General features: G+C 43.1%; 52 protein-coding genes, 1 rRNA gene and 1 pseudogene (1 of these 54 running past the window's edge). 9 read left to right on the top strand and 45 right to left on the bottom strand.

Annotated features, from left to right (window positions below):
• Positions 1–681, top strand: a pseudogene (rluB, locus tag H4I94_RS10740) (23S rRNA pseudouridine(2605) synthase RluB); its annotated part reaches 174 nt to the left of the window's first position; the annotation flags it as partial.
• 859 nt (positions 682–1,540) lie between these two features.
• Here the strand turns inward: rluB and bioD are convergent.
• The 5 genes from bioD to H4I94_RS10715 all read right to left on the bottom strand — a co-directional run bounded on the left by bioD (position 1,541) and on the right by H4I94_RS10715 (position 6,273).
• The gene (gene bioD, locus H4I94_RS10735; protein WP_261183099.1) at positions 1,541–2,185 is read right to left on the bottom strand and encodes a dethiobiotin synthase; all 645 of its coding nucleotides are present in this window, start codon (positions 2,183–2,185) and stop codon (positions 1,541–1,543) included.
• A complete protein-coding gene (bioC, locus tag H4I94_RS10730; protein WP_261183098.1) occupies positions 2,182–2,952 on the bottom strand; it encodes a malonyl-ACP O-methyltransferase BioC in 771 nt (256 codons plus the stop codon). Before bioC ends, bioD begins: the two co-directional genes overlap by 4 nt.
• Before the next feature lie 9 nt (positions 2,953–2,961).
• Entirely contained in the window at positions 2,962–4,164 is a 1,203-nt protein-coding gene (locus H4I94_RS10725) for an 8-amino-7-oxononanoate synthase (RefSeq protein WP_261183097.1), read from the bottom strand.
• On the bottom strand, positions 4,161–5,456 hold the full coding sequence (bioA, locus tag H4I94_RS10720; RefSeq protein ID WP_261183096.1) for an adenosylmethionine--8-amino-7-oxononanoate transaminase: 1,296 nt from the start codon (positions 5,454–5,456) through the stop codon (positions 4,161–4,163). The genes H4I94_RS10725 and bioA overlap by 4 nt, the downstream gene beginning before the upstream one ends.
• A gap of 85 nt (positions 5,457–5,541) precedes the next feature.
• Positions 5,542–6,273 carry a hydrolase gene (locus H4I94_RS10715; protein ID WP_131273689.1) on the bottom strand — a complete coding sequence of 244 codons (732 nt, stop codon included), beginning with the start codon at positions 6,271–6,273 and terminating at the stop codon, positions 5,542–5,544.
• Positions 6,274–6,666: 393 nt separating this feature from the next.
• Between H4I94_RS10715 and H4I94_RS10710 the strand changes: the two genes are divergently transcribed.
• On the top strand, positions 6,667–7,245 hold the full coding sequence (locus tag H4I94_RS10710) for a peroxiredoxin (RefSeq protein ID WP_092818878.1): 579 nt from the start codon (positions 6,667–6,669) through the stop codon (positions 7,243–7,245).
• Positions 7,246–7,328: 83 nt separating this feature from the next.
• Here the strand turns inward: H4I94_RS10710 and bfr are convergent, their stop codons facing one another.
• Entirely contained in the window at positions 7,329–7,793 is a 465-nt protein-coding gene (gene bfr, locus H4I94_RS10705) for a bacterioferritin (protein WP_092818879.1), read from the bottom strand.
• Positions 7,794–8,264: 471 nt separating this feature from the next.
• On the opposite strand from bfr, the gene H4I94_RS10700 reads away from it, so the two are divergent.
• Entirely contained in the window at positions 8,265–9,332 is a 1,068-nt protein-coding gene (locus tag H4I94_RS10700) for an SDR family oxidoreductase (protein WP_261183095.1), read from the top strand.
• 121 nt (positions 9,333–9,453) lie between these two features.
• Here the strand turns inward: H4I94_RS10700 and rlmF are convergent, their stop codons facing one another.
• From rlmF to H4I94_RS10670, 6 genes are all read right to left on the bottom strand, one after another.
• Positions 9,454–10,428 (bottom strand): 23S rRNA (adenine(1618)-N(6))-methyltransferase RlmF, encoded by a 975-nt coding sequence (gene rlmF / locus H4I94_RS10695; protein WP_261183093.1) that lies wholly within the window; start codon positions 10,426–10,428, stop codon positions 9,454–9,456.
• A gap of 169 nt (positions 10,429–10,597) precedes the next feature.
• Positions 10,598–12,637: an NAD-dependent DNA ligase LigA gene (ligA, locus tag H4I94_RS10690; protein WP_261183092.1), complete on the bottom strand. Its 2,040-nt coding sequence runs from the start codon at positions 12,635–12,637 to the stop codon at positions 10,598–10,600.
• Between the two features lie 91 nt (positions 12,638–12,728).
• Positions 12,729–13,679 (bottom strand): cell division protein ZipA C-terminal FtsZ-binding domain-containing protein, encoded by a 951-nt coding sequence (locus H4I94_RS10685; RefSeq protein WP_261183090.1) that lies wholly within the window; start codon positions 13,677–13,679, stop codon positions 12,729–12,731.
• Between the two features lies 1 nt (position 13,680).
• A complete protein-coding gene (gene smc / locus H4I94_RS10680) occupies positions 13,681–17,133 on the bottom strand; it encodes a chromosome segregation protein SMC (RefSeq protein ID WP_261183125.1) in 3,453 nt (1,150 codons plus the stop codon).
• A gap of 10 nt (positions 17,134–17,143) precedes the next feature.
• Positions 17,144–17,839: a GntR family transcriptional regulator gene (locus tag H4I94_RS10675; RefSeq protein WP_131273694.1), complete on the bottom strand. Its 696-nt coding sequence runs from the start codon at positions 17,837–17,839 to the stop codon at positions 17,144–17,146.
• A 353-nt stretch (positions 17,840–18,192) separates the two neighbouring features.
• Entirely contained in the window at positions 18,193–19,002 is an 810-nt protein-coding gene (locus H4I94_RS10670; RefSeq protein ID WP_092818886.1) for a sulfite exporter TauE/SafE family protein, read from the bottom strand.
• 30 nt (positions 19,003–19,032) lie between these two features.
• On the opposite strand from H4I94_RS10670, the gene H4I94_RS10665 reads away from it, so the two are divergent.
• Positions 19,033–19,791, top strand: coding sequence for a biotin--[acetyl-CoA-carboxylase] ligase (locus H4I94_RS10665; protein WP_131273696.1), 759 nt, complete (start codon positions 19,033–19,035; stop codon positions 19,789–19,791).
• 9 nt (positions 19,792–19,800) lie between these two features.
• Positions 19,801–20,538 (top strand): type III pantothenate kinase, encoded by a 738-nt coding sequence (locus tag H4I94_RS10660; protein WP_131273697.1) that lies wholly within the window; start codon positions 19,801–19,803, stop codon positions 20,536–20,538.
• Here H4I94_RS10660 and H4I94_RS10655 read toward each other — a convergent pair.
• The 3 genes from H4I94_RS10655 to ffh all read right to left on the bottom strand — a co-directional run bounded on the left by H4I94_RS10655 (position 20,517) and on the right by ffh (position 23,445).
• Positions 20,517–21,104, bottom strand: a complete 588-nt coding sequence (locus H4I94_RS10655) for an RBBP9/YdeN family alpha/beta hydrolase (RefSeq protein ID WP_131273698.1) — start codon at positions 21,102–21,104, stop codon at positions 20,517–20,519. The genes H4I94_RS10660 and H4I94_RS10655 overlap by 22 nt on opposite strands.
• A 141-nt stretch (positions 21,105–21,245) precedes the next feature.
• Entirely contained in the window at positions 21,246–21,842 is a 597-nt protein-coding gene (locus H4I94_RS10650) for an RBBP9/YdeN family alpha/beta hydrolase (RefSeq protein ID WP_261183088.1), read from the bottom strand.
• Between the two features lie 199 nt (positions 21,843–22,041).
• On the bottom strand, positions 22,042–23,445 hold the full coding sequence (gene ffh, locus H4I94_RS10645; RefSeq protein ID WP_131273700.1) for a signal recognition particle protein: 1,404 nt from the start codon (positions 23,443–23,445) through the stop codon (positions 22,042–22,044).
• A gap of 138 nt (positions 23,446–23,583) precedes the next feature.
• Here ffh and H4I94_RS10640 point away from each other — a divergent pair, with 138 nt between their 5' ends.
• On the top strand, positions 23,584–24,390 hold the full coding sequence (locus H4I94_RS10640) for an inner membrane protein YpjD (protein WP_131273701.1): 807 nt from the start codon (positions 23,584–23,586) through the stop codon (positions 24,388–24,390).
• 189 nt (positions 24,391–24,579) lie between these two features.
• Here the strand turns inward: H4I94_RS10640 and H4I94_RS10635 are convergent, their stop codons facing one another.
• Both H4I94_RS10635 and H4I94_RS10630 read right to left on the bottom strand, forming a co-directional pair.
• The gene (locus tag H4I94_RS10635) at positions 24,580–25,197 is read right to left on the bottom strand and encodes a hypothetical protein (RefSeq protein WP_261183087.1); all 618 of its coding nucleotides are present in this window, start codon (positions 25,195–25,197) and stop codon (positions 24,580–24,582) included.
• A gap of 100 nt (positions 25,198–25,297) precedes the next feature.
• A complete protein-coding gene (locus H4I94_RS10630; protein ID WP_261183086.1) occupies positions 25,298–25,531 on the bottom strand; it encodes a hypothetical protein in 234 nt (77 codons plus the stop codon).
• A gap of 171 nt (positions 25,532–25,702) precedes the next feature.
• Here H4I94_RS10630 and H4I94_RS10625 point away from each other — a divergent pair, with 171 nt between their 5' ends.
• On the top strand, positions 25,703–26,638 hold the full coding sequence (locus H4I94_RS10625) for a tRNA dihydrouridine synthase (protein ID WP_261183085.1): 936 nt from the start codon (positions 25,703–25,705) through the stop codon (positions 26,636–26,638).
• Between the two features lie 36 nt (positions 26,639–26,674).
• Here H4I94_RS10625 and H4I94_RS10620 read toward each other — a convergent pair whose 3' ends face one another.
• The 14 genes from H4I94_RS10620 to H4I94_RS10555 all read right to left on the bottom strand — a co-directional run bounded on the left by H4I94_RS10620 (position 26,675) and on the right by H4I94_RS10555 (position 39,376).
• Positions 26,675–27,331: a nuclease-related domain-containing protein gene (locus H4I94_RS10620; protein ID WP_261183084.1), complete on the bottom strand. Its 657-nt coding sequence runs from the start codon at positions 27,329–27,331 to the stop codon at positions 26,675–26,677.
• 35 nt (positions 27,332–27,366) lie between these two features.
• Positions 27,367–27,849, bottom strand: a complete 483-nt coding sequence (locus H4I94_RS10615) for a methylated-DNA--[protein]-cysteine S-methyltransferase (RefSeq protein WP_261183082.1) — start codon at positions 27,847–27,849, stop codon at positions 27,367–27,369.
• 49 nt (positions 27,850–27,898) lie between these two features.
• A complete protein-coding gene (gene sugE / locus H4I94_RS10610) occupies positions 27,899–28,216 on the bottom strand; it encodes a quaternary ammonium compound efflux SMR transporter SugE (protein WP_092818910.1) in 318 nt (105 codons plus the stop codon).
• A 236-nt stretch (positions 28,217–28,452) separates the two neighbouring features.
• On the bottom strand, positions 28,453–29,367 hold the full coding sequence (locus H4I94_RS10605) for a copper resistance protein B (protein WP_261183081.1): 915 nt from the start codon (positions 29,365–29,367) through the stop codon (positions 28,453–28,455).
• Positions 29,354–31,357 (bottom strand): multicopper oxidase domain-containing protein, encoded by a 2,004-nt coding sequence (locus tag H4I94_RS10600; protein ID WP_261183080.1) that lies wholly within the window; start codon positions 31,355–31,357, stop codon positions 29,354–29,356. Before H4I94_RS10600 ends, H4I94_RS10605 begins: the two co-directional genes overlap by 14 nt.
• A 45-nt stretch (positions 31,358–31,402) precedes the next feature.
• Positions 31,403–31,858: a hypothetical protein gene (locus tag H4I94_RS10595; protein WP_261183079.1), complete on the bottom strand. Its 456-nt coding sequence runs from the start codon at positions 31,856–31,858 to the stop codon at positions 31,403–31,405.
• Positions 31,859–32,252: 394 nt separating this feature from the next.
• Positions 32,253–32,939 carry a ribulose-phosphate 3-epimerase gene (gene rpe / locus H4I94_RS10590; protein WP_092818914.1) on the bottom strand — a complete coding sequence of 229 codons (687 nt, stop codon included), beginning with the start codon at positions 32,937–32,939 and terminating at the stop codon, positions 32,253–32,255.
• Positions 32,940–33,384: 445 nt separating this feature from the next.
• On the bottom strand, positions 33,385–34,221 hold the full coding sequence (fghA, locus tag H4I94_RS10585) for an S-formylglutathione hydrolase (RefSeq protein WP_261183078.1): 837 nt from the start codon (positions 34,219–34,221) through the stop codon (positions 33,385–33,387).
• Positions 34,222–34,232: 11 nt separating this feature from the next.
• Entirely contained in the window at positions 34,233–35,645 is a 1,413-nt protein-coding gene (locus tag H4I94_RS10580) for a C13 family peptidase (RefSeq protein ID WP_261183077.1), read from the bottom strand.
• 123 nt (positions 35,646–35,768) lie between these two features.
• A complete protein-coding gene (locus H4I94_RS10575; RefSeq protein ID WP_261183076.1) occupies positions 35,769–36,587 on the bottom strand; it encodes a class I SAM-dependent methyltransferase in 819 nt (272 codons plus the stop codon).
• Positions 36,581–37,405, bottom strand: coding sequence for an undecaprenyl-diphosphate phosphatase (locus H4I94_RS10570; protein WP_092818918.1), 825 nt, complete (start codon positions 37,403–37,405; stop codon positions 36,581–36,583). The genes H4I94_RS10575 and H4I94_RS10570 overlap by 7 nt, the downstream gene beginning before the upstream one ends.
• Positions 37,406–37,417: 12 nt before the next feature.
• Positions 37,418–38,083 carry a tRNA (adenosine(37)-N6)-threonylcarbamoyltransferase complex dimerization subunit type 1 TsaB gene (gene tsaB / locus H4I94_RS10565; RefSeq protein ID WP_261183075.1) on the bottom strand — a complete coding sequence of 222 codons (666 nt, stop codon included), beginning with the start codon at positions 38,081–38,083 and terminating at the stop codon, positions 37,418–37,420.
• A 131-nt stretch (positions 38,084–38,214) separates the two neighbouring features.
• Positions 38,215–38,745, bottom strand: coding sequence for a gamma carbonic anhydrase family protein (locus H4I94_RS10560; RefSeq protein WP_261183074.1), 531 nt, complete (start codon positions 38,743–38,745; stop codon positions 38,215–38,217).
• A gap of 13 nt (positions 38,746–38,758) precedes the next feature.
• Positions 38,759–39,376: an NUDIX hydrolase gene (locus H4I94_RS10555; RefSeq protein ID WP_131274671.1), complete on the bottom strand. Its 618-nt coding sequence runs from the start codon at positions 39,374–39,376 to the stop codon at positions 38,759–38,761.
• A gap of 125 nt (positions 39,377–39,501) precedes the next feature.
• On the opposite strand from H4I94_RS10555, the gene H4I94_RS10550 reads away from it, so the two are divergent.
• The gene (locus H4I94_RS10550; protein WP_261183124.1) at positions 39,502–40,050 is read left to right on the top strand and encodes an NUDIX hydrolase; all 549 of its coding nucleotides are present in this window, start codon (positions 39,502–39,504) and stop codon (positions 40,048–40,050) included.
• Between the two features lie 65 nt (positions 40,051–40,115).
• Here H4I94_RS10550 and H4I94_RS10545 read toward each other — a convergent pair whose 3' ends face one another.
• From H4I94_RS10545 to H4I94_RS10520, 6 genes are all read right to left on the bottom strand, one after another.
• The gene (locus H4I94_RS10545; protein WP_261183073.1) at positions 40,116–42,074 is read right to left on the bottom strand and encodes a hypothetical protein; all 1,959 of its coding nucleotides are present in this window, start codon (positions 42,072–42,074) and stop codon (positions 40,116–40,118) included.
• A gap of 21 nt (positions 42,075–42,095) precedes the next feature.
• Positions 42,096–43,262, bottom strand: a complete 1,167-nt coding sequence (gene filE, locus H4I94_RS10540; RefSeq protein WP_314732920.1) for a putative pilus assembly protein FilE — start codon at positions 43,260–43,262, stop codon at positions 42,096–42,098.
• 32 nt (positions 43,263–43,294) lie between these two features.
• Positions 43,295–44,959 (bottom strand): OmpP1/FadL family transporter, encoded by a 1,665-nt coding sequence (locus H4I94_RS10535; RefSeq protein ID WP_131274676.1) that lies wholly within the window; start codon positions 44,957–44,959, stop codon positions 43,295–43,297.
• 12 nt (positions 44,960–44,971) lie between these two features.
• Positions 44,972–46,204 carry a hypothetical protein gene (locus tag H4I94_RS10530; RefSeq protein ID WP_261183072.1) on the bottom strand — a complete coding sequence of 411 codons (1,233 nt, stop codon included), beginning with the start codon at positions 46,202–46,204 and terminating at the stop codon, positions 44,972–44,974.
• A gap of 46 nt (positions 46,205–46,250) precedes the next feature.
• Positions 46,251–47,090: a C39 family peptidase gene (locus tag H4I94_RS10525; protein WP_131274680.1), complete on the bottom strand. Its 840-nt coding sequence runs from the start codon at positions 47,088–47,090 to the stop codon at positions 46,251–46,253.
• Between the two features lie 196 nt (positions 47,091–47,286).
• Positions 47,287–48,363: a DUF6160 family protein gene (locus H4I94_RS10520; RefSeq protein WP_131274682.1), complete on the bottom strand. Its 1,077-nt coding sequence runs from the start codon at positions 48,361–48,363 to the stop codon at positions 47,287–47,289.
• A gap of 256 nt (positions 48,364–48,619) precedes the next feature.
• Here H4I94_RS10520 and H4I94_RS10515 point away from each other — a divergent pair, with 256 nt between their 5' ends.
• A complete protein-coding gene (locus H4I94_RS10515; RefSeq protein WP_261183071.1) occupies positions 48,620–49,972 on the top strand; it encodes an anthranilate synthase component I family protein in 1,353 nt (450 codons plus the stop codon).
• A 105-nt stretch (positions 49,973–50,077) separates the two neighbouring features.
• Here H4I94_RS10515 and hisC read toward each other — a convergent pair whose 3' ends face one another.
• From hisC to rrf, 8 genes are all read right to left on the bottom strand, one after another.
• Complete coding sequence (hisC, locus tag H4I94_RS10510; RefSeq protein WP_131274686.1) at positions 50,078–51,169, bottom strand: histidinol-phosphate transaminase; 1,092 nt, start codon at positions 51,167–51,169, stop codon at positions 50,078–50,080.
• Between the two features lie 248 nt (positions 51,170–51,417).
• A complete protein-coding gene (hisD, locus tag H4I94_RS10505) occupies positions 51,418–52,722 on the bottom strand; it encodes a histidinol dehydrogenase (protein WP_261183070.1) in 1,305 nt (434 codons plus the stop codon).
• 195 nt (positions 52,723–52,917) lie between these two features.
• The gene (hisG, locus tag H4I94_RS10500; protein WP_086194235.1) at positions 52,918–53,613 is read right to left on the bottom strand and encodes an ATP phosphoribosyltransferase; all 696 of its coding nucleotides are present in this window, start codon (positions 53,611–53,613) and stop codon (positions 52,918–52,920) included.
• A complete protein-coding gene (gene murA / locus H4I94_RS10495) occupies positions 53,613–54,869 on the bottom strand; it encodes a UDP-N-acetylglucosamine 1-carboxyvinyltransferase (RefSeq protein ID WP_131274691.1) in 1,257 nt (418 codons plus the stop codon). The genes hisG and murA overlap by 1 nt, the downstream gene beginning before the upstream one ends.
• A gap of 6 nt (positions 54,870–54,875) precedes the next feature.
• Positions 54,876–55,127: a BolA family iron metabolism protein IbaG gene (gene ibaG, locus H4I94_RS10490; RefSeq protein ID WP_004650949.1), complete on the bottom strand. Its 252-nt coding sequence runs from the start codon at positions 55,125–55,127 to the stop codon at positions 54,876–54,878.
• A gap of 137 nt (positions 55,128–55,264) precedes the next feature.
• Complete coding sequence (gene hpf / locus H4I94_RS10485; protein WP_092818931.1) at positions 55,265–55,597, bottom strand: ribosome hibernation-promoting factor, HPF/YfiA family; 333 nt, start codon at positions 55,595–55,597, stop codon at positions 55,265–55,267.
• A gap of 172 nt (positions 55,598–55,769) precedes the next feature.
• The gene (locus tag H4I94_RS10480; RefSeq protein ID WP_261183069.1) at positions 55,770–57,224 is read right to left on the bottom strand and encodes an RNA polymerase factor sigma-54; all 1,455 of its coding nucleotides are present in this window, start codon (positions 57,222–57,224) and stop codon (positions 55,770–55,772) included.
• Positions 57,225–57,524: 300 nt separating this feature from the next.
• A 5S ribosomal RNA gene (gene rrf / locus H4I94_RS10475) occupies positions 57,525–57,639 on the bottom strand.
• Between the last annotated feature and the right edge of the window lie 32 nt (positions 57,640–57,671).

Genomic DNA, 57,671 nt, shown 5'->3' with positions numbered 1-57,671 from the left:
ATTGAAGATGAAATTCGTCGTCGCGTTCTGATTTATTACAAACCCGAAGGTGAAATCTGCTCACGCAATGATCCTGAACAACGTCCGACCGTATTTGAACAATTGCCTGCAATTGCCAATGATCGCTGGGTGATGGTGGGTCGTCTGGACATTAACTCAACCGGTCTTTTACTGTTTACAAATGATGGTGAATTGGCCAACCGCCTAATGCACCCATCAAATGAAATTGAACGTGAATATGCCGTTCGTGTAATGGGTGAAGTGACCCCACAAATCAAAAACAACATGCTTCAAGGCGTGGTTTTAGATGATGGCCCGGCAAAATTTGAATCTTTCGCGGAAATTGGTGGTGACGGCATCAACCGCTGGTATCAGGTGGTGGTGAAAGAAGGCCGTAACCGTGAAGTGCGCCGTATTTTTGAATCACAAGGCTTGAAAGTCAGCCGCCTGCTGCGTACCCGTTACGGTACCGTGATTTTACCGCGCGAACTTCGTACCGGTCGCTGGATGGAGCTGGATAAAGCCGACATCGACAACTTGACCAAATCTGTTGAGTTGAAACCGCGTCAAGGCACAGGCCTGTTTGGTATGGCAAAACGCCGTACTGAGCGTATGCAAGAAAAACCTATGGCTGCACGTCGTGGCGGTTATTTGCGTCAGCAACGCCGTGACAGCGAAGAAGGTGAAAATCAAAACCCAATGGCTTATGCTCAGCGCGATCGCCGTGAAAACCAGAATGGGTATGCACAACGTCGTGACAGCAATGGCAATAGTTATGGCCAACGTGAACGCCGTGACGGCAATAATGGCAACGGTTTTGCCCCACGCGGTGAGCGCCGTCAAGACAGCAGCTCAAACACTTATGCTCAGCGTGAACCGCGTCAAGGCAACAGCTATGCACAACGTGAAAACCGTCCTGACAACTTTGGCAATCAGGCTACATATGGCCAACGTGAACGCCGTGATGAAAATGCACCACGTAAACCATTTGGCAACAAAAGCTTTAAGAAGTTTTAATTTTTAAAAGCTTTGCTTGCAATCAAAAGTCACTCGATTGAGNCAATCAGGCTACATATGGCCAACGTGAACGCCGTGATGAAAATGCACCACGTAAACCATTTGGCAACAAAAGCTTTAAGAAGTTTTAATTTTTAAAAGCTTTGCTTGCAATCAAAAGTCACTCGATTGAGTTAATGCCAGTCAGTTAAGAAATTGACTGGCATTTTCTTTTTTTAAATTCATGATTGTAGTTGATATGTAGAAAAGTCATCCGCAACTGTTTGAGGCAGGACTACATTTAAAAATGATTGTTTCTGCGACAAATTTGCTAGTTGATAGTAGCTGACGAGTTTTGCGGATGACAAATGCCTTTGGTTACTTTGGGCGAAACCAAAGTAACAAATGAGCTGCAAGGGTTTGATTTAAAAAGGTAAGACTCCGCCATGAATTACCAAAAATTAAAGAGTTTATTTCTAAACTCCTTAACTGATCAGCATTAACTCGGTTGAGTGGCTTTTTTATACCCTTTTTTAGGGGAGAATTAGGATAAAACGGGAATATCAATCCACTGGGCATCTGGAAAATGTCTAGCCAGATAATTTTTTAAGAATTCAGCCGTATCTTGAGAAATCAGTGCATCCTGTGATTCATCATTCAGGTTATAGGCCAGTGCAAACAATTCCAGACCACGACTTTTCAAGGCTTCCAGACTGAGTAAAGTATGATTGATACTGCCCAAACGACCGGAACAGACCAGAATCACCGGAAATTTCTGTTCAGCAATATAATCAATGGTTAACAGTTCTGTGGTTAAAGGCACCATTAAACCGCCCGCACCTTCTAGCAATACTATTTCATATTTTTCAGTTAATTGCCGGGTGGCATCGGCAATTTTCTGGAAGTCGATTTCACGCCCATCAATTTTAGTCGCCAAATGTGGGGAAGCCGGATAAGTAAAAATTTCCGGCATGGTGAGTTTGCTTTCATCTTCCGGAAACCAGCCCATCTGCATCATTTTACGGTGCTGTTCAATATCTTCAGAAATATCGGTATTGCCGGTTTGCACCAGTTTCTGGGTGATGGTTCTCTTGCCCTGTTCATTCCACAACTTCGCCAGATAACCTGTGGTATAGGTCTTGCCAATACCGGTATCAATGCCACTGATAAAATAAACGGGTGCTGTCATGGCTTGCTCCGTGCAATGCAATAAATAGGATGATAGCTCAGCTGATAATGACGCTGCCCAGATTGATCCAGCCCCGAAAATTGCTGATAGTCCTGATAAAACTGATGTAAAGACTGTTTGCTCCAACGATGCTGCGAGGCGGTTGCCGTGACCCCGGTGGCCTTTAAATGTTGCAGCACAGCTTTAGGATGGGAAAAATTCAGCATTTCCAGACTCTCGGAAAGATGCAGAATTTCAAAACCCTGTTTGAGCAGCTTGTTCTGAATTTCTTCAATCGGAAGATAATTCAGCCCTTGCCCAGTCAGTGCCTTAATTTCCTGCAAATTCTGCTGACTGAAAGTGGAAAAACACAAATAGCCATTTTCGATAAGCGCCGCTGCACTTTTTCTAAAGATCGAATCGATATCGTCCACCCATTGCAAAGCCGAACTGGAAGCGATCAGGTCAAGGGATTGCGGAAAATCCAGCTGTTCCACATCGCCAATCAGCCACTCCAAATTTTCTTTAGCTTGAAAATGCTGCTGAACTTCGGGATACAGGTCATTTAAAAACAACTGCTTTATTTCAAAGTTTTGCATCAGCAAATGGCTTAAATTGCCCGAGCCACAACCGATTTCAAACATACGGTTCAGGCTGGTACTTGGCAGATAATGCTGCATCAATTGCAGCAGCTGTTGGCAAATCTGTTTTTGCACGATGGCATGTTTTGCATAGCTTTTCCCTGCCTTGGCAAAACGCTGTGCAACTTGAGACTTATCAATATTCACGGCTACAACTCACAGCAACGCCACCAGCTGCTCAAGGTCAGCCTGATGGACTTGAGACGTCAGTGAAATACGCAATCTTGAACTGTGTTTCGGTACTGTAGGTGGACGCACCGGCATGATATAAAATCCGGCCTGTTGTAGCTGCCGGGCTTTTTCCACGGTCTTTTGCGACTCGCCAATAATCACCGGCACAATATGTGAAGTCGAAGGACAGTCAAAACCTTTGGCCTGTACCGACTGTTGCAGATTTTGACTGATCTGTTGCAGATGCTGACGTTGCTGTTGCAAGCCTAAAACTTTCTGGAAAATAAAATGGGTCCACGCCATACACAGGGGTGGCTGCGCGGTACTGAAAATCAGTGGACGCATAGAGTTGATCAGATATTCCCGGATGATGGGATGGCAAATCAGATATCCTCCGACCGATGCCAGGGCTTTCCCGAAAGTCCCCACCAGCAGGTCAATCTGATCAATCACCGCATATTGTTCTGCACAGCCCAAGCCTTGCTCACCTCGCACGCCAATGGCATGCGCTTCATCGACATACAGCATCACCTTAGAAAATTGCTGTTTGATGCGCACCAGTTCAGCCAGATCGGTTTCGTCGCCATCCATGCTGAAAATGGATTCCGTGACCACAATAATGCGCTCAAAAGCCTCATCTGTATGATATTGCTGTAAAAGCTGTTGCAGATGATTCAGGTCATTGTGCCGATAACGCACATATTTTGCAGAAGATAAACGGATACCGTCAATCATGCTGGCATGCACCAGTTTGTCGGCCAGAATCAGGGTCTTACTGTCGCTTAAAGCGGGCAGAATCCCGATATTCATGTGATAACCACTGTTAAATAACAGCGCAGCACGACCATGAAAAGCCTGACTTAAACTGGCTTCCAGCTGCTCATATTCAGGAAAGTTTCCGGTTAACAGTCTTGAAGAAGATGAACTCATGATCCGAAGTTCATTCGGTGTTTCGTCAAAAAATTGCTCACGCAGCTGCAGATCCGCTGCCAATCCCAAATAATCATTGGAGGACAGGTTAAGCATCTGCTGACCCTGGATTTCAATCATTCGGCCTTGCTGGACATTGGAGGTAAATTGCCGCAGATTGCCCTGCTGTCTGAGTTCATCCAGCTTGCTTGCATAATCATTTAACAAAGGACTATTTAACAAAGGGGCATTTGACAGCTGGTCATTTAACAATTTCATGCGGATACCTCCTGCATCAGCTCCACCACATTTACCAATTGTTCCAGCAAGGTATTCAATTGCTGTTCAGTAATCACATACGGCGGCATCACATAGACCAGCTTGCCGAATGGACGTATCCAGATGCCCCGCTTAACAAACTGTTGTTGCAGGCTTTTCATATCCACATTAAATGTCAGCTCTACCACACCAATCGCACCCAGCACCCGCACATCCTGCACATAATCCAGCTCTAAGAGGGATTGCAGATGTTGTTGTAACTGTTTCTCGATGCGCTGGATATTGGCTTGCCAGTCTTGGGCCAATAAAACCTCGGTACTTTTCACAGCCACCGCACAGGCCAGCGGATTGGCCATAAAGGTGGGACCATGCATAAATACCCCTGCCTCGCCCCGACTAATGGTTTCAGCCACGCGCTTGCTGGTGAGGGTAGCCGAAAGCGTCATATAGCCTCCAGTCAAGCCCTTGCCGATGCACATGATATCCGGCTCAACGCCGGCATGCTCCCACGCAAACAATTTTCCGGTGCGGCCAAAACCCGTGGCAATTTCATCAAAAATCAGCAGCACCTTATATTGTTCACACAGCAATTTGGCCTGACGCAAATATTCAGGATGATAAAAACGCATCCCGCCCGCACCCTGCACAATCGGTTCCAGAATTAAAGCGGCAATGCTGGAATGATGCTGTTTTAAAACCTGTTCCAGTTCTGCAATATCATCCTGATTCCATTCATCATCAAAGCCAATTTGTGGCGCTGCCACAAAGAACCGATTTGGCAGGCTGGAACCAAAAATCTGATGCATGCCAGTGACCGGATCGCAAACCGACATGGCATTCCAGGTATCACCATGATAGCCAGAACGCGGCGTAACAAAATTGGTTTTCTGACTTTGGCCTTGTGCAGTCCAAAACTGCACCGCCATTTTTAATGCCACTTCTACCGCAACCGATCCAGAGTCAGCATAGAAAATTTTGTCCAGACTAGGTGGAGTAATTTTTAATAACAGTCTGCCAAGTTCAATCGCCGGATCATGGGTCAAACCACCAAACATGATATGCGACATCTTGTGCAATTGATCCGTCACGGCCTGATTCAGTTCAGGATGATTATAGCCATGAATGGCACACCACCAGGAAGACATGCCATCAATCAGTTGCCGTCTATCTTCCAGCTCGATGATGGCACCATGCGCCTGTTTTACCTTAAAGGTCGGCAATGGATCGGTCATGGAGGTATAAGGATGCCAGATATGCGCAAGATCAAAGTCCAGGTCGGTTAACTCGGTCATCCAATACTCCATTCAGATGCTTGAAAATCAATTTTTCATGATCTTAAACCTGCATGAACCAAAAATAAATTGCGAGATAAACCAGTTATCCGTTTGTTTGTTCTATTTTCTTTAAAAATTGGCAGATTTTGCCAGTTATCAGTTCAGCTTCAAATAAGGGAAAGCCATGTGACCCGCTAATCAGCTCTGTTTCCAAAAACTTTGCATTGAATTTCTGAAAATTTCTTTGAACTTTGTAACTAACTAAAAAGTCCTGTTTTGCAAAGACATGATATTGATGACCTGGGTAATCCCTCAAGATATCAACATTATTTAAATACTCAAGGCAAAATAGTCCTTGTCTTAAAGTTTCAATCGATTGAGCCTGAATCAAACTTTGTAAAGTGATGAAGTCAGCTTTGGTGGTTGCTGTGCCTTGACACACCATATAGCCAAATTTTTTTAAGGTGGAAATAGCATCCTGCTCAAATGACTGTTTGAACTGCTGAAATGTCGACTGATCCATTGCCATTGGCCAGGTATCATTCGCAACGAAACAGGGATTGGAGCCCAAAGTAATCAATACTTTTTCCTGTCCATCCAGCTTTTGAACCTGGTCGGCCAGCACTGTAGCCAACTGTCCTCCCAAAGACCAGCCGGCAATCACATCAAACTGACGCGCCAGTTCCACTTTTTGCTGTAGAGCCTGTTCATCTAAAGCATTAAAGATGTTGCAAAGTTCAACCTCATGTCCTTGCGCTGCCAAAGCCTGCTTTAATGGATCAAGCAGTTGGGTTCCACCGCCCCAGCCCGTGATGAGTAAAATACGTTGATTCAAGGTAAGCTCTAAAAAAACTAAATTATTTGAACAGTATAAAACCTCTCTTTCAATTCACACAGCAGCATTTCAAAATTCATTTAGCCTCCGCTATTACAGGCGAAATGCAACCCTCCACCCCGATCAGCATTTTATGCATCTCCCTATAACCATACAGGAATCATCTTTTTCCGATTCCCCTTAAACTGTATAGGAAGTTACTTTAAAACATCCGGTTGCAACTTGATCAACCCTGTATAAATATCCATAAGTTTTTATTTTTATTACATTTAATCAATAAACCCTTGATCATGGCAGCAATTAAAATAAATACCCATCATTTCTACTCTTCCCTACATTTTAAATTTTGTTAAGATCGATACATCTTCTTATCCATTCTAAAAAATATACGATATGAATGAATCAAAAAAATTAAGCAGCGTTTTACTTACGCTTGGTTGTTTGCTCTGTTTTAATACAACAATACATGCACATGCAGCAGAAGAATCTATTTTTTTAAAATCAGAAAATACCCATAAACAATGGGTCGGAAAAGCGGCACCTGCATTTAAATTGCAGGATCAAAATGCTCAATGGCATTCCTTGAGCCAGTATAAAGGCAAATGGGTGGTGTTATATTTCTATCCTAAAGACAACTCTCCCGGCTGTACCCAGGAAGCCAATCAGTTTAAGGCACTCTATCCACAATTTTTAAAAAGCAATGCCGTGGTTTTGGGGGTGAGTCTGGATGATGTGAAATCCCATCAAAAATTTTCAGAAAAATTAGCCTTACCTTTTCCGATATTGGCAGACCACAAGCACCAGTTATCGAATCAATTGGGCATTGTGCGTAATCTGGGCATTACTCAAATAGCCAAACGGGAAAGCTTTTTGATCGATCCTCAAGGCAGCATTGTTTATCACTACAATAGTGTGAATACGCAAACCCATGCTGCTCAGGTCTTGGCGGATATCCGGAAATTTTCTCAATAGTCTGTCTTTCTACCATCTCAATCATAAATTTAAAAAATAAAAAAGCCCGACTCAGGTCAGGCTCTATATTTGAGCATTTAGACTTACATTTGCGATTGAATATAGTTTTGCAAACCAATCAATTCAATCAGACGAATCTGTTTTTCCAGCCAGTAAGTATGATCTTCTTCAGTATCCGACATTTGCTGACGAAGCATATCACGGCTCACGTAATCGCCTTTTTCTTCGCACAATTTCACGCCTTGTGCCAATTTTTCACGTACATGATATTCAAGTTTTAAATCCGCTTTTAAACAGCTGACCACATCTTCACCGGTTTCGATGTCATCACGGTTCATATTCGGTGTACCTTCTAAAAACAATACACGGCGAATAAGCGCATCGGCATGAGCAGCTTCTTCCTGCATTTCATGGTCGATCCGTTCAAAAATCTTGCTTAAACCCCAATCTTCATACATACGAGAATGAATAAGATATTGATCACGAGCTGCCAGTTCGCCACCAATCAACATATTTAGATAGTCTACGACCTCTGGATTGCCACGCATTTCAAATACTCCATACTCTTTTTCTGACATTATGGACAAAACCGGGCATCAATGCAAAATAAAAATTATGTAAGTTTATGATTTTTATAAAATTAAAATGAGAAACATACGCATTTGCAGTTCATTTAACAATATTTTCCATATAAAAAATAAACCTTTGCAGAATTAAAGCAATTTCACAAAGGCCAATTTAAACAGTAAAAGTATATTTTTAAGATTTGTAACGCTTACATATGGTTCTTATTTTCTTAGCCGATAAATGACCTTATCCCTGATTCCTGTCTGGGCTGAGCGTCGTTCAGCACCTTGTACTTGCTGTTTAAGCCCATTAACTCCTCGAGTATCGATCAACGGGAAAGAAAGCATCATTACATACACATTTTAGCTAAAGTCAGCATCAATCAGTCAAAGACAGGCCTGAGATTTCACTCTAAGATATACGCAAATTTAAAAACAACAATGGTTTAACTCATGACGAATCCACAACAGACTGCACCCATTCTTGTAACAGGTGCGACAGGCTACATTGCCAGTTGGGTCATTAAAAATTTACTGGAGCAAGGCCATACTGTCCATGCTACTGTCCGCAACCTGAACAAAAAGCCAAGTTTTGCCCATTTAGAGAAAATTGCCGCTGAAACTACCGGTACACTTAAACTTTTTAAAGCCAATCTCCTTGAGCCCCATTCATTCGATGCAGCCATGCAAGGCTGTGAAATCGTGCTGCATATGGCATCGCCTTTTGTGGTGAACAATTTTAAAGATGCAGTCAAAGACATTATTGAACCTGCGATTTTAGGCACTGGAAATGTACTGAACAGCGTCAATAAAACCGAATCGGTTAAACGTGTGATTGTAACCTCAAGTATTGCTGCCACTTATGGCGATGCTATTGACATTCAGCACACTGCAAAGAATGAGTTTGATGAGTCGCATTGGAATACCACCAGTTCCGAAACACATCAACCGTATCCCTATTCCAAGGTTATGGCAGAACGTAAAGCATGGGAGATGCAAAAAGCACAGCAACGCTGGGAACTGGTATGCCTTAACCCGGCGCTGGTTCTCGGTCCATCGCTCACGCCAAATACCCAGTCAGGCAGTGTCGAAGTGCTACAGCAGTTTGCTAACGGCATGACCTTGTTCGGTGTACCGCCTATGTGGAATGGGATCGTTGATGTCCGTGATGTCGCCGATGCGCATGTTCAGGCAGCGTTCAATCCTGATGCCAAAGGTCGCTATATTATTAGTGGCGGTACGCTAAGCCTATTGGAAATGGGGAAAATTTTACGTCGCAACTTTGGTGCCAAGTTCCCTTTCCCACGCAATCTGCTGCCGAAAGCAGCTTTTAAACTGTTTGGACCTTTGGCTGGTTTTTCCAAGTCATTTGTTGAACTGAATATGGGCTATCCCATCTATTTTAATGCCCAGAAGAGCAAGCAAGACCTGGGGATGCAATATCGCAACATTGAGACCAGCCTGGTAGAGCATTTCCAGCAATTACTGGATGATGGGGTCGTGAAAAAATATATTCCTTAATTGTACTAGCTCAAACCTGATCTGACAGTTACCCAATTTTTTATTGTGTCTGTCAGATTAAATTTGAGCTACTACACCGACTTATGCGCCCACAAGCTCACTATTTCTGCCTAAAAACAAGCTAAGCAGAAGTCCAACGCGCATTTTTCCACGCCTGCTGTTGCTTTGCATCTAGAAAAGTCCAAGCGACAAAACGACTCTCTTTTTGCCCCTGCGTCATTTTAATGGTTTTCACATCCACTGCTCCGCTCTTACGCAAGGTATTTAAGAGCATTGGCAACGTTGTTTTCTTAGAAACCAGTGTACTAAACCAAAGGCATTGCTCAGCAAACTGTGTACTTTCTTGTACCATCTGGCAAACAAATCGTTCTTCGCCACCCTCACACCATAATTCGTTCTTTTGCCCGCCAAAGTTTAACACCAGCTTCGTCCGATCAACCGGCTTGCCAAGTTTTCTTAATTTTTGAGTTGCTGTGGCATTTGCTTCATCTTGCGAGGCATGAAATGGAGGGTTACACATCGTCAAATCAAAATGATCTGTGGGTTTAATCACACCTTTGAAAATATTGCTTGAGTTCTTCTGCAATCGAATCTGAATCCCTTTACGCAAATTTGGATTCGCCTCCACAATGAATTGAGCACTTTTAAAGGATGTAGAATGAATGTCTGAGCCGACAAATTTCCAACCATAGCTACGATGACCAATGATCGGGTAAATACAGTTTGCTCCCACCCCAATATCCAACACTTGAACGGCATGCCCTGTTGGAATCTGACCTTTATTATTGGCACTCAACAAGTCAGCCAAATAGTGGATATAGTCAGCTCTACCCGGAATAGGCGGACAAAGAAAATCTTGAGGAATATCCCAATATTGAATGCCATAAAAATGTTTCAGCAATGCTTTATTGAGCATTTTCACAGCCTGTGGATCAGAAAAATCGACTGAAAGATCGTTATATTTATTTGGGCTAACAAAAGGTGCAAGTTCCGGACAAGTCTGCATTAACTGAGGAAAATCGTAACGACTGCGATGCAGATTTCGTGCATGTAATTGCGATTTTTGTTGCGGAAAAGTTTTCTTTGCTTGCGCCATGTGTATGCCAATAATCAACGGGAGAACAGAATCATCTGATAAGACAGGCTCAATACCTGTCAATAGATCGATATTGTACGTGAATTCAGCTCATCATGACGATCCCAACCCAATCAAGCCATAAAAAAGACATCCGAGGATGTCTTTTTTAATTCATGCTTAAGATCGATTAAGCAGGAAGTTGACCATGCTCTTTCATCAAAGCAATAAACTGCTCTTCGTTGATCACAGCGACACCGAGTTTTTCTGCCTTATCCAGCTTGGAACCGGCTTTCTCACCAGCAACGACACATTTGGTTTTACTGGATACACTGCCGCTGACGCGTGCGCCTAAGGCCTGGAGTAACTGTGTTGCCTCATCCCGTCCCATACTACTGAGCGTACCCGTCACCACCCAGCTTTCGCCATTTAGTGGCTGACGTGTCGGGGCGACTGGAGCATCCCAGTGAATTCCCGCTTCGAGCAAACGCTTGACCACTTCCAGATTATGCGGCGCCTGAAAGAAATCGATAATCCATTCAGCGGTAATCTCCCCAACATCCGGCGTTTTTTTCAAGGCTTCAATATCGGCATTTTGCAGTGCTTCAAAAGTCTGGAAAGTATTGGCCAGCATACGTGCAGTGGTTTCTCCCACGCCACGAATCCCCAAGGCATAAATGAAGGAAGCCAGTGTGGTTTTCTTGCTGTTTTCAATTGCATCAAACAGGTTTTGTACCGATTTTTCACCCATTTTATCAATGTTTAAAAGCTGTTCACGATGTTCGTGCAAACAGTAAATATCCGCCACATTTTTGAGCAGGTCGAGATGGAGTAAACATTCCACCCAGCGATCGCCCAGACCTTCAATATCCATAGCCTTACGCGAAACAAAGTGGCGAATGGCTTCAATTCGCTGGGCTGCACAGTACAAACCGCCAGAGCAGCGTGCCAATGCCTCGCCTTCAGGCATCACCACCGGCGAATCACAAACAGGACAATTTTCCGGTAAATGAACCTCTACTGCCTCATCCGGGCGGAATTCCGGCCAGACTTTTTCCACTTTCGGAATCACGTCACCGCTACGGTATACGCTGACGGTATCGCCAATTCGGACATCTAAACGGTGGATTTCGCCAATATTATGCAGGGTGACATTGGACACTGTGACCCCACCGACCGCGACAGGGTTTAAACGTGCAACCGGGGTTAGGGTTCCGGTACGCCCCACTTGCCAGTCAATATTTTCTACCGTGGTTAAAGCCGCCACCGCCGGGAATTTATAGGCAGTTGCCCAACGGGGTTCACGGCTCAAAAACCCGAGCTGTCTTTGCTGTTTTAAGTCATCGACCTTGATCACCAGCCCATCAATTTCAACACTTAAATCGGCACGTTCTGCATTGATTTTTTCATAGGCTTTTTGTACGTCCTGAATCGTGTCACAAATAAAATGGCTTTCCCCGATGGTAAAACCAAACTGGGTTAACCATTCCAGACTGGCATACATGGTGGTCTGGCCATGATACGGTTCGCACTGCGCTATACCATAGGCATAAAAGGCCAGTGGCCGTGAGGCTGCAACATTTGGATCGAGCTGGCGCAGACTGCCTGCTGCTGCATTACGCGGGTTGGCAAAGGTCTTTTCGCCTTTGGCCTCATTTTCGGCATTCAGTTTTTCAAAACCCGCTTTAGGAATCAGCACTTCACCCCGCACTTCAAGCAGCGTCGGCACCTGAGCCTGTTCAGAGCTTAAAACTTTCGGCAAGTTACGGATGGTCTTGACATTATGGGTAATATCCTCACCGGTTTCGCCGTCACCACGGGTAACCCCACGCACCAGTACACCATTTTCATACCATAGGGAAATGGCCAGGCCATCAAACTTCAGTTCGACATCGTACTGAATTTTCTGGTTTGGTAAACGCTCTTCAATGCGGCGCGCAAAGGCAAACAGTTCTTCCTGGTTAAAGACATTGCCCAATGACAGCATCGGTACGGCATGGGTCACGCTGGCAAATTTTGTGAGTGCCTTACCACCAACTTTACTGGTTGGCGTATCCGCCTGCACATATTCAGGATATTGTTCTTCTAAAGCCTTGAGCTGATGAAAGAGTTGATCATATTCACTATCTTCAATGCTGGGTTGATCCATTACATAATAGGCATGGTTATGCTTGGCTAAAATTTGAATCAATTGACGCATTTGCGCTTTGATAGTGGAATTTTCGGTCATATCTACACCATAAAAAAGGGCGGTCTATTTCCGCCCTTCATAACTATTTGATCTACCCGCTATTATAGAAATCGGGTCACTCAGTTTCAAACTAAACTTCTGCGCTTTGACCTGCACGGTAATCAATTGCGAAATGACGCCATTGTTCACGTAATTGCGGCGTAAATTCCTGATTGTTCTGGTCATACACGGTGCCGTCAATTTCACGGGCAATCAGGCGTGAAATGCTGTCCATGGTATCGAAGGCATTTTGCACATCGCTGTGTGGCAGTGCCAGGAAGAAGGCCAAACCTTTTACCTGTTCAGTCGACAGGGTTTCCAGGTCAAAACCGGCTGCACCTTCGTCGGTAATCTGCAATACCGAGAACAGTAACTTGCTGCCATCTTCACTATAACGATGGAAACAGGCCATTTCACCAAAACGCAAGCCATATTTCAGCAACACTTTTAAGGTTTTTTCCCCGGAAAGCACCCGACGTTCCGGATAGATATTCAGGGCAATAAATTCGGCTGCGGTCGACAAGGCACTGGCTTCATCCACGCGTTGCTGTTCATGCAAATGCTCATCCAGAATGCTGCTTTCATCGTCAAAGTCTGAAATTTCAGCTTTTTCAATGCTGCTGTTCAGGTTGAATTCATCCGCTTTTTTATCTTCACCCTGCTGTGCCGGCTCTGGGCTGGCTGCCGATTTTTCCTCTTCTACTGCCGTAACATCGGCTTTTAGCTCCGCCTGAGCGGGTGCTGCTGCCTGTTCAGCCTGAGCGCTTTCAGCCTTTTCTGCTTGCACTTCTACCTGCTGAGCAGCTGAAAACTGCTCAGCCGCCGTTTCAGTTAAAGTCGGTTCAACACGTTCGGCTTCTTTTGCACTTTGTAATTGATCACGCACATGACGCGGAATGACCGGTTGCTGGCTGTCAGAATTGACATGAAGTTCCGAATCTAGTGACGGTGCTGCATCCCCAGGTTTTTTAAACAATAATCTTAAACCGAATAGCATAATGATGATGGCGATAACTATGCCAACAATCGTAGTGACTTCCATACTATGACTCCGCAACTAAACCGTATTCTTTTGCCTGTTCCAAATCGACAGTGACTAATTTTGAGGTGCCCGGTTCTGGCATGGTAACACCTAACAAATCGGTTGCCATCGTCATTGCAACTTTATTATGGGTAATGTAAATGAATTGCACCTGTTCAGAAAGTTCTTTTACCAGGTTACAAAACCGACCCACGTTGGCATCGTCCAAAGGTGCATCGACCTCATCCAGTACACAGAACGGTGCCGGATTTAAACGGAAGATGGCAAACACCAATGCCAATGCCGTTAATGCTTTTTCACCCCCTGAGAGTAACGCCAGAGAACTGTTACGTTTACCCGGTGGGCGCGCCATTAGTTTTACACCCGATTGCCAGTCATCTTCAAGGCTTAAACTGGCTTCTCCGCCATTAAATACTTTAGGGAACAGTTCTTGCAGTTCATGATTGACCTGGTCAAAGGTGGTCATGAATAACTTGCGGGTTTCCTGATCAATACTCTTCATGGCGCCTTGTAATTGATCGACCGTTTTTTCCAGGTCTTCAATCTGATGACTCAGTTCTTCAAAGCGTTTGGAGACTTCCTCATATTCTTCAGAAGCTGCCAGATTGACCGCACCCAGTTTTTCAAAGCGCTGCTGTGCCTGTTCCAGCTGTGTTTGATGGGCAACCAGATCAATATTCAGGCCGCCAATCACCTCGCTATTCAATGCAGCCAATTGCTCTGAATAATGCTGAAAGTCCGATTTGGCCACTTGCCAGGCCAGACGCTTCTCTTCTAGCTGGCCACGCAATTTCTCGTCTTGCTGCTGGTGCTGATGACGCTGTTCGGTCAGGTGCTGCTGTTTTTCCTGAACACTGTTCAGCTCAACCTGCCATTCATTCCAGGTCTTTTGCAACTTTTCGGTCATTTGCGCCTGCTCGTTGAATTGCGATTGCAGCGCTGGCAGTTCCAGTTGCACCGGATCGACAAACTTTTTCGCCTGTTCCATTTGCGCAATAATCTGCTGATACTGTGCTTTTGAGAATGAAGCATCTTTTTCCAGCAATTCAATTTGCTGCCGGGTTTGCGTGACCTGACGACGTAGCAGCTCCAATTCCTGTTGCGCCTGCTGCCAGGTGTGCTGGGTGTTTTCCAGCTGCTCGGTCAGTTCCTCGACCTGGAATTGCAGGGTTTTATAATTCGGTAAAGCCTGTTCCAGTTTCAGGTTTAAGGCATGCAGGTCAATTTCCAGATCATCTTTCTGCATGGCATCTTCTTCCAGCTGCTCATCCAGCTGTTGAAGCTGACTGGCCAGTTGCTGTTTCTGAAGCGAAAAAGCCTGAGCCGTACTTTGTACTTTGGCCATGTTGACATCCAGCTGCTGCAATGCTTTTTGCTGCAGCTTTAACTGGTCTTGCTGATCTTGAATGTTTTTTTGCAGCGTTTGAATCTGTTTAACCAGTTCCGGCAATTGCTGTTCCGCAATTTCAAGCTGTGGCAACTGCTGTGCCAATGCTGTTTCAATTTCTTCCAAACGGATACGATGACTCAGTGCCCCTTGTCCTGCCTGACTGGCTTCATCGTAAAACAGACCGATCACCCAGTCCTGAGCCACCTGATAACCATCCAGCGTCAAGATGGACTGACCAACGCCCAATTGCGACTGTAACGCCAAAGCCTGATGAAGATGGTCCGCAACGGCCACCTGCTGCCAGATGGAATGCTGCGGCGATTCAATCCATTCGGCCAGACAAGGCAAACCGGCCAGTTGAATCTGCCCTTGTGCAAACTGAACCTTCAACTGGCGGGCAATACTTTCCGTGAAATCTGCATTGGCATCCAGTACTTGTGCAGAGAGCCATTTTGCCAAAAACTTTTCAATCAGATTGGCATGCTCTTTGGCCTGATCCTTGAGCTTCAACACCTGCATCAACTGCACGGCATTGTTCTGGACTTTAGGGCTGTTCTTGATCAGCAACTGATGGAGGTTTTTCTGTTCCGACTGCAACACCTGAATCGCAGACTTTAAGGTCGCAACATCATTTTTCTGCTGCGCATACTGGGTCTGTGCCAACTCTAATGTCTGTTTCTGCATTTGAATGGCTTGTTCCAGCTGTTCAATCTGCTGAGAAAGTTGAACTTTTTCACTTTCTAGCTGTTCAATATCCTCCAGCTGGTCCTGATTTTGGATTTGTGCGGCTTGCTGTTGCAGGGTCTGCTTTTGCTGTTCAATCCGGGCAATATTTTTAGCGAGCTGCTCACTTTGCGCCAGCATCTGCATTTTTTGCTGCTGCTGTTTTTCAACCTGGGCTTTGACCAGTTCAAATTGCTGTTGCACCTGTTGCTGCTGCGCCTTCAAATCCCCCAGACTTTGGCTCTGGTCCTGTCCCTGGCTTTCTTGCTGCTGTAATTGTTCAGCCTGCTGTTCATGCTGGGCTTGCAAAGTTTCAATTTGTAATTCAATCAGTTGCAGCCGTTCTTTGGTCTGTAGTTTTTGCTGTTCCAGCTGACTCAAAGTTGTCGTATTCTGCTGGAACAAGGACTGCTTCTGTTCCAGTGTCACTTTCAGTTCAGACAGTTTCTTTTCTGCCAGTTGCCATTCATTTTGCAACGGCGTGGACTGCTGAATCAGGCGCTGGAATAACTCACTGGTCGCGGTCAGGTCATGTTCCAGGGTAGTGAGTTCGGAACGCACCAGCTTGAAGGTTTCGCCCAGTTCATTCATCTGCACCGTATATTCTTGCTGTAAGCGGCTGCTTTGTTCACATTGGAACGACAGCACTTCCACTTTGATGGTGCGAATCCGGGTTTCCAGTTCTTTATATTGAATGGCAGTTTCGGATTGACGTTTCAGGGTTTTCAGCTGGGATTTCAGTTCCGCGGCAATATCTTCCAGACGGGATAAATTCTGTGTGGTGTGATCCAGATGCAACAGGGTTTCACGACGGCGTGCCTGATAACGCGAAACTCCGGCCGCTTCCTCAATAAACACCCGCATTTCTTCAGGTTTGGCATCCACCAGACGGTTAATCATGCCCTGTTCAATAATCGCGTAGGAACGCGGACCCAGACCGGTTCCCAGGAAAATATCGGTAATGTCACGACGACGGCATTTGGTGCCATTTAAAAAATATTCGGACTTGCCATCACGGTTGACCTGACGACGCACCACCAGCTCATTATAGGCATTGTAAGCGCCACCGAGCTTGCCATAGGTATTATCAAAACGCAGTTCGACACTCGCTACACCGACAGGTTTTCGTTTTGCAGTTCCGGTAAAAATCACATCCTGCATGCTGCCGCCACGCAGCTGGCGTGCACTGGATTCCCCCATGACCCAACGTATGGCATCAATCACATTGGATTTACCACAACCGTTAGGTCCAACCACAGCGGTACGATTTGCCTTGAAATGTAAAGTGGTACTATCGGCAAAAGATTTAAAGCCGGAAAGTTTTAAGCTGCTTAAACGCATAATGTCCTGATCAACGTCGTGAACGTCTTGCCCATGCAAGTTCGATTTGTTTCATCCGTGTCAGAGATTCCAACACAAGGTTGCGCAAGTGTCGACAAAAATCATCCATAAATAAAGTAGCTTGTTGTGATTTTCGGATCAAAACTGCATCAGTCACCAACTTGAACAACTCAAATGATTCCTGCAGTTCACGGTGTGAGATATTTAAGGTTAAAAAATAGCTGCGGCGCAGTGAAGGTAACAGTTCCTGATAGACTTTCATCAAGTAAGGATTGCCGACCATTTCGTGCTGGCGTGACAAGCCCTGAAAGATTAGATCATAAAATTTTTCAGTATGACCGTGACGGGTTTCTTCATGCAACTGCTCAAGCAATGTCTGAATTCTTTCGGCTTCATGCGGACGCCAGGTTTCGGCCATGCGTTGCACGATTTGGCCACAGAGCAATGCACACATCTCAAACAGGGCACGTACCTGCTGGGCAGACATTTCCGAAACAATCGCCCCACGGCGGGGATAGATTTCGATCAGCTGCGTACGCTCCAGCAACAGTAATGCTTCACGTACCGAACCACGGCTGACATCCAGTTCAGATGAAATGCGCAATTCCTGAATGCGCTCTCCCTCAACCAGTTCACCGCGAATGATTTGCTCACTAATATGCCTGGCAATCTGCTCGGACAAACTGTCCTTTTCTTGTTCTTGCATACTGTTCCTATCTTGTTTTTATAAGATGCAATCAAAAAAACTTTTGAATAAATCCTGATTGTTACTTGCTTTTTTACTTGATTTTAATTACAAAAAATATGACATTGTCAGACAATTTTCAAGTCGTAAAAGCCAATATCAGGTTGTGATAAGCGGATCGAATACAAGCGTCTATCCCCTTTCAGCTTCTGTCTTTAGCCCTATTCTCCCTCATAAGTAATTCATTTAAAATACAAAAATAAATTCAGTTTTAATCCTTTCATTTCCCAAAACAACAGAATAAGTGATATTCCGGTGTGTATGTAAAAAACCATAGCACACCTTCTCATCTCTTTTATATCGTTTTTTCTAAATTAAAAAAAGGTCGAAAAACCTTGATAAATAAAATACGAACCGACAGTTGCCAACAGGCAGGCAAAACATCTTTTCAGCATGGCTGGCGATAACTTATGCGCCACTTTTGCGCCTAGCTTCGCCGTCATGAAGCTCATGACACTAATCCCAATAAAGGCATAGATATGCACATAGCCAATGCTATGCGGTATTTCAGCCTCAGTATTGGAACCAAACCACATAAAGCCCAAAGCACCGGCAATGGCAATCGGCAAGCCGCCTGCGGCTGAGGTGGCCACCGCTTTCTGGATCACCACGCCATGACGGCTTAAATACGGTACGGTCAGACTGCCACCGCCAATACCGAATATGGCAGAGGCGACCCCGATTCCGCCTCCGGCCAGGATTTGCATGGCTCGGGAAGGTAAATGATGACTCGGGTCCACCGCTTTGCTTGCGCCATTAAACATGGTGTAAGCCACCCAAAGGGCAAAAAAACCGATCAGCAATTGCAAACCCTGACCCGACAGATAATCCGCAATCCCTGCCCCTAAAAATGCCCCTAAAGCCAGTCCGGGTGCCAAGTTACGAAATACATCCCACATCACCGCGCCTCTTTTATGGTGCGCTGTGACCGAGCTGATGGAAGTCACAATAATGGTGGCCAGCGACGTGCCTACGGCCAGATGCATAATCACCGAAGGATCATAATGTAACTGGGTAAATACGATATAAAGAATGGGAACAATAATCAGGCCGCCACCCACCCCAAACAGTCCAGCAGCAAAACCCGCCATTGCACCAATCAATAAATATATGATTAACTCCATTATTCACATTCCACAGTTACTTAGATTTAAATGGATTTAGAGACCCGACAGCTGCAAAAAATCCTGGATGATGCCCATCAGCTTCCTGAAATTTTGCTACTCAAACCCGTCACCACATCGACCAATGACGATGTACGTGAAATTGCATTAAAAGGCGTACAGAGTGTTCTGGTTTGCAGTACCCGACAAACTCAAGGTCGTGGACAGCGCCAACGACAGTGGGTATCCCCTGAAGGCAACATCTATTTAAGCACATTGCTGAATACGCGAACAGCCATTGATGGCCGGCTTGCGCTTGAAATTGCACTGAATATTTTACAAATGCCGAGTTTGCAAGATTTAGATTTGCAAGTGAAATGGCCAAACGACCTGTATAGTTGCCAAGGTAAATGGGGCGGCATTCTGGTTGAACCGATTTCACCGCATCAGTTTATTGTCGGGGTCGGGATTAATCTTGAGCCTGTTCCCAAAGCCCAGATTGACCAGCATGCGACCTCACTGCGTGAATTAGGATTACAGGATATTTCACGTATTCAGCTGATTGCAGAACTGTTTATGGCCATCCAGCAAGCCAGCGCATGGTTTGATCATGACTGCTATAACCTCGCTGCACGCTTTAATCATTATGCGGCTTTTAAAGATCAGGCCGTTGAATTTGAGCACCTTTCGGGAGTATGTTCAGGAATCTTCCTGGGCATTCAGGATGATGGTTCGGTCACTATTGAAACCTCTGACGGTTTAAAACAGTTTTATCAAGGGCGCTTACGCTGCCTGGACACCTCTCTTTAGAGAAATGCAATGAAGAATTTATGGCTGGATATCGGCAATACCCGACTCAAATACTGGATTACTGAAAACGACCAGATTGTTGAACATGCGGCAGAATTGCATCTGCAATCTCCTGCCGAACTGCTATTGGGCTTAATCCTGCATTTTAAAAATCTGGATTTACAGCAAGTCGGGGTATCTTCCGTTCAGGACAAAAAAAATAATGAACGCATCCAGAAAATTCTCAAGTTTTTAAATGTGCCTGTCACTTTTGCCAAAGTGCATGCCGAATATGCCGGCCTGCGCTGTGCTTATGAAGATACCAGCAAGTTCGGGATAGACCGCTGGCTGCAAATGCTGGCGGTGGTGAATAATCCAGCGCAAAAATACTGTGTGATCAGTTGTGGAACTGCGCTGACCATTGACCTGACCGATGGCCTGCAACACTTGGGCGGTTATATCCTGCCCAATCTGTATTTACAGCGTGATTCCCTGATTCAAAATACCAAAGGCATCAAGATTCCCGACGCAACATTTGATGAGCTTAGCCCGGGTCGCAATACCATCGATGCCGTTCATCACGGCATTCTGCTCAGTCTGGTCAGCACCATTGAAAAGGTCCTGCAAAAATACCCCAGCCAACTGATTTTAACCGGGGGCGATGCTTCGCTATTTGCCAAATATCTTGCCCAGTATCAGCCTGTTATCGAGCCGGATCTGCTGCTGAAAGGCCTGCAAAATTATATCTATTCCTTGGCCGAGGCCTGATTTTCAGAAATAAGATAAGGCTGAATGACCTGCCAGACTTCGGGCAGTTCACTACAGCCTTCAGAATCGATAAAATGCCCCTGATGCTTGGCTGCAATCAGTTCGGCATCCAGGCTTTCAGCCTGTTGAATACTGCACTTGGGCGGTACATGCTCATCCCCTTGCGAATAAATCACCACGCGATGCTCAATCTGGCGTTTTAGCAATTCAAAATCAATCCGCGCAGCATCAATAAACGGGTTCACTTCATTCAGACGTCCCAGACGCCCATTAAAACCGGCAATCAAAACCAGCTGTTGAATGCGCTGATGAATTAAATGTTTGGATAAATAATGCATTGCCGCAATAGTCCCCAAGCTATGCGCAATCACAATACTGTTTTCATCCAGACGACCCGCCTGCTGTTCTATCTGCGATTCCCAGACTGACAGCCGGGGATGTGTTGATGGATCCAGACGCAAAATGTTCACACTAAAATGCTGTTCAGCAGCAAGCCGTTGCAACCAGGGATACCAGTTTTCTTCCGGGCTGGCAGTATAGCCATGTATGACAATCACTTGAGCCATTGTTGGGGTTCCATTGCAGCTAGTCGCTCTAGTGTGCAATAGGCTCAGCCGGAATGAAGTGATTCATTTGTTGGTGTTTTTATAAAAAATGCATCACTGAAAATATTTATTCGGCAATTTAAGCCATTACTTGCTAACAGATTACAACAGACTCTGGCTAGATGAATGATGCAGCAAGGGTTTCAGCACATCCCAGACCTGGTTAAATTCATCAAAACCATCGCTGCGCATAAAATGCCCGGCATGGTTTACCTCCTGCATCTGGGCATTAATGTAATGCCCGAGTAACACGGCTTTGGGTGGTGACACATAAGGGTCATTGCAGGAAAACAGTAAAAAGCGGGTTGCAATCTGTTTTTGCAAAATGGCCATGTCTAATTTTGCCTGACGGATAAAACCGTCCAGTTCAGGCAATGCAGTGAGTTTATCCTTAAAGCCAGCCACTAGAATCAGCCCTCTAATCTGGGTCTGGCTCAGTGCCTGGGTTAAAAAATGCAGACTTGCAAGACAACCTAAACCATGCGCGACAATAATGCTTTCCGGATCTAAACGGGGTATTTGCAGCTGTATTGCAGCTTGCCAGTTCTGAAAATTGGGCGCACTCGGATCGGGCAAGGTCAGCCGTCTTGCCAGATGTCCTGAATGCTGGATTTGCTGACTGAGCCAAGGAAACCAGTGATCATTGGCAGATGACTGATCACCATGAACGATATAAACTTTCTTTTTTAATTGTGACATAGGCTTTCTTCTTATTTAAAAGTGCTTATCAAGTCATATTTTTGGAATTATTTTATTATGATATGCCGCTTAGATTCAAAAAATCCAGCCTGTTCGTCACAAAAGTGGCTAGATTTTTCAAAGTGTTTTTAGCATAGAAAAAAGGCAATAAAAAAGGCGCATTACGCGCCTTTTTCTGATCGAACCTCAAGGCTCCATCTTATTTCTGATCTTTATTACCGAAGAGTGGCCCCATACCGCCGCCACCGAACTGTTTTTGCATATTGCCCAATGAACGCATCATTTTTGCCATACCTGACGGATTGGCAAACTTCTTCATCATTTTCGCCATTTGCGCATGTTGCTTGATCAGTTTATTCACTTCAGCAACATCCATACCGCAACCGGCAGCAATACGTTTTTTACGGCTCGGGTTCATCAGGTCCGGGTTACGGCGCTCTTTAATGGTCATCGACTGGATAATCGCTTCCATCTTTTTCACTTGCTTTTCAGGGTTTGCCTGCGCAATTGCGTCTTGAATACCCGAGTTGCTCATGCCTGGAAGCTTATCCAGGAATCCCATCATGCCACCCATTTTATTCATTTGCTCAAATTGCATCAGCATGTCTTCAAAGTTGAAGCTGCCGCCTTTTTGCAATTTTTTCGCCATTTTTTCGGCTTTTTCTTTGTCGATCTTGCGTTCAACTTCTTCGACCAAAGAAAGCACGTCACCCATGCCGAGGATACGCTGTGCGATACGCTCAGGATGGAATGGCTCAAGCGCATCCAGTTTTTCACCCATACCCAGGAACTTGATTGGCTTGCCGGTAATCGCACGTACCGAAAGTGCTGCACCACCGCGTGCATCACCATCGGTTTTGGTCAGGATCACACCCGTTAAAGGCAAGGCATCATTAAAGGCTTTAGCTGTATTTGCCGCATCCTGACCGGTCATGGCATCGACCACGAACAGGGTTTCAGTTGGCTTGATGGCAGCGTGGAGCTCTTTAATTTCGTCCATCATTTCGTCATCGACGTGCAGACGACCTGCGGTATCGACAATCAAGACATCAGCGAACTGGATTTTTGCCTGTTCAATTGCACGGTTGGCAATGGTAATCGGTTTTTCGTCTGCGCTGGATTCAAAGAAAATCGCGCCTACTTCACCTGCTACCGTTTGCAGCTGCTTGATTGCCGCTGGACGGTAAACGTCGGCAGAAACCATGGCCACTTTTTTCTTTTGACGCTCTTGCAGGAAACGCGCAAGTTTTGCCGCCGTGGTGGTTTTACCCGCACCTTGCAAACCTGCAAGCAGGACAACTACAGGGGGTTTGGCTGCAAGATCAAGGCTTTCATTGGCCTCGCCCATCATTTTGGTCAGTTCGTCATGTACAATTTTGACGAACGCCTGGCCCGGTGATAACTGAGTCATCACTTCTTGGCCCAATGCCTCTTCCTTAACTTTCGCGATGAACTCACGAGTTACAGGTAACGCCACATCGGCTTCAAGAAGTGCCATACGCACTTCACGTAACGTATCTTTAATATTGTCTTCGGTTAGCTGCCCTGAGCCAGTAACATTTCTTAAACTCTGCGTGAGTCGTTCTGTTAAGGTATCAAACATTGCAAATTCCGCTTAAAATAGCCGTGAGCAAAAAATTGTTTCTTAAAATAGAAAATTTATGCATAGAATGCTATAGGATACTGTAGTTCGCATCGAATTTATATAAATGAATATTCATCATCCTGAAAAAGGTTTGACATGATTAGCCTGCCCCTGGTTTACACGATCTTAGCATTAGTCGCTTATACCTCATCCTTCTGGTATCTGTTTATTCACTTAATGTCAAAACGTGATCCAAACCATTGGTTTTTAGGGCTTGTTCTCGGTTTAGGGTTGTTGTTGCACGGCGGTGTTCTGTGTAGCGATATGCTGACCCCTTCCGGCATTAACTATGATGTTTTTGTGTTAATGTCATTTACCTCCGGTCTGATGCTGCTGCTCAGCCTGCTGTTCAGTACCTTCCGTCCTATTTTGGCGCTGAATTTACTCGGCATTCCGGTTGCTGCAACCGGCCTGATTTTAGGTTTTGCCTTAAGCAAATCCAATCAGGTGATTGAGCAGCATTCCTTAGGTTTAGACATTCATATTATTTTGTCTTTATCGGCCTATGCGGTTCTGCTGATGGCGACCATTCAGGCCGTGATTTTGTGGTTTCAGAACCGTGAATTAAAGAATAAAACCAAAAGACTCTGGGTCAATTTATTGCCGTCGTTTCAGGCCATGGAATCATTGCTGTTTGATTTAATCATTACCGGTTTTACCTTGCTGACTTTAGCGCTTGGTTTTGGTTTCTTTACCATTGAAGACTTCTTTGCCCAGCATTTGGCGCATAAAACGGCGTTTAGTATTATTTCTTGGTTTGTTTATGGCTTCCTGTTAATTGGCCATTACCAGTTTGGCTGGCGCGGTCAGAAAGCCATTCGCTTTACCCTCATTGGTTTTATGCTATTGGCGATTGGTTTTATTGGTTCCAAGTTTGTGCTGGAAATGATTTTGGGCAAGTAAGATTCTTTTTTTGAGTTTGCCTCATTAAAAGCATGGAACAGTGATTAAATAATAAGCATGGAACATGATAAATTATTAAAAAAGCCCAAGTATCCGTACTTGGGCTTTTTACTACACAATAAGATTTTGATTTATATAGAATAAAAAATAGCATTTCGTATAACGTGTATTATGTTAATTTTAGGAAAATTAAAAACTAGGAGCTTTGTCTAACCAATCTTCAAAGTTTTTAAATTTTATATGATGTGGCATATCACCTAAGTCAAAAACAAAAATTGATGGATCACCATTAATATCATCACCATCAAAATATGCAGCCCAATCTAATAGACGTGCAAATGGTACTAAATTAAAACCCTCTTTTTTCCTGAATTCGAATGCTAGAGCTCCTGATTCCATTCTCGCATCAATAAAACCCCAATTTCCTACATCAATGATATTTTTATTTTGGCTAATATTTATAAAGCGCTGCGGATAGCTAAAATTAGTTGGTAATTCTTGATCAGAATACAGTGAAAAATTTGATTTATCTGGAGTGGCTATATTTCCTGTCATTTTTAATGGATTTGCCCAACCTAAAATTAGAGATGTCACTGAATCAGACTTATCTGGAGATATGTCACCTTGATATTTTTCTATTGAATTTCTTTTCAGGAACTCACTAATTTTCACTTCACGTTGATCATCATGTAATGTATCTAAAATAAAGTTAGCCATATCATGTAGATGCTGACATTCATATTTGTTATTTAAGTTAAATTGTGGATTCCAAACATATTTTAATATATCCATGACTTTATCTTTCATTTTATATCTCGATAAGATTCATATCATTTTGATTTTATCAAATACCGGGGAAATAGTTTTTATTTAACATAATGGCGATTATACGAAATTCATATAAAACTCAATTTTGATCAATGAGAAATTCCAAAATTTTCAGAGTTTCATCTTTCCCCAAATCAAACTCATCTCCCATATCCATAGCAATTAACCTCATAATTTCATCATGAGATCTTCCAGAGAACTCAGAACAAAAATGGTGGTAAATTTTCATACATTGGCTTGCCACTTCATCAGGAGCATAATTTATTTCTACAAAGTTCTTAACTTTTATTAGTTCTAACTTTTTATCGAACATAAAAAACCTCTTAATTGAATATGATTTGGTAATACCATTTAATATAAAATCTCTTATACGAAATATAAAGGCTAAGCCTTATCTCACTCTACAATATTTCAAAACCCTTTTCCTAGACAACCCACACAAAAAAACGTATAACACCGTTTTTCATTTAACAGGTGTCCGACGTTGAAACTTGTGCTTGCACCCATGGAAGGCTTAACAGACCCCATTATGCGCGATGTACTTACATCCGTAGGGAGCTTTGACTGGTGTGTAACCGAGTTTATTCGTGTCACCGATTCAGTGCTTCCCGATCATGTCTATCATAATTACTGCCCGGAATTATTAAACGGTGGCAAAACCGCAGCGGGTACACCTGTGCATGTACAGTTTTTGGGAAATAACCCGGAAATGCTGGCAGCCAATGCCATTCGTGCTGTGGAACTGGGAGCTCCTGCGATTGATATGAATTTCGGTTGTCCTGCAAAAACGGTTAACCGTCACCGCGGCGGTTCAGTGCTGCTGGATGAACCCGAAGTGGTACATCTCTTGGTCAAAGCCGTTCGAGATGCCGTACCCCGTCATATTCCAGTTTCAGCCAAAATGCGTTTGGGCTATATGGACCGCAACTTCACTTTAGAAAATGCGCACGCCATTGAAGATGCTGGAGCTGCCTGGGTCACGGTGCATGCCCGCACCAAAGCGGAAGGTTATACCCCGCCCGCGTTCTGGGATCAACTGCAACCGATTCGTGAAGCCTTAAACATCAATGTCATTGCCAATGGTGAAATCTGGACCAATGCAGATGCCAAGCAATGCCAGCTTGAGTCTGGTTGTGAAGACCTGATGATTGGCCGGGCTGCTGTAACCACACCGGATATCACCCAATGTATCCGTCAAAATACTGATGAAGCCTTGATCACCTGGAATGAATTATTGGCTCTGCAAATTCGCTTCCTGAATGGTCCCTATAAAAAAGAAGTGAATATGGTGGGACGCTATAAACAGTGGCTGGGCATGATGTCCAAGCATTATCCTGAAGCCAAAGCATTGTGGAATGAAGTCAAACGCATTAAAGCCTTGGCTGAAATCATTGAAAAATTAAATGCGTCCAAGCATTAAAGTCAAAAGCCTTTGAATGTTCAAAGGCTTTTTTATTCAGCCATTTCCTTTACGCTGTTTTAGATTTTCCACATGCATTCGATTAGTTTTCCAGGACTTCTCTAACACTTCTTTTTCAATCCGTAATTGAATCCGTTTCAGTTTCATCGCAGGAATGACTTCCTCCTGAAAACCTTTGACATAATCTGTCCACGCAGCACCGCGAAACACATTACTTGGCATGGCTGTTTTAAATTCACTTTCTGGCATAAAAACAATCACCGAATGTAAATGCTGCGGTTCAAGAATGTCGGAGAGTACATCTTCGAGTACTTTCATGTGTTTATAGTTTTGATGCAATGGATTTTGAAATTTATAGCTCTTTTTATAAATTTTTTGCGTCCACATTTTTTGACGTTCACTGCCAAAAATCCAGCCGGTATAATTTTTGGTTTCAATCACAAAAATCCCAAAAGGACTTAAGAGAATATGATCAATTTGTGTCGTTCCTGCCTGTTCATCTGGCAAAGTGCAATCATTTAATAAAATATAACGCGGGTCTTTTAAATAGAGTTTGACGTGTACAGCTACCGCGAGCTCCCCTACTTTGCCTTTAATGAAGGGTTTAAAGGCTTTGAAAATCCCTATGGCAATAAAAGCAAGAATAATCCACCAAAAGCTTGACCCAAGTTGTACAACTATCTGACTCAACATTTTATTGATCTTTATTATTAATAAGACTTTATAATTTAAACAATTTTCTCTAATTTTAACAGGATATCTTTATTGTCCAGCCCACCGGCAAAACCGACCAGTTTACCGTTTGCACCCACCACACGATGACACGGCGCAATAATGGAGATGGGGTTTTTCCCGTTAGCTGCGCCCACTGCACGTACCGCTTTGACGTTACCGACTTGCTCGGCAATATCACGGTAACTGCGGGTTTCGCCAAAGGGAATGGTCAGCAAGGCTTGCCAGACTTTCTGCTGAAATTCAGTGCCTTCAAAATCTAGAGGCAAATCAAATTGCTGCCGTTTTCCAGCAAAATATTCGCTTAACTGTTTTTGGGTTTCCAATAAAATTGGATGATGTGTTTGTTCAATCAGTTCGGCTAAACGTACCCGTTTGGGATTTTCATTTTCCCAAAGTACCGCCACCAAAGCCGTGTCATTGGCGACCAGTTTTAAGGTACCCACAGGAGAAGCCATTTCCATAAATGCCAGTTTCATTGTCTTCTCCTGTAGTGCATTAAATAAGCGATATAGTGAGGAAGAGTGGTTATGATGATGACAGTTTCATCAATACCAATCCAGAAATAATCAGTACCGCGGCGAGCATGCGCATGGCCGATGCAGGCTCACCCAAAATAAATACCCCGACCAGAAAAGAACCCACTGCACCAATTCCGGTCCAGATGGTATAGGCTGTACCCAGCGGCAAGGTTCGCATGGCATAAGCCAGTAAAGCAAAACTTAACACCATAAAAACCAAGGTAATGATACTCGGGGTGAGACGGGTGAAACCTTCTGAAAGTTTCATGGCATAGGCCCAGACAATTTCAAAAATACCCGCTAAAACCAGAACGATCCAAGCCATGACGACGATGCTCCATTTGATTAGAGTCAGGTCGTCCTGACGAATTTTCTTCGTGCAACAACCCATCTGGTTGCACCAAGGGAGGTCGTTCCTCCTGTCATTGATCGATAATTATATAAATAATTGAGGGAACTGGGTGCATGTTTTACATTTTTTGACCAATTGCTCACTTTAAAAGTGCAAATAAAAATACGACTGGCCTCAACCAGTCGTATTTTTTGGAGCCTTGAGTGGGATTAAAATTTAAAACGTATCCCTGCACCATACAGCCATTCCTGATCAGATGCTGATTCCGCTTGCCAAGCAGTCTGCTCCCGCCCCTGTTTGTATCCATAGGCCACATCAATAAAAGGCATGACTTTTTTATTGATTTCATAACGGGTTTCCAGCCCCAATTGTGCCGTGCTTAAACCGGTTTTTTGCGCATAGCTGGAGTCATCACTCAACACTACATTCAAGTCCAGATAAGGCTTAACAATCAATTTTTGCGTCAGCAGCACATCGCGTTCGGTTTCCAGGCTCAAAGAAGCTTGATTATTCTGCCCAACATAGAGATAGGCATTGGTTTCAAAGAAATACGGCGCCAGCCCATGTACCCCAATCACGGCATCGACCTGATCCTGATCGACTTCCCGATTCTGGTCATTGCGATAGCGTAAACCGGCCTGTACATCCCAAAAATCGGCAACATTGCGACTGTACAACACTTTGGCATCATATTCCGCTTGCTGTGATTCAGCATCATCGGCATGCACTTTGATAAAAACCTTGTTTTCATCTGTGCCGATACGGGTTTCCAGTTCCGATTTTAGAACCCCGTTTCCATCATTATTGCGTAACCAGCGACTTTCAAGCGTGGTTTGCTGATAAATCTGCCCGCCATGCTCCTTGATATGCTCGGCAGATGCAGCATCATTCGAGCTCACATTTTCATCTTGAACAGCAATTACGGGTTTTGCTTTAACAGGTGTTTGGTCTGTCGTTGACACGACATGATGTTGTGAATGATCCACCGGTATTGCATTTTGTGCTGACGTCTGCACTTCCGCCATCGGCATGGTTTGATGACTTGGCTGTGCAAAACTTTGTCCAGATAACAATAAGCATGAGGCACTCAATGTGCTCATTACAAAGTGATTAATGATGCGCATGTGAGTCTCCTTGCTCAACTTGAGCCGGTGTAGCAGGTGAAGCGAGCGTTTTATTTCCTTCGACATTGGCTACCACTAGTTTACTCATCATGCCCGACGACATGTGATAGAGCAGATGACAATGAATCGCCCATTCTCCCAATTCATCAGCGGTCAGTAATGCCGTTACCGTTTTACCCGGTGGCACAATCAGGGTGTGTTTATTCGGCATATTGGCGCTACTTTGCCCATTTTCCAGCTGCATAAACATGCCATGCAGATGCATCGGATGCGCCATCATGCTGTCATTTATAAATTTCAGGCGGATACGTTCGCCATATTTCACCTGTAGCGGTTTCACTTCGGTAAATTTCTTGCCATTGATGGTCCAGATATAACGCTCCATGTTGCCACCCAAGCGCACTTCCAGTTCACGCTCCGCAGGACGGGTATCGGGCTGTGGAGTGAGTGATTTCAAGTCGCCATATTGCAGCGCCTTATGCCCTGCCGGGGTTGAGGCATTGGCCCAGCCATAAACCACGGCTGCCTTATTATCTGAAGCGGGTTGTGCTGTACGATGCGTTGCATGGCTTTGCTCGTGCTGCTGATCTACCTCAGGCTGTGCGGATGGCAGAGTCGCATGTTGCGAATGGTCGTGCATGGCAGCATGACTCATTTGAGTATGATCCATGGTCTGATGATCCATTGTAGCCATATCATGTTTCATTGATGAGTGATCCATCTTTGAATGATCCATCTTTGAATGATCCATTCCAGCCATGTCATGTTGCATGGATGAATGATTCATCTTTGAATGATCCATCATTTGATGTTTCATTGAGCCTGGACTATGTGAATCTGCACTGGCTGGGTTTGTACCACTCTGATGATCATCCATCTGGGCATGGTTGGCATGGTCACCGGATGCAGAACCGTGCCCCATATCTTCCATGGTCAGTAATGCACGTGGACGTGGTTTCGGCATGTGAATCGCATGCGTCACTGGAGAATTTTCATTATGCAATGTTCCAATGGCAAACCCGCTGCGGTCAATCGACTCAGCTTCAATCTGATAATGATTGGCTTGCGGCTCCACAATCACATCATAGGTTTCTGCAGTGCCTATGCGAAATTCATCTACAGGTACCGGTTGCACGGGCTGGCCATCGGCACTGACCACTGTCATCTTCAAGTCTGGAATACGCACGTCATAAAAAGACATGGCTGAAGCATTGATAAAACGCAAGCGGACTTTTTCATTTGGCTTGAACATGCCGGTCCAGTTTTGTTCCGGCGTTTTGCCATTGATCAGGAAGGTATAACCGGTGACATCGGACAAATCGGTTTTCAGCATGCGCATCTGATTCCACATGGAACGATCTTGCCAGGTACTTTTGAGTCCATCACGTTTGACCTGCTTCAACACGTCGGTCACAGTTTCACGCCGATTTTGATAGTATTCAGCCGACTTTTTCAGGTTCTTCTGAATCTGGTCACTGCTGGACTGATGAAAATCGGACAGCATTACCACATAATCACGATCAGCTTTTTCATGTGCTGCTAGCGGCTTTTTCCCTTTAGGATAAATCACCAGGGCACCATATAAACCGTCCTGCTCCTGTCCTTTGGAATGCGCGTGATACCAGTAGGTGCCGTTTTGACGCACCTTGAAACGGTAGACAAAATCAGCTTGCGGTTTAATCCCTTTAAACTGGTTAAAACCTGGCACGCCATCCATCAGTCCCGGCAGCAATAAACCATGCCAGTGAATGGAGCTATCCTTGTTTTTCAGATTGTTATGCACATGAATCACGGCATCGTCACCTTCTTCAAATTCCAGAAGGGGCGCAGGAAATTGACCATTTACGGTAATCCGCTTTAAGGGCTTGCCAGTTACATTGACCATCTGTTCATCAATGTTGAGATGATATTCCTTGACCGCGGCAAATGCCCACGACGATGACACTAGACACACCCCGATCACGAGGCTTTGACTTAATTGAATAGACATAACTTTACCTATAATTTAAAAATAAAAAGTTTTTTTAAATCACGGTCAAGCTTTAGGGGGACGCAGAATTTTTTGCCAGAAACCGCTTAAATGCTGGGCAGAATAAGTAAAATTGGGCTGTGGATGTTCGGGAACAGGATTTAAATGGGCAAAACTCGGACTTTGCGCATCCAGCCAACTGCCCAGACTTTGACAATGCAGCTGTATGCAATCATTACAGCTGAAATGCTGCTGTTGATCGCTCATACCTTGATGACAATCCAGATCATGGGACAGATTTACCTGTTCGACAGGATGCTGCTGCATGTGCGGTTGAGTATTGACTGAATCATGGCAACCTGACATGGCCGTCATGGGCATTTTATCTTCATGCTGAATCGTCAATTCACTCATCATTTGCTGATGCATCGGCTGTTCAAATGCCAAGACAGCATTGCTCCACCCGATGGCAAAAACCATCAGGAACACAAACCAAGCCTGTTTGCGTAATGAAGTGAGCACAGTATTGTCCTTAGCCAATCTAGAATAAAAGATAAATCATGTTCTTTTGATTTCAGTCTAACACGATATCCGCGATACAAGTTATACACAATTTTTAAATTTATGCTAAACAGTGTCAAGTCCGGTTAAATAATGCCAACTTAAACAATAAAGTTATTTTTTAAACAGTTCTATTTTTAAGCATAGATGAATAAAGCATCATATTTTTTAATGGTTTAACAAGCTAAAAAAGGACTCAATTGAGTCCTTTTTATACATTTAATGTCTAATTATTAAACTATTGATCTACAATTGTTTATAAACTAATCAAGTTATCCATACAGTTATCTACACAGATATCCATATGGTTATCCATAAAGTTATCCACAACTTAGCAATAATTAATTGTAGATTATTAGAGATTAACTGAACCTACTTTTGCCAGTTCCGAACGCATTTCATCAATGACAGCTTTATAATCCGGCTTGCCAAAAATGGCAGAACCAGCAACAAACATATCTGCGCCAGCTTCAGCAATTTCGCGAATATTGGCTGGTGTCACCCCACCATCCACTTCTAAACGGATGTCACGGCCAGAGGCATCAATGATCTTGCGTGCCTGACGAAGCTTCTCCAAAGTCATGGGAATAAATTTCTGACCGCCAAAGCCCGGGTTGACGCTCATCAACAAAACCTGATCGACTTTGTCCAGCACATAGTCCAGGTAATGCAATGGCGTGGCCGGATTAAACACCAGGCCTGCTTTGGCACCGCCAGATTTGATTAACTGTAAAGAACGGTCAATATGATCCGTCGCTTCCGGGTGGAAAGTAATAATGTCCGCACCCGCTTCCAGGAAATCACCAATCATGCGATCTACCGGCGATACCATCAGATGCACATCAATGGGTGCCTGAATCCCGTATTTTTTTAATGCCTTGCACACCCCGGCACCAAAAGTCAGGTTAGGAACATAGTGGTTATCCATGACATCAAAATGTACGACATCTGCACCTGCAGCAAGCACGTTTTCAACCTCTTCCCCCAAACGGGCAAAGTCGGCAGATAAAATGGAAGGTGCAATTAAATATGGCTTGGACATGGAGAGAACCTGGCTATGCATTTGAATTGATTTTTCACATTATAACAAATTGAACTTTGCTGCTGTGATTCAATCCTGTTTATTCAGGCTTGGATAAGATTAAAAAATAAGGAGCCGTTATAGCACTGCTGTCCCATAGTTGAATTGCAGGTGTTTGATTTGTGAGTGTAGCAGGGATGCCACACATTTCCCATCACGACAGGACGTCGTGTATGGGGAATAAAGACTTTTGCCTACTTTTGGTCTTTCAAAAGTAGGGTCCAGCCTACACAAAGAGACTTAAACTTTTGGAGAAAGGACAAGGCTGTGAAAAAATTAAATATCATGCGCTTAAACATAAAATTTCATCACACTGATTCGATGCTCAAATAAACTTCAAATTATGGGACAGTAGTGGTTGTTACAACCCCCTGTTTTTTGAATAAATCTGCGACTCAATCAGAGGTTATGCATCCAGTTGTACTGAATGGAATTGCAGATGATCATCCATAAAGGTCTGAATAAAGTAATAACCGTGGTCATAGCCAGCATGTTCACGCAAGGTCAGTGACTGACCTGCTTCGGCACAGGCCTGTTTGAATAAGGCCGGATTCAGCTGGCTATAGAACTGATCCTTAGCTCCCTGATCAATCAGAATTTCCTGAAACAAAGCACCTTTGGACTGAACCAGAGCCGTTGCATCATGCTTTTTCCATTCGGCCTGATCGACACCTAAATAATTGGAAAAGGCTTTCTCACCCCAAGGACATTGGCTCGGCGCACAAATCGGCGCAAAAGCGGATACCGATTTAAATTTTTCCGGGTATTTAAATGCCAGTGTCAGTGCACCATGTCCGCCCATGGAATGCCCGAAGATGCCTATCGCATCTGCTTGCAGTGGAAAGTTTTGCGTCACGACAGCATAAAGCTCATCAGCAATAAAGCTTTCCATTTGATAATGCTCAGCCCATGGTGCCTGAGTGGCATTGATATAAAATCCGGCACCCTGACCGATGTCCCAGGAATCTCCTGCTACCACCTGCTCGCCTCGGGGTGAGGTATCCGGACTAATCAGGATCAAACCCAGCTGGGCTGCTAAACGTTGTGCATGGGCTTTAATTGCAAAAGTTTCTTCAGTACAGGTCAGACCCGCCAGATAAAACAGAGCTGGACAGGGTTGGCCCGTTAAAGCCTGATGGGGCAAGAAAATTCCAAATTTTGCCTGTCCTTTTAAGCTATTGGAATTAAAGGCATAAATTCGCTGTTCCCCATCAAAGCATCGATTCGCTTGGATTAATTCCATCGTTCTTTTCCTTATTGTGCTGCCACACTTAATGGTAGGGTTTCTATTTTCATATCTGTCTGGGTTGTAGCGGGAAATAAGCGTTGCTCGAGTTGCGGCAACATAAATTCCATATTTTTGCCAATCGACCATTGCGGTTCAGAGGCTTCAAATCCTTGTGCGGTTTCCCATTGTGCCACCGTTTTTTGGGTCTGCTCAAAAGCATCTTTGATAGACATTTGCTCGCGCATGGCCTGATCAAAAAAAGCCCGCCCAAAATAAGTATAATCCGCTTCATTCGAACAGCCAAAAGATGCCCGGTCAGCCGCAGATGCGGTAATGATTAAAGTATTATCATCCTGCAAAGCGGGAACAAAACTCCCTGAATAACAGGCGGAAATGACAATGACCCGCCAACGGATACCGGATTTATCCAGAGTTTCCTTAAGCCATTTAGGATCGACATCATTTAAATCGATCGGATCATTTTCCATTTCAAACTGATTCGGCAAACCATGTGAAGTCATGTATAAAAATAACACATCACTTTCTTTATTCATTTGCTGCCCGATACGGCGCAAGGCTATTTCCATGCTGGTACGCGAAGCAATCGGGATTTGAGTTCGGGTTTCAGGATTATTAATCAGCACCATGGAACGGCCAAAAGTCCCAAAACGGGTATCAAACTGTTCTTTAATCCGTTCAACTTCCGACTTAAAGACATCTTGATAACCTGCACCGGCAACGCCCAAAAAGTACCAATGCGACTGGGCGAATTCACCATACTGGATCGATTCAATCGACTTGTTCAAGATACGGCTTTGGGCATAAAAAGCATCTTCAGCAAAAGTGGGGGGTGTCTCTTCAACCTTCCATATCGGTTGACTTTTCACCGACATTTGCCAGACCACAAGGGTGAACAGTGTCGCAGCGACAATCAGCGCCCGCTCCCACCACGGCCATTTCAGTTCACGTGAAAACACCCATACTACCGCCAGACTCTGCCAGACGAACAGCACCATGAAGATGGTCGGCAAATAGTCATAGAACAGGTAGGGTAAGACATCGATATAGCCCAGATACTGGATCAGGCTTTGCAATAGGGCGATATGGGTATCCAGTACCAGCCACAACAAGGCAGGTACCAGCATGAGACGAGGATTATTGATCCGCTGGGAAAGAAAAATACCGACGATGAGTGCAATAAAAGGCCACAACGCATAACTGATCAGGCCTTGCGGGTTAAACTCCCCAATCTCCTCGGAACTTAACCAACTGAATAAACTGTTGGCACAGCCGCCTAAAATTCCCCAGAAAATCAGTTGCAGAATCGATGGCCGAACAATTTGCAAAGATCGGCGCGAACCCAGAAAAAGCCACATCCCAGCAGTTTGGTTGCTTTTAAAATCATGCCAAAAATTGATGGAGGGTTTAAAGTCGATCATAAGATTTTCGGGGGGCTTTAGCTCGCGGATTCACAGTCTAAGTTTATGCTTGATGGAATTTTTATCAATGCTGCTTTGGAACTATATAACAAATTAATGCACATTATTGAAGCAATTACCCAACTAGTCTAGAAGATCATGCTGAAAGTAGGCATCAAAACGACAGGCATCTCCCTGCCATTGATGGTCCGGTTCCAGGTTGGCCAAATAGACAGCCAAACGTGGCCGCTTCACCACCACCCGTTTTGCCACTTGTTGCGCCAGAGGTAACAGGTGGTCGCCCAGATCCATTTCCCCATCTTCAGGCAAGAGCATATGGAGTAGCTGCATCTGCTTTTTCACTTGTGCCTGTTTCTTAATGGCTTGCTGGTTCTGGTCGCGCTGTGGAAACATCGGATCAAGATAAACCACATCCACCACATGCTGCTGTTCCGCCTGCTGGGTTAGGTAATCGGCAGAATCAGAAAAAACCAGATCAATTCGTGCTACAACTGAACTGAGAAAAGCATCATTTTGCGCATGGTTCTTGCTGTCTTCCAGCAAGGTAAACAAGATTGGATGGCGTTCAACCAAGGTGACATTTGCACCCAAATGTGCCATGAGCAAACTGTCATGACCTAAACCGGCAGTCGCATCGATTAAGGTTGGCTTTTCACCCAGGTTACAGGCTCGCGCAATCATTTCAGATTTTAGAGATGAGCGTTTTAAGCGTGGCACTTCGGCTTGCCAGTCGGGCTGCATCTTCATGCCATTGGCACACAACCACAGACCCGACGCATCTGCACATAAGGCCAGTTCAGGATTTAACCGCAAAAATCGGGCATTCAGCTTTTCAATAATTTCAAGCTTGACCTTTACTCCACGAGAAGAAAGCACAGCAGAATACTGCTGTGCTTTCTGTTGAAATTCCTGTTCTACAAATAAGCGGAGTTCGCTTACCATAATTTCCAGCCTGTAAATGCAAAAAGTAAGATTAAAAGACCGGAAGCAATGCGATACCAGGCAAAAACCATAAAATCACGTTTTGCCACATACGCCACTAAAACACGAATTAAAATCAAGGCCGAAACAAAGGAAACGATCAGACCGACGGCTAAAACGGTCCAGTCTTCAGTGGTCTGCATGACATCATAACTTTGATAAAGATCGAGCAGACCTGCACCGACAATCACCGGAATACCAAGAAAAAATGAAAATTCTGTGGCAGCCTTACGTGAAATACCTAGGAACATGGCACCAATAATGGTTGCCCCTGAACGTGATGTCCCCGGAATGAGAGACAGCACCTGAATTAAACCGATCCAGATCGCTTCTTTATAGCTGATGTTCTCGACTTCTTCGGCATTCACTTTAGGCGGATGCTTTTCAATCCACATAATAATGAAACCACCGACAATCAGGCCAATCGCCACGGCAATGTCATTAAACAGCAGATCTTTTACTGCCTGTCCGAAGGTCAGGCCAACCAGCACAATTGGAATAGAAGCCATGATCAGGCTAAAACCAAGATGACGACCTTTGGTCTCACCAGTAAACATGCCTGTCGCTGCGCCCCAGAGACGCGACCAGTATTCATAAATCACCGCTGCAATTGCACCCATTTGAATGGCGATCACAAATACATCGCTCTTTTCTTTGGTCCAGAAATTCATAAGTTCTGAAGCGAGAATTAAATGTCCGGTACTTGAGATTGGTAAAAATTCGGTAATACCTTCAACGATACCCATAATTGCCGCTTTCAGCAGCAGTAAAAGATCCATAGAAAACCCTGATTATGATTTGCCTTGTTCTGGAATTTTTTTCCAGGCATTGTCACGTAAATACACCGGTAATGCCTGTTCAGCACTCACCCAATGCTTTTGCTCCGCATGCACGCGTGCAATGGTCGCAATATCTTGCGCCGTTGCACTTAAGTCTTTGTATTGTATTTGTTCAGGCTTAATTAAAGCTGAACCCGAACCGACCAGTTCAAATTTGACGGCCTGACCAGCAGCACTATAATTTAACAGTTGCTCTGTATCCACAGCCTGCATAATGCCCTGCTGATCCAGCTGAAAACTCGCAATATAGACTTCATTCATACGCGCATCCAGCACTGCAGTTACTGCAGTTAAACCCGCCAGACGATATGCTGCCTGTGCCAAGGCTTGTAAGGTTGAAACAGGAACAACTGGCAGATCATTGGCCCATGCCAAGGCCTGAGTCACGGCCGCATTAATACGTACCCCGCTAAATGAACCGGGACCACGGCTAAATGCAATTGCAGTTAAATCAGCAGCAGACAATCCAAGCTGGGTAAAAGCCTGTTCGATCATTGGGAGAATCGTTTGCGTTTGTGCTTTTGCTCGCGCATCTAATTGAAAAAATAATTCTTGAGTGTCATCTACAATAGAAACGGAACACTGCTCATTGGCAGTTTCCAATGCCAGCAACTTCATGCACAACCTTAATTCATTTAAATATAAAAAACGTCGGATATCATACTCCACTCATGCGTGCGAGGCGAGATTTTCCATCTGCAGGATACAAAAAAGCCAAGCTCTGGCCTGGCTGAATATTTCGTCTCAAATCACAGTTCAACTGACTCTAACTGCTGAAAATTCTTGAAATGTTCCGCGTAGTGCAAGGCACTCATTTTGAGTTTGGCTTCAGCCGATTCATCCAGCGTTTTGACGATTTTCCCCGGCGAACCCATCACCACAGAATTGTCCGGAATGACTTTACCTTCAGGAATTAAGGCATTGGCGCCAATGATGCAGTTTTTACCAATCACGGCATGATTTAAAATCACGCTGTTAATGCCAATCAGCGTGTTATCGCCAACGGTACAACCATGCAGCATCGCTTGATGCCCAATCGTTACATAACTGCCGATATGCATCTCAATACCGGCATCGGTATGTAAAACGGCATTTTCCTGCACATTGGTAAAATCCCCCAGTCTGATCTTGCTGTTATCGCCCCGGATGACCGCACCAAACCAGACACTGACCTGCTTGCCCATTTCTACCTGGCCAATGACGGTCGCATTATCCGCAACCCAGCCATCCCAAGGTTGATGTGTTGCTTGAGGTGTATATCCCTTAAATTTATAGATCATGGGGTGAAGTTCCTTATTTACCGTATTTAATCTTGTTGCTATGAAAAGCGGGCGAATTTAATAAAAATGGCCATTCCTTTTGATAATCCAAACCATACTGAAACAGGGAGACCAGCATTCGCGCAGTTAAGCCCCAGACAATTTCATTCTCCACGCGCATGCTGGGAAAATACAAAGACTGATGAGCATAACGTACTTCATAGGGAATCGGCGGTGCATTCATTAAACTATGAAGTGATGCAAAAAAGATTCGGTCAATTTCAGCAGGTTGAGGAGTCAGCTGCACTTCAGGCGGAATCAGTCCAACCACAGGTTTGACCAGCATGCCATTGCGGGCTTTTTGCATGGGCAAATCGCCAATCAGTTGCACATCAAAGGGATTCAGCGCGGTTTCTTCATAAGCTTCGCGCAAAGCCACCACAATATTACTGGTATCTTGCGGATCTCTTTTGCCGCCCGGAAAAGAAACCTCCCCGGCATGATTGGACAAGTATAAAGAACGGCGCGTAAGCAAAACCTTGGGATCGGACTCATCGGTAATGGCAATCAGTACAGCAGCCTGAGCAGGCTTTACACGTGTAGAAAAGCGTAACCTGTGCTGTAATAATTGTATTAATGAGTAGTCATCCATGGGCTACTGCTCCTGCCTCTTGCTTTATTTCATCATAGCTGAATTTTTATTCCAAAGGATAGAAATGATGCCAAAGTTGGATTTTTCAGTTATGCTGATCAACACCTTGATCATTGACGATGAATATGAATTTCTGTGTAATTTGCGGACATAAAACAACGGAAAAAATTCCACTCGGCGACCATCAATTACGCCGTGTTTGTACAGATTGCGGCAATATTCATTACGTCAATCCCAAAGTGATTTGCGGTGCGCTCGTGCTTTGGGAAAGTAAGGTTTTGCTGTGCCGCCGTGCCATTGAGCCTCGTTATGGCTTATGGACCCTGCCTGCAGGTTATATGGAACTGTTTGAAACCATGGAACAAGGCGCTGCCAGAGAAACCCGGGAAGAAGCCGAAGCTGAAGTTGAAATCGAACAGCTCTACTGTATGTACAACATTCCCCGAATTGGACAGATTTATGTTCTGTTCAAGGCCAATCTCGTCAATGGAATATTCGGTGCCGGTGAGGAAACCATTGAATCCCGTCTATTTGAAGAACATGAAATTCCCTGGTCTGAACTCGCTTTTCCCAGCGTAGAACGAACCTTAAGACATTATTTTGAAGACCGTAAAACGGCTTCCTTCACTATGCATTTAGAAACCTTAGGTACCCGTTTGGATCATACCGGTTAAAAACCTTCTAGATTTGCAATTCAATAAAAAGCCCATCATGTGATGGGCTTTTTGTATTGTTCAGTTTATTTAATTTTAACCGTATAACATGGAGCTAAAGCAAAAGTTAATGTACCTCCCATTAATTTTGCAATTTCCTTATCTTGTGAAGTATGTGTGGGATTATTCGCATTATAAACTTTTTGGAAACTTGGTAATGTACTTGCCCATTTTACTTCCTCTACTTCAGAATCTTTAAATGTGACATCTGCTTTACCCGAGTTAAGATTTAAAAGATTAGTTACATTCAGTAATGCCCCACCCACCACAATACTTTCTCCAGTGCTGGAAGTCTTGATGTTAGTATTCATTCCGACTAAAGCACCGTCTACTTTTTTCAAGTTTGCGTTTGCCAATACCATACGCAAAGAAATATTTTTATCATTGGTGAAAGCACGAGAAACTGTACCAATACGGTATTGTTGAACTCCGTTCTGGTCTATATAGGTGGATGAATTAAAGCCTGTAGCCTCACAAGCGGTTTTTCCTGAAGATAATTCCGTATCCAAAGCAGTACTCATATCATCTTCAGTAGATCCAGGTTTCATATTGGTTCGAATGTTACCCTTTTCATCAATGACTATTCCCAGTACAACGTCGTTCACACTGGTATCGGTAAATTTAAAGGTCAGATTTGCATACATCGGGAAAATATAAGCTTCGCCAGATTTCGCATTATTAACGGATTTAAAGACCCTTTTATCTAGATAAGTAATAGGAAAGGTTTTATATAAATCGAGTGTACCCTTAAAATTTTCGCTGCCAATGGTCTGCGTCCATAGACCAAAATCCAGCTTATCCGCTGCAGTGACTTCTGTTTTTCCGGTAAGCAACTTATAGAATTGTTCTTTGCCGGCAATCATATAATCATTATATAAAGTGCCCTGATAAATACTTAAAGGTGTAATGACTTGATCGACCTGAAAATCAAAATTTCGATCGATTTTCTTCGTCACCGGGTTAATCCAATGATCTTGTGCATTCGCCGTCATCCGAATAGGTCGGGTGGTGGTCAGCAATTTGGTATTTAATCCACCTACCGTCGAAGTATCACTGACTCCTGGACCACGCCATTGCATACCACTGCCAAAGGTATAACCGTCACGGTCTGTAATCAACATGAAATGTCCAAAGAGATGCTGCGTTGAACTATCCTGCGTATTACACGTCTCTTTATTACAACCGACCAAACCATCTGAACCGCTTAAACTGCTAACTACTCCAGAGGTTGAGAATAGTGAAAATTCAGGTTGATATACTCCCGCATTCGAAATATTCATCAACATGCTGACAGTCGAAAATGCCTGCTCATTGGTTATATTTGAAATATTGAGCCAAGGTTTGATCAGTAATTCAAAGTCTGCATCTGCGGTATTTACAAAAGCATCTTGAGAAATTGACTGGCTAATTCTCTCCAGATCTACACGCATTTGATCAGTAATATATAAAGCTTGAATATCGGTCGGATCAGCAATTCCACCGTTTTGCAGCGCAAGTGCCTGTAATATTTTTGCCAAACGCATAGCTACTTTCACAGTGCTATCATTGGCATCCAGAGACCTAGCCGGTGTATTGGTCATACCCGAGGCAATGTCTAAAATAGTCAAGCGAGGTAATTGCGAGGTACTGACCTTGGCAATTTTATTGAGGTCTAGCGTTCCCAAATTAATTTGCTTATCTTTTTCCCCCTTAATGAAGAAGGTAATTTTATCACCGACCTTACATGCCCCTGTTGCTGCCCCGTCTTTTGCATCAAAAGTGGTCACGAAGCTATTTTTGGTATCACTACTACAGGTAAAATTTAATCCACTTAATGGATAATCCAGTGCAAATCCAAGACATCCCGTAGAACCAATCGTACACGTTCCATTCGTTGTACTACCTTCATAAACTTCAGGAATAACATTGGCACTTTCGCCACCACAACCACTTAAAGCCGCCATCAAGGTGGTGAGGGTAAACGGGAGTAAATATTTATTTTTCATCCTAATTCTCTTCTTATATCCTTAGCGAATTGCTATCAATTTTAATTGACCCTTATTGGTGAGTGCTTTGTTATCTACATCTATCGCACTGGCTAAAGGGGTTAATAATATATATTGGGTTGTGGAAGGAATATGAACGATTCCTTCAATTTTTTCATGCGAGGTAAAAGAAGCTGTAGCCTCATGATTCTTAAAGCCTCCAGCCCCTTCCAGCACACACCCATGGGTATCCAGAAAAACCACAAATGGCCAGTAAAAGGTCGGATTTTGTTGTCGTGAGGCATAAGAACTAATCTGGACATTCTGAATGGCATTGGAAACTTTCACAATTTCAAAATCAAATTGTTCTTTTAAGGGTGCCCGCGGCCAAACATTGACTTCTTTATCCAAACTGACAGTTTTGGCATTTTTAATTTTTTTATCCTGAATACATTGTTGACCTAAACTTGCAACAACATCCGCCTGGGAAACCCGATAATAGCTGGATGACAATGTAATGGGACCACTATCCTGTTTTTGATTCTTTTTGAAAAAAGATTGCAGCAGGGATTTGCTTACCCCTTTTTCACGTTCAACCATTTGTAAACGTGTCGCTCCATGCTTAGCATCAATGATGCCTTCGGGCATAGCATAAAAACGCTTCTTTCCTTCCAGATTAAATTCTTTGTCTTCCAGGTATTCATTTTTTATATATTGCGTACCATCAATCGTTACATAATTTTCCGTATTTTTAATTTCTTTTGGTTCTTGAGTAGGAGGCATGCTCGCCAGAGGTGTAGCTTCTTCCATTTTTTTAGACTGAGAGGAAGGCTGGGATACTACTTTTTCCTTTTTCTCGGCTTTAGGTGCTACATAAGTGCTTTGCGGTATTTTAGCTGCATCGGCATGGGTAGAAACTTTTGTTGGGGCCTTTTGAACTACTGTTTTATCTTCCTCTTTTACTTGCGATGATGTTGAAATTTGAGTTGCAGCGGCCTTAACTTCAGGCTGACTATTCTGGGAATGGGATTGAGTTTCTTGAACTCTCATCTCTATTGAGGAAGATTTACTCACTTCTGCTGATTGATTCTTGGGCGGAGATTTTTGCTGCACGATCATCGGCCGGCCATCTGGTCCAATGATCGTGTAAAACTCGCCCGCATATGAAAAGGACACTTGCACCATACAAAGTGCAAGTACCGATTTCACCAATGAATTCCCTTTCATTCTTTTCAATTCGCTTACCATCTTGTTCTATAGTTCAATCCTAAAATCGTAATCTTGGTATCTGTTTTTACGTTTAAACCTGCATATGGATTTAATAAAAGATTATTTACCCCTGTCTGGTTTGCCAAACTACTTGTATTTGCAGGAATATTGTCTTTACTACGCAGAAAGCCAATCGATAAGTCTAAATCAGTATCTGCATCAAAACGATAACCTACCCCAAGACCAAACAATTGTGCATTGTTAATCGGCACCATGGTATTTCGCTTATTATCAGGAATTGCACTGGTACGTGGTTCATAGCCAGCACGTAATTTCAAACGATCCGTTGCGGAATATTCCAGACCAATACCAAAATTCCAAGGTGAAGTAAATTCCAGCGGTAATGCGAGAGAACTATCACTCACGTTTTCAGAAAGCAACTTAGCAATTTTTAGCGCTGAAATTTGCCGGTCAAATTCAAATCTAAACTTGTCCCAGGCCTTATAGTCCGTCCAGCCTACATCAAAATTGACTTGTAAATCGGGTAAAAGCTTATATTTTATTCCTGCTTGAAAATGGGCTGGGTATTCAAAATCCATTGAAACCAGACCTGACTCACTTGCAGGAATATTATTAGGAAAACCTAAAATTGCAGCAAGAATTTGACCTGTAGGAGATGACATTAAACCATTGATCAGCTCACGTGGCGCGTTTGCGTTATCAATATGATATTTACCTTTCAAACGCATTTTTGCAGCACTTTGATATACCATACCAAAGCTAAAATCGTCAGTCGGCTCCCACAGCACGCCAAGGTTATAACTTGGGCTAAGTGATTGTTCCAAAGCAAGTTGCATTTGCCCAAACCGGCCAAATGGATTCATGCCTTCTTGGGCATTACATATGCCTAACAACAGAATGTCGGTAATAATGTCCGAGTTTTCTTTAAAAGGTGTACAAACGACTTCATCAATCATTCGCAACATACCAATTAATTCATTAGGAAAACGCAAATCCGTTTTTAAACCAATGGCCTGGTATGACATACCCACAGAAGCGCCGACGGATAACTCATCATTCACTTCATAGGCTATAGAAGGAGATAAATAGGTAATCCTTTCCAGAGCAACCTGTTGCCCCATATAATTCGCAGGATTGCCATTTTCCGCACCAAAACCGGCAACCAAAGGTGCATACATTGCCGTTGCAAAAGTTGTTTTTGAACCGGGTGGATTGTAAGCAATCCCCGCTGTAGGTGCGGCCATGGGCAGACCCTCACCCAGATCCACCATTTTTTTTAGTACCGGGACGTATAGACTGACGTATTCGACATCCCCATTTATGGTACCTTTAAAGTCTGTACATAAATCGGAAGAAACCTCTGGTCCGTCATTACACACCATCGGGTCATCTGAATAGCCAAATACGTTATATCCTGCAGGGACTTCGAACTCTCTTTTGATATCAAAGTTAGCCAGAATACCCTGAACATCGGTTTGTAGACCTTCAATTTTTGTCAAGGCTGCCGGGTTAAAATGAATAGCACTAATGCCAGGAGGGTCTGCAGTAACTGCATTCCCCATACTCAATGATCTGACATCAACCGATAAGTTGGTCCCTAATTGAGCAAAAGTTGCACTTGAACAGCCCGAAACGATAATTGCTGCGGCTAACGGGCGAAGTCGAATCTTGTACATACGACTGCCCTCTTAGCGAAGTTTCTTACCGAAACCTAAAATATCAAGTGGGAATGACAAACCTAACGATACATCTGGTGCATCTTCTGTTAAGCCTATGCCCACAGTTCCGTTAACAATGGTCTCTGGTGAAACACGCACACCGAGTGAAATTGCTAAAGTAGAACTGGTCTGATCAGCCGGAGAATAGCTTTCACCCGAACTATAGGTAAATTCTGAACCGGTATTAAAGCTTTGCTGGTATGACATGGTCATAGACACATCATAGTTAAATGAATAAGCAAAACCTAAGGCAAAACCGCCACTAATCCCAGGTTCAAACTCCTCCAGTACCCGTATACCACGACGCTGATTTAAACCAGTTTCTTTAAAGCCATAGTTTGCAGATACAGAAGCAAACAAAACCACTGGATCGATATATTTACGTGTACTCGCACCAATCCCTGCAGAGTAATAACCTTTACCTGTTGCTAAATCATCTGTGGCATTCACTTCATAAGGGCTGTCACCCGTTTTAGTAGAAATATTACCGAATAAGATCAGTGGTAGCCTGCCAGCTTTTAGTGGGAAAGGTTCCCAACGTGCTCCAAAGGAAATATCACCTAGACCTGCTGCAGAGGTATCTTTTAATAAATCTGTTTTAGCGACTAAAGGTAGTGAAGCAGTGAAAGTCAAATTATCTAAAATGCCATACTGCGCTGTAAACGTATTGGTAACAGAGTGAGTTGCATTTTCTTGAACACGAAGTTGATACAGTTGACCGCTCGCCATTTCAGCATCAATCTGTGTATCACGATAATAAGTATAATCAATATCATAATAAGATGAAATTTCACCTTTTTTAATTAATGAATATTGTCTTTCATTTGAAGTGAAAACTTCTTGCAGGTTTGCTTCTTTACTTGCATCCCCTTCTTGCTGCTGCAAGGCAGAAGAAGCTTGTTCATTTGCATTAACAGGTTGTGGCTGCGCTACTGTACTACTATCGACAGATGGGGTTGCTGTTGACTCATCCACTTGTTCATCAACTGCCTCATACTCACCGAGTGCTGACTGTTCTCCTGCATCTACCGCTGCTACTGCTTGCGCATCTGTAGACTGTGACGCTGTAGATTCAACTGCAGTTTCCTGTTGATCTACAACCTCATATTCTCCAAGTGCAGGTTCCTCTGCGGCATATGCCACCCCTATTGCCATTTGAACACTCAAAGCCAATAAAGTTTTGTTCATCCATTTACGATTCATATTCCATCCCACCATTTTTATTTTTTTAATCTGCTACTTTTATACTTTATTTACTTTTGTAATAAAGACGTAAAAAATTATATGTCGATTCCCCGAATTTTTCTGAGTCTTCATTTAAATTCTTGTCTAAACGAATTGTTGAGGCTTTATCTGCAATTTTATCCATATAGAACTGCGGATATTGAATGTCAACGAATGCATAGCGATTCACCGTTGCATCTTCGACATGTCGTAAGTCTGTATCCTGAAGTGCCAATAAATTTTTTCTTTTTTCAGGGGCAACATTAATTAAAAACAGGGTGTTGTTTTCCCAGATATCTTTAAAACGTGTTTCATCAAAACTGATATTACCCAGTGCAGGGTCAGCCACATACACACGCCCATTCTTATATGCTTTAAACACTACAAAATGCTTAAAACCTGCATAGGAAATCGGAACAATTGCTGGTTGACCTTGCTGAACCAAATCGGAAAATTCGCCTTTGTATCCCCCGCTTTCAAAACCGATTGCCCCAACAAAGCGCTTCATATCTAAAAGAGAAAAACTGCGGCGTTCAACAATTTTCTCGGTTTCACCAAATTTAAGTAAACCATTCATGACTTGTTGTTCTGTCATGTTTACACCAACATCAACATAACCATTCAACAAGGTCGTTAATGCAGCTGATCCACAACTATAGTCATAGGCTTGACGGACAATACCCCTAAATTGATCTTCTACAGCAGGTTTAATGAGGACTGCCTCTCTATGCATTCGAGTGAATGAATCGTGGCGAGAATCTAAGGTTTCAGTGTAATACACAGCTTCCGCTGGCTTTTTCTTAATTTCAAAGGCTTCTTTGGCAGCGTAATACATCAATGCCGAGCCTAACGCGATCTCTAACATATCTTTTAACTTTTCTAGTTATCGGCATGACGTGCCTTTGTTCATTATTTTTTTAGAGCTTATACTCTACATCCATGTAAAAGAAAGATAACCTTTTTTATAAAAAAAGACAGCTTTTTTTTAGTTTTTTTGAAAAATTTCACATTATTTTTGTAAAAAAAAGCGCGTGTAAACACGCGCTTTTTTCAATCCAGAATTAACGACCAGCAATCGTAATCATAGAACCTTGGGTATAAGAACCAATGGCTGTACTATAGTAAGTTTGAAGACCTTGTACTTCAATATCACCAATAGAGCCAGCAGTACGGCTACCTAAATGAATACCTTTTACATAGTTATCAATTGGACCAGAAGAACTTACCATGCGGATATAACCATTATTCGTACCTTCTTTACCAATTACGCTAATATTTTGGTTGATAGTCAAATCAGTAGAGTTTGCATCTGCAACCTTAATGCTCTCAACAAAGATTTCACCAGCTGCACGGTTACCCGCAGTCCCATCACCTGAACCCGTTTTAGTTGAGTTATCCAAAATACCTAGATCAAGAATTTCAAGACCACCTTTCATCACGGTATTTAATTTAACCATTGCACCTTGAGGCGCTGCACCCAGTTGGATATTCGCTGCCATTTGTCCAGTTTTCAAAGTAAGACCAGATAAAATAGCATTATAATTTGTCGTCTCTTGACCACCACGACGGATTGATGAAGCAGTAGATGCTGGAACAGTATTAGATGCTGTTACACCAATTTCACCAATATTAATGCTCAAACCAGACACTTGAGCCGCAATATTGATAAATGCACCATTTGTGCCAGTACCAGCATCAGAATCAATTTGTAAATCGGCCAAATTATGTGAAGCAAGTAATGCATCACTGTTCGCTGTAATTACAAGACCTTGAGTTTCATTGATATGACCAGCTTTACCATTACCTTTGATAACAATTGCACCAGCATTCCCTGTACCACCTGCAATTGCTGTCTCAGAAACAAGTGCGTTTGCTGCAAAACCAGGTGTAGGTGGAGTAGTAGTAGTATCGATTACTACCTTAGTACCAGTTATAGTATTTTTTGCAGTTGTTGATAAACCGTCATTATCATGAACATATAATTTATCGATAGTGATTTTAGAAATACCAATCCCGATGTTAATACCATCTTGACCAGTAGTCGCACCCAATGAAGCATCATCCATTGCTTGCATTGCCATCGCGTTTGCGCTGATTGCTAATGAAGAAACTAAAGCAAGTTTAGTAAATTTTTTCATTTCGTACTCTCCCAAGAGTATTATTTTTTTGATTGTTAACTACTCGATTTCACTGATTGTTTTTTATTTTTTGACAATCGTGAGGCTTTCCTTGAGCAGCTGGTTTGCCCTAGTTAAATTATATGGCTGTCATTTTTTGTTCAACTGCTGTTGGTCGCAATCTGCATGTTACCGATAAACGGTATTTACAGTTTTTATGCACCAACAATGTTATAGAATAGTCTATCTATGTATCGAATTTTTAAAGTCACACCGTATGAATAAGCCTGTTTTTTTTCAAAAATTGCTGACCAAACAACAGCTTAATCCTACTGAAATTCTTTTATGCCTATCACATCTTAACCATGTGGTTTACTTAAAAAATGTAAAGCAACCTGTCATTGCTTTTTTAGCCTCTGAATATATGCTCGTGCACAATAAAAAAATTCAGAAATTTACCAGAATATCGTTAAACCAATATCAGCAAAAAAATGAACCTATTGATTTCAATCATTTTTTTAAACAGGGTTTGCAAAACCATTCTTCTGACTTCAATGGTGGTTTAATCGGCTTTATCAGTTATGATGAAGCGGCCCAGCAACAGGTTAACATTCAATCCAAAAACCAGCCCTCTTTATTTTTAGGCATTTATTGCAGCTATATTAAACTGACCGATCAGGGCTGGACTTTTTTTAGCCATGAACATGATGCTGAAGCGATATTTCAGATACTTCAAGATGCCTTGCAAAACAAAAATAGCTTCATTAAAGAAAATCAAACATTTACGCTTACACACTCTTGTACTCCACGTTGGAATAAAAAACAGTATGTGAATGCCTTTAAACGGGTTCAGGATTACATTCGGGCAGGTGACTGTTATCAGATTAATTTGACTCAAGAATTTACCGCCAAAGCACGAGGTTTATTACTCGATACAGCAGACGCATTTTGGCAACTGACGGATGCACCTTATTCGGGTTATGTCAAAATTGATGATTTTGAATTACTCAGCTGTTCTCCCGAACTGTTTATCGAATTTGAAGCAAATCGGAAAATCACCACAAAACCAATTAAAGGCACCATGCCGCGATATCAAGATGCTGTACTCGATGAACAATCCAAGCAAAGCTTAATTCACTCTAAAAAAGACCAAGCCGAAAATGTGATGATTGTAGATTTACTGCGTAATGATTTGAGTGTATACGCTGAAACAGGATCGGTGAAAACACCAAAACTTTTTGAAATTGAGTCGTTTAATCAAGTTCACCATATGGTCAGTGAAGTCACTGCCACTTTAAGGGAAGATATCAATCCTTTTCATGTGCTCATGTCTGCCCTGCCGGGTGGTTCGATCACTGGCGCACCCAAAATTCGTGCCATGCAAATTATAGAGGAGCTTGAAGGTGCTCCACGTGGAGCCTACTGCGGTTCGATGGGTTATTTTAATTTTGATGGCACAGGTTCATGGAATATTCTGATTCGCTCGATTCAAAAATATCAGGATGATGTTTCTGTCTGGGCAGGTGGCGGTATCACCATTGCATCAGATTGCGATGCTGAGTATCAGGAATGTTTTGATAAAGTCGAAGCCATGCTGAATTTGCTCAACACGTGGTACACACCTGAATAAGTAAAAAAAGCGATTCAATAGAATCGCTTTTTTTTAAATCCCTCCTAACCTCCCTTTTAGTAAAGGGAGGAAATCTCCTCTTTACAAAAAAGGGATTTGGGGAGATTAAGCCAGAATATCATTTTTCAATGTATCTACTAAACGCTGGTTTTGCTCGTCCGTACCGATAGTAATACGCAGGAACTGGTTGATACGCGGCTTATTGAAATAACGTACGATGATGCCACGTTCACGTAATTCAGCAGCCAATTCACCTGCATCTTTTGATGACAGTGAGGCAAAAATAAAGTTTGCACTCGATGGCAAGACTTTAAAGCCAAGCTCAGCCAGTTGAGCAACCAACTTTTCACGGCTGGCAATTACTTTCTCATTTTGTGCCTCAAAATATTCCTGATCTTCAAAAGATGCTACAGCCGCTGCAATCGCAAAACGATCGATCGGATAGGAGTTAAAACTGTTTTTCACCGCTTCAAGGGCAGCGATGAGATGTGGCTGAGCAATGGCAAAACCGACACGTAAGCCTGCTAAGGAGCGTGATTTAGAAGTCGTTTGGCAAACCACCAAGTTATCGTATTTCTCAACCAATGCAACCGCAGATTCAGCGCCAAAATCGACATAAGCTTCATCAATGACAACCACTGAATCGGGATTGGCCTGAAGAACCTCTTCAATGGCTGACAAACCAAGTGCGATACTGGTCGGCGCATTCGGGTTGGTAATGATAATCCCGCCATTAGGCTGTTTATAATCATCCACCACAATTTCAAAATCATCATTCAATGGCAAAACTTTGGTTTTTACCCCAAAGAACTGACTATAAACCGGATAAAAACTGTAAGTAATGTCCGGATACAGGATTGGCAATTCCTGGACAAAAAATGCCTTGAAGATGTGCGCCAATACTTCATCAGAACCATTACCTACAAACACATGACTCACGTCAACATGTTGCTGTTTGGCAATGGCCTGTTTTAAAGCGGATGCATCCGGGTCTGGATATAAACGCAGCACATCTGCTGAATTTGCCAATACCGCCTGAACCGCTTCTACCACTTTTGATGATGGCGGATAGGGATTTTCATTGGTATTTAATTTTAGAAGATTTTGGATTTTGGGTTGTTCACCTGGCACGTAAGGTTCGAGTTCACGTACTTCAGGACTCCAAAAACGCATTTGTTCTGTGGTGATGGTCGACATTTTATTTTCTCATTCGCTATTTACCAAAATTCCCTCTTTAAAAAACTATCGAGAAAATATTTATCGCTAGGAGAAAGTCTATTTTACCCTCTCCTAACCTCTCCCATAGAGAGGAACTTTTCATTGGTAAATAAATTTAATCAATATTTCAATTTTTCCATATTTGCCATTCTATTAAAACCATATAAATTTCATTAGTTTAAATTAGATGACATACCCTCTCCTTTCAGGAGAGGGTTAGGGAGAGGTTAATCGTGATAACGATAACGTGCCGAGCGTGCATGGGCATCCAGATTTTCCTGTTGCGCCAGGATATCGGCTGTTTTCGCTAAAGTTTTCACGCCTTCTTGCGAGCACATGATCAGACTGGAACGCTTCTGAAAATCATATACGCCAAGCGGTGATGAGAAACGTGCTGTGCCTGAGGTCGGCAACACATGGTTTGGACCCGCGCAATAATCACCAATGGCTTCAGGCGTATAACGCCCCATGAAGATGGCACCGGCATGGCGGATGCTTTCTGACATTTCTTCAGCTTCGTCCAGGCAAAGCTCTAAATGTTCTGGCGCGACCTGGTTGATGAGGTCAATCGCTTCCTGACGATCTTTCACCAAAATCAAAGCCCCACGGTTGGCAATTGAAGTACGGGCAATTTCAGCTTTTGGCAAAGCAGCCAGATGTTCTTCAATCGCCTGTTCAACGTCGTTTAAAAGCTGTTCATCGGGTGTGATGAAAACTGCTTGGGCAACCGTATCATGCTCAGCTTGTGACAATAAATCCATTGCCAGCCATTTCGGATTATTCTGACCTTCTGCATATACCAGAATTTCAGACGGCCCTGCAATCATGTCGATACCAACCTGGCCAAATACGGCACGTTTAGCTGCTGCCACGAAACGGTTACCTGGGCCGGTAATTTTATCGACAGGAGGAATCGTTTCCGTTCCATAAGCCAATGCGGCAACCGCTTGTGCCCCACCAATGGTAAATACACGATGCACCCCAGCCAGATATGCCGCTGCCAATACCAATGGATTGAGTTCACCATTCGGCGCCGGAACCACCATGATAATTTCTGGCACACCCGCCACATGTGCAGGAACGGCATTCATCAATACAGAAGATGGATACGATGCCAAACCGCCCGGCACATAAATACCGACTCGATCCAGCGGGGTAATTTTTTGCCCTAAAGTATTTCCCAAAGCATCAACATAGGTCCATCCATCCTGCTTTTGCGCCTGGTGGAATTCACGAATACGGTTTGCAGCCAACTCCAGAGCTTGGCGAACTTCTGTCGTTAAACCTTCAAAAGCCGCTTTGAGTTGTTCTTGAGTAAGTTCTAGATCAGAAAATTGATGCGCTGGATGTCGATCGAACTGTTGAGTGAGTTTAAGAACATGAGCATCACCATGCTGACGCACATCAGCAATGATTTGGTCTACGGTTTTTAAAAGTTCAGGATCACTAACTGTCTCAAAAGCCAACAAGTCTGCAAAGGCCTGTTTAAAGCTTTGATCTTGAGTCGATAAACGTCGCATCAATTTACCCACAAGGTTTGAATTGGAAAAGTTTAGTTTACCTTGTTTCCCAAACTTTGTGGGTATCAATCACACATCTATTCACACAGTTTCATAGGAAATTACTTTGTGAATTATCGAATAAATCTGGGTTTAGCTAGGGATGATAAAAACAGGCATAAAAAAACCGCCACAAAATGACGGTTTTTCATATTGAGATGCAAAAACTTATTTTTTGCTTTCGCGTTCTTCCACTGCTTTTTCAAGCTGTGCCAGAATCGGGTTCAATAAAGTTTGCTTACGCTTGAAACTCGCTTTATTTACAATCAAGCGAGAAGAGACTTTGCAGATTTCTTCCAAAGGCTCTAAACCATTGGCACGCAGGGTATTACCCGTATCGACCACGTCAACAATGTAATCACCCAAACCCACCAGTGGCGCAAGTTCCATCGAACCGTAAAGCTTGATGACGTCGACTTGTTCGCCCAGGCTGGCATAGTATTGACGTGTAAGATTCACATATTTAGTGGCAATTTTTAAACGGCCTTTCGGACGTTCCATACCCACTTTACCCGCTGTCATGAGTTTACAGTTGGCAATTTTCAAGTCGAGTGGTTCATAGACGTTTTGCGCACCATGCTCCATCAGCACGTCTTTACCCGCAACACCCAAATCCGCTGCACCATTTTCCACATAGGTCGGTACATCAGAAGCGCGTAAAATTAAAATACGCACCTGTTTATGGGTAGTTGGAAAAATCAATTTACGGGATTTATCCGGATCTTCCAGTAAATTAATTCCTGCTGTTTCTAGCAGAGGTAAAGTTTCTTTTAAAATACGTCCCTTACTTAATGCTAAAGTTAAACCATGATCAAAATTGCCCATAACGTCAAAGTTTGGATCATCGTTTCTCATATCGCTCATTAACTTACTCGCTTAATTTGGGCACCTAAACCTTGTAACTTCGCTTCAACATCTTCATAACCGCGGTCAATATGATAAATACGGTCAATCAGGGTTTCACCTTCAGCAGCCAATGCAGCCAGAACCAAAGAGAAAGAAGCACGTAAATCTGTCGCCATTACAGGAGCAGCTGAAAGTTTTTCCACACCTGTAACCACTGCATCATTACCTTCAACCTGAATATTTGCGCCCATACGTGCCAATTCAGGTACATGCATAAAACGGTTTTCAAAAATCGTTTCAGAAATTGTCGCAAAGCCACGACCAATCGCGTTGACCGCCATAATCTGGGCTTGCATATCGGTTGGAAATTCTGGATGCGGCAACGTCTGGAAGCTTACGGCTTTCGGACGTTTCCCCATCATATCCAGTTCAATCCAGTCATCGCCACGGGTCACTTCTGCGCCCATTTCTTCAAATTTGTCTAAAACTGCTTCAAGTAGTGCTGGATCGGTATGCGTGGTTTTGACTTTACCACCGGTAATTGCCGCAGCAGCCAGATACGAACCTGTTTCAATACGGTCCGCAACCACTGCATATTCACAGCCATGTAAATGCTCAACACCTGTAACGACTAAAGTGTCGGTATCCAAACCTTCGATTTTTGCACCCATTTTAATCAGCATTTGTGCAAGATCGGTAATTTCAGGTTCACGTGCTGCATTACGGATTGTAGTGACACCATCGGCCAATACGGCTGCCATCAAAATATTTTCCGTACCACCCACAGTCACCATATCAAAGACAACTTCGCCACCTTTAAGACGACCATCAACTTTGGCATGGACATAACCCGCTTCAACTTCAATTTCAGCACCCAAAGCTTCCAATGCTTTTAAATGTTGATCGACTGGGCGTGAACCAATGGCACATCCACCAGGAAGAGATACTTTTGCACTGCCATAGCGCGCCAATAATGGACCAAGCACCAAAATGGATGCACGCATGGTTTTGACCAGTTCATATGGGGCAAACTGATTATCTAATGTAGACGTATCTGCTTTAACAGTATCGCCTTCATAAGAAATTTGAACACCCAGACCAGCAATCAGTTTTACCAACGTGTTCACATCCTTAAGATTTGGAACATTGGTTAATGTGGTGGGAGTTTCAGGGAGAATCATTGCAGCAAGCAATGGAAGTGCTGCATTTTTTGCACCCGAAATACGCACTTCACCTTCGAGCTTAACACCGCCCTGAATTAAAAATTTATCCATCTAGTTCTAAGCTCCGAATAAGCTTGCTTTACGCCATTCTTCTTTGGTCATTGCACGAATAGTTACCGCATGTACTTCACCGCTGGCAATATATGAATTTAACGGAGCATAAACTGTCTGTTGGCGTGCCACCGGACGTTTGCCTTCAAATTGTTCGTCTACAATGCGAAGATCAAATTTCCCGCCTTGCCCACTAACTGCAACTTCAGCCTCTGGAAAAGCAGCTTTTAAAATTTCAGTGAGCTGTTCACTATTCATCACAAAGACCTCTTATAGGACCAACGGTGTAAAAACCTGCCATTTTACTATAAATATGAAAAATAAATCATTAAGCTATAACATTTAATATATAAAAAAAGAGGTCATAAAAAACCTCTTTTTGTTCAAAAACCGAACTATGCCATTAAAGATGGGGCTGCAACCTGCATTTTTCTATGCTTATGCAACTGTCTTTTCAGTTTTTCTGTTAATTTTTTTATTGATGTATACATATCATCAGCTGTTGCCTGTGCAAACAATTCTGCCCCCGGTACACGAATAATCGCTTCAGCTATATGATTTAAACTTCCTTTTCTTGAACGTTTGTCCACTTGATGATCTTTGGTCAATTTTACCTGCATACTATTGACCTGGTCCAAATGTTTGGTCATTTCAGCAAATTTTAATCGGATATTATCTTCAATTGCAGGGGTGATAGTTAAGTGATGACCACGAATTGTTATTTGCATAATTCTATCCCTCACCTTCTTTAGGATTAGTTAAAGTCATAGCCGAAACGATCTACTGAAAGAACTCAGAATTCTGCAATTCACACTTTAAATCATTTCAACCACACCTTTAAAAGAAAAAAGATTCATTATGTTGTCATAATGAATCCCTAGAATAATCAGATTTTTAAAATTAGATCAAGACTTTTCGTTCAGAAGATGAAGGAATATGTAACGACTCTCGATATTTAGCAACTGTCCGGCGTGCTACATCAATACCATCTTGTTTTAACAAATTGGCAATAATATTGTCAGATAAAGGCTTTCGTGGATTCTCTTCGGAAATTAACTTTTTAATTTTTGCGCGAATCGCAATGGAAGATGCTTCTCCACCAGAAGTCGTGGCTACATGACTGGAGAAGAAATATTTCAGTTCAAACAACCCCCGCGGTGTCAGCATAAATTTGTTGGTCGTTACACGCGAGACAGTAGACTCATGCAACTCCACCTCTTCTGCAATATCACGCAGCACTAAAGGTTTCATCCCTTCCGCACCAATTTCCAAAAACATTTTTTGATGTTCTACAATACAGGTGGCCACTTTTAATAAGGTTTTATGACGCTCATCGACACTTTTAATAAAATTTTTGGCATCCAGCATTTGATTGCGTAAATATTGATTGTCGTTACTTTGATCTGCACGCTTAATCATACTGGCATAAAAAGAATTAATCCTTAATTTGGGCATCACATCCGGATTTAACTGCACTTGCCAATGATCATTCTTTTTCATGACCACCACATCGGGAATCTGATAATCAGAATCTTTTTCTTCAAACTCCAGTCCCGGATAGGCTTTTAAGGTCTTTAACAGATCAACTGCACATTTCAATTGCTCAGGATTCAAACCGGTTTGTTTAACCAATTTCGGTAATTCATTTGAAATGAGTAACTCATAATGATTTAACAATTTTATCGCTTCACAACGATAAGCTTGATGTACAGGTAAGCTTTCGAGTTGCACCAATAAACATTCTGCCAGATTACGCGATGCCACACCTGGAGGGTCCAGATGTTGAATATGTTTTAAGACAACAAGAACTTCATCATCTTCCACCTCATCTTCATAATCCATCGTTTCCAATAAATGCTGCACAGATGCCGTGATTTCGGCAATTTCAGCATCTAAAAAACCTTTTTCATCTAAAGAATCTACAATACAGTGCGCGATGAGGCGATCCACAGCAGAAAAATGCAATAAATTAATCTGCTCGAGTACATGCTCTTTTAAACCCAAATGTCCTTGGCGATTGTCTTCTCGTTCTTCATATTCAGGGGAACCCAGACTGGTCGGTTGATGGGTATAGACATCATCCCAATCAGTATCCACAGGTAGATCATCCGGAAGATGGTTTGCATTCAGCTCATTGGTTAAATCTTTACTGTCACGTTCTTGATCTTGTAAGACAGATAGGCTTTCAATCGAAGATTGCTCTTCTACTTTTTCCAATAAGGGGTTACTATCAAGTTGAATTTGGATTTCTTGCTCTAGCTCAAGGCTAGAAAGTTGAAGCAAACGAATGGCTTGTTGTAACTGCGGTGTCAGTGACAAGGAGTTTGCAACTTTTAATCCAACCGATAACTTCATACTATCCTACTCTTTTTAACTGCTATTTATAAAAGCACGCCTTACAAGCAATTTTTGTGCCGTTTTAATTTTTATATCATAGATACACATAAAAAATATACAAATTTACGGATTTTTTAGTCATATTTTCGATAAAATATAAAAAGTTAATGATAAATATTTTTATAAATTAATAATTTACTTAAAAGATAAAATCTAGCTTTATAAATATTACCCATCAATTCAATAATGATCTTCAGGTTTTAATAATTTACATGCATAAAAAAAGCCCCTGCACTTGGCAGGGGCTTTCGAATAATGAGCTGGCGATGACTTACTCTCACATGGGTAATCCCACACTACCATCAGCGCTAAGAGGTTTCACTTCTGAGTTCGGGAAGGGATCAGGTGGTTCACTCTTGCTATGGTCGCCAGCACAACTGTTATGACTTTGCGTTTGGTCTTATT

The organism is Acinetobacter sp. T_3_1, assembly GCF_025377055.1.
Lineage (GTDB): Bacteria > Pseudomonadota > Gammaproteobacteria > Pseudomonadales > Moraxellaceae > Acinetobacter > Acinetobacter kookii.
Note: the sequence above shows the minus strand (reverse complement) of the source record. Positions and strands in the feature narration are given on the sequence as shown.

Coding starts and splice junctions, on each gene's coding strand:
- bioD (WP_261183099.1), bottom strand. CDS start 2,185: ATGACAGCACCCGTTTATTTTATCAGTGGCATTGATACCGGTATTGGC.
- H4I94_RS10725 (WP_261183097.1), bottom strand. CDS start 4,164: ATGAAATTGTTAAATGACCAGCTGTCAAATGCCCCTTTGTTAAATAGT.
- bioA (WP_261183096.1), bottom strand. CDS start 5,456: ATGACCGAGTTAACCGACCTGGACTTTGATCTTGCGCATATCTGGCAT.
- H4I94_RS10710 (WP_092818878.1), top strand. CDS start 6,667: ATGAATGAATCAAAAAAATTAAGCAGCGTTTTACTTACGCTTGGTTGT.
- bfr (WP_092818879.1), bottom strand. CDS start 7,793: ATGCGTGGCAATCCAGAGGTCGTAGACTATCTAAATATGTTGATTGGT.
- H4I94_RS10700 (WP_261183095.1), top strand. CDS start 8,265: ATGACGAATCCACAACAGACTGCACCCATTCTTGTAACAGGTGCGACA.
- rlmF (WP_261183093.1), bottom strand. CDS start 10,428: ATGGCGCAAGCAAAGAAAACTTTTCCGCAACAAAAATCGCAATTACAT.
- ligA (WP_261183092.1), bottom strand. CDS start 12,637: ATGACCGAAAATTCCACTATCAAAGCGCAAATGCGTCAATTGATTCAA.
- H4I94_RS10685 (WP_261183090.1), bottom strand. CDS start 13,679: ATGGAAGTCACTACGATTGTTGGCATAGTTATCGCCATCATCATTATG.
- smc (WP_261183125.1), bottom strand. CDS start 17,133: ATGCGTTTAAGCAGCTTAAAACTTTCCGGCTTTAAATCTTTTGCCGAT.
- H4I94_RS10675 (WP_131273694.1), bottom strand. CDS start 17,839: ATGCAAGAACAAGAAAAGGACAGTTTGTCCGAGCAGATTGCCAGGCAT.
- H4I94_RS10670 (WP_092818886.1), bottom strand. CDS start 19,002: ATGGAGTTAATCATATATTTATTGATTGGTGCAATGGCGGGTTTTGCT.
- H4I94_RS10665 (WP_131273696.1), top strand. CDS start 19,033: ATGGATTTAGAGACCCGACAGCTGCAAAAAATCCTGGATGATGCCCAT.
- H4I94_RS10660 (WP_131273697.1), top strand. CDS start 19,801: ATGAAGAATTTATGGCTGGATATCGGCAATACCCGACTCAAATACTGG.
- H4I94_RS10655 (WP_131273698.1), bottom strand. CDS start 21,104: ATGGCTCAAGTGATTGTCATACATGGCTATACTGCCAGCCCGGAAGAA.
- H4I94_RS10650 (WP_261183088.1), bottom strand. CDS start 21,842: ATGTCACAATTAAAAAAGAAAGTTTATATCGTTCATGGTGATCAGTCA.
- ffh (WP_131273700.1), bottom strand. CDS start 23,445: ATGTTTGATACCTTAACAGAACGACTCACGCAGAGTTTAAGAAATGTT.
- H4I94_RS10640 (WP_131273701.1), top strand. CDS start 23,584: ATGATTAGCCTGCCCCTGGTTTACACGATCTTAGCATTAGTCGCTTAT.
- H4I94_RS10635 (WP_261183087.1), bottom strand. CDS start 25,197: ATGAAAGATAAAGTCATGGATATATTAAAATATGTTTGGAATCCACAA.
- H4I94_RS10630 (WP_261183086.1), bottom strand. CDS start 25,531: ATGTTCGATAAAAAGTTAGAACTAATAAAAGTTAAGAACTTTGTAGAA.
- H4I94_RS10620 (WP_261183084.1), bottom strand. CDS start 27,331: ATGTTGAGTCAGATAGTTGTACAACTTGGGTCAAGCTTTTGGTGGATT.
- H4I94_RS10615 (WP_261183082.1), bottom strand. CDS start 27,849: ATGAAACTGGCATTTATGGAAATGGCTTCTCCTGTGGGTACCTTAAAA.
- sugE (WP_092818910.1), bottom strand. CDS start 28,216: ATGGCTTGGATCGTTCTGGTTTTAGCGGGTATTTTTGAAATTGTCTGG.
- H4I94_RS10605 (WP_261183081.1), bottom strand. CDS start 29,367: ATGCGCATCATTAATCACTTTGTAATGAGCACATTGAGTGCCTCATGC.
- H4I94_RS10600 (WP_261183080.1), bottom strand. CDS start 31,357: ATGTCTATTCAATTAAGTCAAAGCCTCGTGATCGGGGTGTGTCTAGTG.
- rpe (WP_092818914.1), bottom strand. CDS start 32,939: ATGTCCAAGCCATATTTAATTGCACCTTCCATTTTATCTGCCGACTTT.
- fghA (WP_261183078.1), bottom strand. CDS start 34,221: ATGGAATTAATCCAAGCGAATCGATGCTTTGATGGGGAACAGCGAATT.
- H4I94_RS10580 (WP_261183077.1), bottom strand. CDS start 35,645: ATGATCGACTTTAAACCCTCCATCAATTTTTGGCATGATTTTAAAAGC.
- H4I94_RS10575 (WP_261183076.1), bottom strand. CDS start 36,587: ATGGTAAGCGAACTCCGCTTATTTGTAGAACAGGAATTTCAACAGAAA.
- H4I94_RS10570 (WP_092818918.1), bottom strand. CDS start 37,405: ATGGATCTTTTACTGCTGCTGAAAGCGGCAATTATGGGTATCGTTGAA.
- tsaB (WP_261183075.1), bottom strand. CDS start 38,083: ATGAAGTTGCTGGCATTGGAAACTGCCAATGAGCAGTGTTCCGTTTCT.
- H4I94_RS10560 (WP_261183074.1), bottom strand. CDS start 38,745: ATGATCTATAAATTTAAGGGATATACACCTCAAGCAACACATCAACCT.
- H4I94_RS10555 (WP_131274671.1), bottom strand. CDS start 39,376: ATGGATGACTACTCATTAATACAATTATTACAGCACAGGTTACGCTTT.
- H4I94_RS10550 (WP_261183124.1), top strand. CDS start 39,502: ATGAATTTCTGTGTAATTTGCGGACATAAAACAACGGAAAAAATTCCA.
- H4I94_RS10545 (WP_261183073.1), bottom strand. CDS start 42,074: ATGAAAAATAAATATTTACTCCCGTTTACCCTCACCACCTTGATGGCG.
- H4I94_RS10535 (WP_131274676.1), bottom strand. CDS start 44,959: ATGTACAAGATTCGACTTCGCCCGTTAGCCGCAGCAATTATCGTTTCG.
- H4I94_RS10530 (WP_261183072.1), bottom strand. CDS start 46,204: ATGAATCGTAAATGGATGAACAAAACTTTATTGGCTTTGAGTGTTCAA.
- H4I94_RS10525 (WP_131274680.1), bottom strand. CDS start 47,090: ATGTTAGAGATCGCGTTAGGCTCGGCATTGATGTATTACGCTGCCAAA.
- H4I94_RS10520 (WP_131274682.1), bottom strand. CDS start 48,363: ATGAAAAAATTTACTAAACTTGCTTTAGTTTCTTCATTAGCAATCAGC.
- H4I94_RS10515 (WP_261183071.1), top strand. CDS start 48,620: ATGAATAAGCCTGTTTTTTTTCAAAAATTGCTGACCAAACAACAGCTT.
- hisC (WP_131274686.1), bottom strand. CDS start 51,169: ATGTCGACCATCACCACAGAACAAATGCGTTTTTGGAGTCCTGAAGTA.
- hisG (WP_086194235.1), bottom strand. CDS start 53,613: ATGAGCGATATGAGAAACGATGATCCAAACTTTGACGTTATGGGCAAT.
- murA (WP_131274691.1), bottom strand. CDS start 54,869: ATGGATAAATTTTTAATTCAGGGCGGTGTTAAGCTCGAAGGTGAAGTG.
- ibaG (WP_004650949.1), bottom strand. CDS start 55,127: ATGAATAGTGAACAGCTCACTGAAATTTTAAAAGCTGCTTTTCCAGAG.
- hpf (WP_092818931.1), bottom strand. CDS start 55,597: ATGCAAATAACAATTCGTGGTCATCACTTAACTATCACCCCTGCAATT.
- H4I94_RS10480 (WP_261183069.1), bottom strand. CDS start 57,224: ATGAAGTTATCGGTTGGATTAAAAGTTGCAAACTCCTTGTCACTGACA.